The 57671-nt window shown below is 45.4% G+C and carries 53 protein-coding genes, 1 riboswitch and 1 other annotated feature (1 of these 55 running past the window's edge); of the genes, 14 read left to right on the top strand and 39 right to left on the bottom strand.

Going from position 1 to position 57671, the window contains the following annotated elements; translation table 11 throughout:
- Nucleotides 1-76, top strand: partial view of a YchJ family protein gene (locus GXP65_RS19230; RefSeq protein ID WP_162093508.1) — the end only. 428 nt of this gene lie to the left of the window's left edge; only the last 76 of its 504 coding nucleotides appear in the window; its start codon lies off the left edge, out of view; it ends in the stop codon at nucleotides 74-76.
- Nucleotides 77-300: 224 nt separating this feature from the next.
- Here GXP65_RS19230 and hisIE read toward each other — a convergent pair whose 3' ends face one another.
- From hisIE to hisG, 8 genes are all read right to left on the bottom strand, one after another.
- A complete protein-coding gene (hisIE, locus tag GXP65_RS19225) occupies nucleotides 301-936 on the bottom strand; it encodes a bifunctional phosphoribosyl-AMP cyclohydrolase/phosphoribosyl-ATP diphosphatase HisIE (protein ID WP_005533681.1) in 636 nt (211 codons plus the stop codon).
- Complete coding sequence (gene hisF, locus GXP65_RS19220) at nucleotides 933-1706, bottom strand: imidazole glycerol phosphate synthase subunit HisF (protein ID WP_004749837.1); 774 nt, start codon at nucleotides 1704-1706, stop codon at nucleotides 933-935. Before hisF ends, hisIE begins: the two co-directional genes overlap by 4 nt.
- A complete protein-coding gene (hisA, locus tag GXP65_RS19215) occupies nucleotides 1688-2425 on the bottom strand; it encodes a 1-(5-phosphoribosyl)-5-[(5-phosphoribosylamino)methylideneamino]imidazole-4-carboxamide isomerase (protein ID WP_005390889.1) in 738 nt (245 codons plus the stop codon). Before hisA ends, hisF begins: the two co-directional genes overlap by 19 nt.
- Nucleotides 2426-2437: 12 nt before the next feature.
- Nucleotides 2438-3052 (bottom strand): imidazole glycerol phosphate synthase subunit HisH, encoded by a 615-nt coding sequence (gene hisH, locus GXP65_RS19210; RefSeq protein ID WP_005450758.1) that lies wholly within the window; start codon nucleotides 3050-3052, stop codon nucleotides 2438-2440.
- Between the two features lie 26 nt (nucleotides 3053-3078).
- Nucleotides 3079-4152 carry a bifunctional histidinol-phosphatase/imidazoleglycerol-phosphate dehydratase HisB gene (gene hisB / locus GXP65_RS19205; RefSeq protein ID WP_005427528.1) on the bottom strand — a complete coding sequence of 358 codons (1074 nt, stop codon included), beginning with the start codon at nucleotides 4150-4152 and terminating at the stop codon, nucleotides 3079-3081.
- Between the two features lie 69 nt (nucleotides 4153-4221).
- A complete protein-coding gene (gene hisC / locus GXP65_RS19200) occupies nucleotides 4222-5262 on the bottom strand; it encodes a histidinol-phosphate transaminase (protein WP_038889515.1) in 1041 nt (346 codons plus the stop codon).
- Nucleotides 5263-5274: 12 nt separating this feature from the next.
- The gene (hisD, locus tag GXP65_RS19195; RefSeq protein WP_162093507.1) at nucleotides 5275-6585 is read right to left on the bottom strand and encodes a histidinol dehydrogenase; all 1311 of its coding nucleotides are present in this window, start codon (nucleotides 6583-6585) and stop codon (nucleotides 5275-5277) included.
- 5 nt (nucleotides 6586-6590) lie between these two features.
- Nucleotides 6591-7487, bottom strand: a complete 897-nt coding sequence (gene hisG, locus GXP65_RS19190; protein ID WP_005427525.1) for an ATP phosphoribosyltransferase — start codon at nucleotides 7485-7487, stop codon at nucleotides 6591-6593.
- A gap of 54 nt (nucleotides 7488-7541) precedes the next feature.
- Nucleotides 7542-7679, bottom strand: a sequence feature (His leader region).
- A gap of 362 nt (nucleotides 7680-8041) precedes the next feature.
- On the opposite strand from hisG, the gene txr reads away from it, so the two are divergent.
- On the top strand, nucleotides 8042-8998 hold the full coding sequence (gene txr, locus GXP65_RS19185; RefSeq protein ID WP_045397998.1) for a putative sigma-54-dependent transcription factor Txr: 957 nt from the start codon (nucleotides 8042-8044) through the stop codon (nucleotides 8996-8998).
- Between the two features lie 291 nt (nucleotides 8999-9289).
- Here the strand turns inward: txr and tet(35) are convergent, their stop codons facing one another.
- Nucleotides 9290-10891 carry a tetracycline efflux Na+/H+ antiporter family transporter Tet(35) gene (gene tet(35), locus GXP65_RS19180; RefSeq protein ID WP_005427522.1) on the bottom strand — a complete coding sequence of 534 codons (1602 nt, stop codon included), beginning with the start codon at nucleotides 10889-10891 and terminating at the stop codon, nucleotides 9290-9292.
- A gap of 109 nt (nucleotides 10892-11000) precedes the next feature.
- Nucleotides 11001-11181: riboswitch (Lysine riboswitch) on the bottom strand.
- 601 nt (nucleotides 11182-11782) lie between these two features.
- Between tet(35) and GXP65_RS19175 the strand changes: the two genes are divergently transcribed.
- On the top strand, nucleotides 11783-12190 hold the full coding sequence (locus GXP65_RS19175) for an H-NS family nucleoid-associated regulatory protein (RefSeq protein ID WP_005427520.1): 408 nt from the start codon (nucleotides 11783-11785) through the stop codon (nucleotides 12188-12190).
- Between the two features lie 128 nt (nucleotides 12191-12318).
- Here GXP65_RS19175 and GXP65_RS19170 read toward each other — a convergent pair whose 3' ends face one another.
- Both GXP65_RS19170 and GXP65_RS19165 read right to left on the bottom strand, forming a co-directional pair.
- Entirely contained in the window at nucleotides 12319-13623 is a 1305-nt protein-coding gene (locus tag GXP65_RS19170) for an inosine/guanosine kinase (RefSeq protein ID WP_005427518.1), read from the bottom strand.
- Between the two features lie 116 nt (nucleotides 13624-13739).
- Entirely contained in the window at nucleotides 13740-14009 is a 270-nt protein-coding gene (locus GXP65_RS19165; protein WP_005528818.1) for a hypothetical protein, read from the bottom strand.
- Between the two features lie 190 nt (nucleotides 14010-14199).
- Between GXP65_RS19165 and mnmA the strand changes: the two genes are divergently transcribed.
- The 3 genes from mnmA to purB all read left to right on the top strand — a co-directional run bounded on the left by mnmA (nucleotide 14200) and on the right by purB (nucleotide 17494).
- Nucleotides 14200-15342 carry a tRNA 2-thiouridine(34) synthase MnmA gene (gene mnmA / locus GXP65_RS19160; RefSeq protein WP_005437208.1) on the top strand — a complete coding sequence of 381 codons (1143 nt, stop codon included), beginning with the start codon at nucleotides 14200-14202 and terminating at the stop codon, nucleotides 15340-15342.
- A gap of 10 nt (nucleotides 15343-15352) precedes the next feature.
- Complete coding sequence (hflD, locus tag GXP65_RS19155; protein WP_162093506.1) at nucleotides 15353-15970, top strand: high frequency lysogenization protein HflD; 618 nt, start codon at nucleotides 15353-15355, stop codon at nucleotides 15968-15970.
- 153 nt (nucleotides 15971-16123) lie between these two features.
- A complete protein-coding gene (purB, locus tag GXP65_RS19150; RefSeq protein ID WP_005378198.1) occupies nucleotides 16124-17494 on the top strand; it encodes an adenylosuccinate lyase in 1371 nt (456 codons plus the stop codon).
- 276 nt (nucleotides 17495-17770) lie between these two features.
- Here purB and GXP65_RS19145 read toward each other — a convergent pair whose 3' ends face one another.
- The 9 genes from GXP65_RS19145 to htpX form a co-directional block, all read right to left on the bottom strand.
- Entirely contained in the window at nucleotides 17771-18289 is a 519-nt protein-coding gene (locus GXP65_RS19145) for a DUF3833 domain-containing protein (RefSeq protein ID WP_038889519.1), read from the bottom strand.
- A gap of 17 nt (nucleotides 18290-18306) precedes the next feature.
- Nucleotides 18307-18900, bottom strand: coding sequence for a chalcone isomerase family protein (locus GXP65_RS19140; RefSeq protein ID WP_045368520.1), 594 nt, complete (start codon nucleotides 18898-18900; stop codon nucleotides 18307-18309).
- On the bottom strand, nucleotides 18857-19372 hold the full coding sequence (locus tag GXP65_RS19135) for a DUF2878 domain-containing protein (RefSeq protein WP_162093505.1): 516 nt from the start codon (nucleotides 19370-19372) through the stop codon (nucleotides 18857-18859). The genes GXP65_RS19140 and GXP65_RS19135 overlap by 44 nt, the downstream gene beginning before the upstream one ends.
- 6 nt (nucleotides 19373-19378) lie before the next feature.
- On the bottom strand, nucleotides 19379-20635 hold the full coding sequence (locus GXP65_RS19130; protein WP_162093504.1) for a cyclopropane-fatty-acyl-phospholipid synthase family protein: 1257 nt from the start codon (nucleotides 20633-20635) through the stop codon (nucleotides 19379-19381).
- Complete coding sequence (locus GXP65_RS19125) at nucleotides 20629-21450, bottom strand: DUF1365 family protein (RefSeq protein WP_162093503.1); 822 nt, start codon at nucleotides 21448-21450, stop codon at nucleotides 20629-20631. Before GXP65_RS19125 ends, GXP65_RS19130 begins: the two co-directional genes overlap by 7 nt.
- 1 nt (nucleotide 21451) lies before the next feature.
- Entirely contained in the window at nucleotides 21452-22762 is a 1311-nt protein-coding gene (locus GXP65_RS19120) for an NAD(P)/FAD-dependent oxidoreductase (protein ID WP_162093502.1), read from the bottom strand.
- Between the two features lie 12 nt (nucleotides 22763-22774).
- Nucleotides 22775-23500 carry an SDR family oxidoreductase gene (locus GXP65_RS19115; RefSeq protein WP_162093501.1) on the bottom strand — a complete coding sequence of 242 codons (726 nt, stop codon included), beginning with the start codon at nucleotides 23498-23500 and terminating at the stop codon, nucleotides 22775-22777.
- Complete coding sequence (locus tag GXP65_RS19110; RefSeq protein WP_005427506.1) at nucleotides 23497-23916, bottom strand: nuclear transport factor 2 family protein; 420 nt, start codon at nucleotides 23914-23916, stop codon at nucleotides 23497-23499. Before GXP65_RS19110 ends, GXP65_RS19115 begins: the two co-directional genes overlap by 4 nt.
- A gap of 231 nt (nucleotides 23917-24147) precedes the next feature.
- Nucleotides 24148-25017 (bottom strand): protease HtpX, encoded by an 870-nt coding sequence (gene htpX / locus GXP65_RS19105; RefSeq protein WP_005528841.1) that lies wholly within the window; start codon nucleotides 25015-25017, stop codon nucleotides 24148-24150.
- A gap of 359 nt (nucleotides 25018-25376) precedes the next feature.
- On the opposite strand from htpX, the gene GXP65_RS25095 reads away from it, so the two are divergent.
- The gene (locus GXP65_RS25095; protein ID WP_010449198.1) at nucleotides 25377-25544 is read left to right on the top strand and encodes a hypothetical protein; all 168 of its coding nucleotides are present in this window, start codon (nucleotides 25377-25379) and stop codon (nucleotides 25542-25544) included.
- A gap of 95 nt (nucleotides 25545-25639) precedes the next feature.
- Here the strand turns inward: GXP65_RS25095 and bioD are convergent, their stop codons facing one another.
- From bioD to bioB, 4 genes are read right to left on the bottom strand one after another with little or no spacing between them, the layout of a single operon-like run.
- The gene (gene bioD, locus GXP65_RS19100) at nucleotides 25640-26323 is read right to left on the bottom strand and encodes a dethiobiotin synthase (protein ID WP_162093500.1); all 684 of its coding nucleotides are present in this window, start codon (nucleotides 26321-26323) and stop codon (nucleotides 25640-25642) included.
- Complete coding sequence (gene bioC / locus GXP65_RS19095) at nucleotides 26320-27126, bottom strand: malonyl-ACP O-methyltransferase BioC (RefSeq protein ID WP_162093499.1); 807 nt, start codon at nucleotides 27124-27126, stop codon at nucleotides 26320-26322. The genes bioD and bioC overlap by 4 nt, the downstream gene beginning before the upstream one ends.
- A complete protein-coding gene (gene bioF, locus GXP65_RS19090) occupies nucleotides 27126-28277 on the bottom strand; it encodes an 8-amino-7-oxononanoate synthase (RefSeq protein ID WP_162093498.1) in 1152 nt (383 codons plus the stop codon). Before bioF ends, bioC begins: the two co-directional genes overlap by 1 nt.
- Nucleotides 28264-29316 (bottom strand): biotin synthase BioB, encoded by a 1053-nt coding sequence (gene bioB, locus GXP65_RS19085; protein ID WP_005378222.1) that lies wholly within the window; start codon nucleotides 29314-29316, stop codon nucleotides 28264-28266. The genes bioF and bioB overlap by 14 nt, the downstream gene beginning before the upstream one ends.
- Before the next feature lie 130 nt (nucleotides 29317-29446).
- Between bioB and bioA the strand changes: the two genes are divergently transcribed.
- A complete protein-coding gene (bioA, locus tag GXP65_RS19080; RefSeq protein WP_162093497.1) occupies nucleotides 29447-30724 on the top strand; it encodes an adenosylmethionine--8-amino-7-oxononanoate transaminase in 1278 nt (425 codons plus the stop codon).
- Between the two features lie 139 nt (nucleotides 30725-30863).
- On the opposite strand, the gene GXP65_RS19075 is transcribed toward bioA, so the two are convergent.
- From GXP65_RS19075 to lrp, 8 genes are all read right to left on the bottom strand, one after another.
- Nucleotides 30864-31130, bottom strand: coding sequence for a DksA/TraR family C4-type zinc finger protein (locus tag GXP65_RS19075; RefSeq protein WP_162093496.1), 267 nt, complete (start codon nucleotides 31128-31130; stop codon nucleotides 30864-30866).
- Nucleotides 31131-31266: 136 nt separating this feature from the next.
- On the bottom strand, nucleotides 31267-31698 hold the full coding sequence (locus GXP65_RS19070) for a hypothetical protein (protein ID WP_162093495.1): 432 nt from the start codon (nucleotides 31696-31698) through the stop codon (nucleotides 31267-31269).
- Nucleotides 31692-32357, bottom strand: a complete 666-nt coding sequence (locus tag GXP65_RS19065; RefSeq protein WP_240335015.1) for an ATPase — start codon at nucleotides 32355-32357, stop codon at nucleotides 31692-31694. Before GXP65_RS19065 ends, GXP65_RS19070 begins: the two co-directional genes overlap by 7 nt.
- Nucleotides 32358-32629: 272 nt before the next feature.
- Nucleotides 32630-33937, bottom strand: a complete 1308-nt coding sequence (serS, locus tag GXP65_RS19060) for a serine--tRNA ligase (RefSeq protein ID WP_045378081.1) — start codon at nucleotides 33935-33937, stop codon at nucleotides 32630-32632.
- 92 nt (nucleotides 33938-34029) lie between these two features.
- Nucleotides 34030-35385, bottom strand: a complete 1356-nt coding sequence (locus GXP65_RS19055; protein WP_205455587.1) for a replication-associated recombination protein A — start codon at nucleotides 35383-35385, stop codon at nucleotides 34030-34032.
- Nucleotides 35386-36012 (bottom strand): outer membrane lipoprotein chaperone LolA, encoded by a 627-nt coding sequence (gene lolA, locus GXP65_RS19050; RefSeq protein WP_162093493.1) that lies wholly within the window; start codon nucleotides 36010-36012, stop codon nucleotides 35386-35388.
- A gap of 61 nt (nucleotides 36013-36073) precedes the next feature.
- Entirely contained in the window at nucleotides 36074-39397 is a 3324-nt protein-coding gene (locus GXP65_RS19045) for a DNA translocase FtsK 4TM domain-containing protein (protein WP_162093492.1), read from the bottom strand.
- A 152-nt stretch (nucleotides 39398-39549) separates the two neighbouring features.
- Complete coding sequence (lrp, locus tag GXP65_RS19040) at nucleotides 39550-40044, bottom strand: leucine-responsive transcriptional regulator Lrp (RefSeq protein ID WP_005528862.1); 495 nt, start codon at nucleotides 40042-40044, stop codon at nucleotides 39550-39552.
- 156 nt (nucleotides 40045-40200) lie between these two features.
- On the opposite strand from lrp, the gene ald reads away from it, so the two are divergent.
- A complete protein-coding gene (ald, locus tag GXP65_RS19035; protein ID WP_162093491.1) occupies nucleotides 40201-41325 on the top strand; it encodes an alanine dehydrogenase in 1125 nt (374 codons plus the stop codon).
- Between the two features lie 93 nt (nucleotides 41326-41418).
- Here the strand turns inward: ald and GXP65_RS19030 are convergent, their stop codons facing one another.
- Complete coding sequence (locus GXP65_RS19030) at nucleotides 41419-42615, bottom strand: methyltransferase (protein WP_162093490.1); 1197 nt, start codon at nucleotides 42613-42615, stop codon at nucleotides 41419-41421.
- A 53-nt stretch (nucleotides 42616-42668) separates the two neighbouring features.
- Complete coding sequence (gene cysB / locus GXP65_RS19025; RefSeq protein ID WP_005425353.1) at nucleotides 42669-43643, bottom strand: HTH-type transcriptional regulator CysB; 975 nt, start codon at nucleotides 43641-43643, stop codon at nucleotides 42669-42671.
- Between the two features lie 338 nt (nucleotides 43644-43981).
- Between cysB and GXP65_RS19020 the strand changes: the two genes are divergently transcribed.
- Both GXP65_RS19020 and GXP65_RS19015 read left to right on the top strand, forming a co-directional pair.
- Nucleotides 43982-44746, top strand: a complete 765-nt coding sequence (locus tag GXP65_RS19020; RefSeq protein ID WP_038889536.1) for a hypothetical protein — start codon at nucleotides 43982-43984, stop codon at nucleotides 44744-44746.
- Between the two features lie 126 nt (nucleotides 44747-44872).
- Nucleotides 44873-45652, top strand: coding sequence for a tRNA isopentenyl-2-thiomethyl-A-37 hydroxylase MiaE (locus tag GXP65_RS19015; RefSeq protein ID WP_162093489.1), 780 nt, complete (start codon nucleotides 44873-44875; stop codon nucleotides 45650-45652).
- Between the two features lie 242 nt (nucleotides 45653-45894).
- Here GXP65_RS19015 and GXP65_RS19010 read toward each other — a convergent pair whose 3' ends face one another.
- Both GXP65_RS19010 and GXP65_RS19005 read right to left on the bottom strand, forming a co-directional pair.
- The gene (locus GXP65_RS19010; RefSeq protein WP_162093488.1) at nucleotides 45895-46923 is read right to left on the bottom strand and encodes a metal-dependent hydrolase; all 1029 of its coding nucleotides are present in this window, start codon (nucleotides 46921-46923) and stop codon (nucleotides 45895-45897) included.
- 157 nt (nucleotides 46924-47080) lie between these two features.
- On the bottom strand, nucleotides 47081-47338 hold the full coding sequence (locus GXP65_RS19005; RefSeq protein WP_010646166.1) for a hypothetical protein: 258 nt from the start codon (nucleotides 47336-47338) through the stop codon (nucleotides 47081-47083).
- A gap of 396 nt (nucleotides 47339-47734) precedes the next feature.
- Between GXP65_RS19005 and guaD the strand changes: the two genes are divergently transcribed.
- Nucleotides 47735-49153 carry a guanine deaminase gene (gene guaD / locus GXP65_RS19000; protein WP_162093487.1) on the top strand — a complete coding sequence of 473 codons (1419 nt, stop codon included), beginning with the start codon at nucleotides 47735-47737 and terminating at the stop codon, nucleotides 49151-49153.
- 94 nt (nucleotides 49154-49247) lie between these two features.
- On the opposite strand, the gene GXP65_RS18995 is transcribed toward guaD, so the two are convergent.
- The 3 genes from GXP65_RS18995 to GXP65_RS18985 form a co-directional block, all read right to left on the bottom strand.
- On the bottom strand, nucleotides 49248-51686 hold the full coding sequence (locus GXP65_RS18995) for a M9 family metallopeptidase (RefSeq protein ID WP_162093486.1): 2439 nt from the start codon (nucleotides 51684-51686) through the stop codon (nucleotides 49248-49250).
- A 255-nt stretch (nucleotides 51687-51941) separates the two neighbouring features.
- Nucleotides 51942-53771 carry a hypothetical protein gene (locus GXP65_RS18990; RefSeq protein ID WP_162093485.1) on the bottom strand — a complete coding sequence of 610 codons (1830 nt, stop codon included), beginning with the start codon at nucleotides 53769-53771 and terminating at the stop codon, nucleotides 51942-51944.
- 17 nt (nucleotides 53772-53788) lie between these two features.
- A complete protein-coding gene (locus tag GXP65_RS18985; RefSeq protein ID WP_162093484.1) occupies nucleotides 53789-54658 on the bottom strand; it encodes a YDG/SRA domain-containing protein in 870 nt (289 codons plus the stop codon).
- Between the two features lie 340 nt (nucleotides 54659-54998).
- Here GXP65_RS18985 and GXP65_RS18980 point away from each other — a divergent pair, with 340 nt between their 5' ends.
- The gene (locus GXP65_RS18980) at nucleotides 54999-56327 is read left to right on the top strand and encodes a sphingomyelin phosphodiesterase (protein WP_105065063.1); all 1329 of its coding nucleotides are present in this window, start codon (nucleotides 54999-55001) and stop codon (nucleotides 56325-56327) included.
- A complete protein-coding gene (locus tag GXP65_RS18975) occupies nucleotides 56324-57283 on the top strand; it encodes a chromosome partitioning protein ParA (RefSeq protein ID WP_162093483.1) in 960 nt (319 codons plus the stop codon). The genes GXP65_RS18980 and GXP65_RS18975 overlap by 4 nt, the downstream gene beginning before the upstream one ends.
- The last annotated feature ends 388 nt before the right edge of the window (nucleotides 57284-57671 follow it).

The following is a 57671-nucleotide window of genomic DNA, read 5'->3' as shown; positions in this document are numbered from 1 at the left end:
AAGCAGTCTAAAGGTCGGTCGTAACGATCCGTGTATCTGTGGAAGCGGTAAGAAATTTAAGAAGTGTTGTGGGTAATAGAAAGGCTCTAGGTAAACAAAGGTTCTAGGTAGATAAAGGTTCTAGGGGCTTAGAGCCTAAAGTCTCGAATTACGGATTTTCGACCGCTTGCCCAGCCTATCATCAAGCACTTCCCTTTTCCGTAAGCGAAGCGTTCTAAATTCCATCGTTTTTTCTAAGCCAATGAAGTGCGCGAGAGATCCCGCGCACTCTGTTTTAGGTTCAGAGTTTGGGGCTCTTCTTTATTTATGACGCTCTTTCAGTTTGTTCACTACGTCATTCATCGATAAGCCTTGGTCTTGAAGCAATACCATTAAGTGGTAAATCAAATCTGCTGATTCACACACTAACTCCGCCTTATCGCCCGACGTCGCCGCAAGCGCGACTTCAACGCCTTCTTCGCCCACTTTTTGCGAAATACGCTTGGTGCCACGGGCATAAAGACTGGCAGTATAAGAGGAATCTGGGTCGGCACTCTTGCGGGCAGCCAATAGCTGCTCAAGTTGATGAAGCCACACCATTTGTGACTCCTCTTGAGGGTCCACATCCCAGCAAGTTGTATTACCCAAGTGGCACGTAGGACCAATGGGATTCACCTTAACCAGTAGCGTATCGTTGTCGCAATCTAGCTGCATGTTCACTAGTTGCAATACGTTGCCAGAGGTTTCACCTTTCGTCCAAAGACGCTGCTTGGTACGAGAGAAAAACGTCACTTGACCCGTTTCGCCCGTTTTTGCCAACGCATCTTGGTTCATGTAACCCATCATCAGCACTTGGCTTGATTGGAAATCTTGTACGATGGCAGGTACCAGACCATCCACCTTTTCCCAGTTGATTCGCTCAGCTAGCGAACTTACTTCGGCGGCTTTTACACTCATAGTCGTACCTCAATGCCTTGTTGTTTCAAATACTGCTTTAGTTCACCAATATTGATGACTTGTTTGTGGAATACCGATGCAGCAAGCGCTCCATCCACATTGGCTTTTTGGTAGGCTTCTGCGAAGTGCTCCATGGCACCAGCACCACCCGATGCAATCAATGGTACGTTACATACTTCACGCACCATATTCAGTTGTTCGATGTCGTAGCCGTTACGCACACCGTCTTGGTTCATCATGTTCAGTACGATTTCACCAGCGCCGCGTTTTTGTACTTCTTGCACCCAATCACGCGTTTCCCATTGAGTTGCTTTGGTGCGTTCTTCATCACCGGTAAACTGGTAAACCTGATACTTACCTGTCTCTTTGTCGTAGTATGAATCGATACCAACGACGATACATTGCACACCAAATTTATCAGCAAGGTCAGTAATCAACTGAGGGTTCGCCAGTGCAGGTGAGTTGATAGACACCTTGTCTGCACCAAACTCAAGAATGCGTGCTGCGTCTTCTGCTGACTTAATGCCACCAGCCACACAAAACGGAATATCAATCACTTCTGCAACGCGAGCGACCCAACTTTTATCGACGACACGACCATCACTTGAAGCGGTAATATCGTAGAACACAAGCTCGTCAGCGCCTTCTTCAGCATAACGCTGCGCCAGAGGAACGATGTCGCCAATGATTTCGTGGTTGCGGAACTGGACGCCCTTCACCACTTGTCCGTCACGAACATCAAGACATGGAATTATTCGCTTTGCCAGCATGCAAATGCCTCCTCTGCTGTGAACTTACCATCTAATAGTGCACGACCAACAATTACACCAGCCACACCGCTGCCTTTTAGCGCTTCGATATCTGCTAATGAGCCAATGCCACCTGAAGATTGAAACTGCACTTGTGGATACTGTTTGCATAGGTCAACGTAAAGCTCAACGTTTGAGCCCTCTAGCGTACCGTCACGAGAAATGTCCGTACAAAGCACGTGCTGTAGACCGACCGTTAGGTAATCGTTGATTAGAGCTTCGATGGTCACGCCTGAATCTTCTTGCCAACCAGAAATCGCTACTTTACGTGTGCCGTCTTGGTCGATGTTGATGTCTAACGCGAGAACGATTTTCTCTGCGCCGTATTTTTCCATCCAACCTTTCACAAGCTCTGGCTGTTTTACTGCTGTTGAGCCAACGACAACACGCTGAGCACCCGCTTCTAGCAGATCAATCACGTCTTGCTCTGTACGCACACCGCCACCGATTTGGATGTTCGCTGGTGTGCTTGCTAGTAGCTTTGCAATCAAATCAAGCTGACGTGCTGTCGTGTCTTTCGCGCCAGTTAAATCCACCAAGTGCAGCCAGTTGGCACCTGCTTGATGGTACAAGTTGAACTGCTCTGCTGGGTCGACTTTATACTCGGTTACTTGGCCGTAATCACCTTGATAAAGGCGAACCACCTGTCCTTCAATTAAATCAAGAGCTGGAATAATCACACTAAATCCCTTTTATAATTCTAAGAAGTTTTGAATAAGCTTCGCGCCCGCTTTTGAAGAACGCTCAGGGTGGAACTGCACACCGTAGTAGTTGCCGCTTTGTACTGCTGCTGTGAACGGGTTGCCGTATTCACACTCGGCAATCGTGTAATCTCCAACCGGCATTGCAAAGCTGTGTACAAAGTAGAAGTACTCACCTTCTTCAATACCTTTGAACAGTGGGTTACCTGCTTTTGCAGACACCGTGTTCCAGCCCATATGCGGCAGCGGTAAGTCACCAGTTTGTAATAGCTTAACTTCACCATCACAAAGTCCAAGACACTCAACTAACTCGTCGGCTTTCTGCCCTTTTTCTTGAGACACTTTGCCCAACAGTTGCATGCCTAAACAGATACCTAGCAATGGCTTTTCTACCTGTTTTACCAAGCTGATAAGATCGCGTTCTTCTAGGTTCTTCATCGCTTCACTGGCGGTTCCCACGCCCGGTAGAAATAGCTTGTCAGCTGCCAATACAACTTGTGGATCTTTTGAAATCGTTACGTCATAGCCTAGGCGTTCAATGGCAAACTTCACCGAAGAGACGTTGGCACAGCCAGTATCGATAATGACAACTTTCTGTTCTGTCACTGTTTTTCTCCTTGCTAACGTGAGCCTTAAAGCACGCCTTTACTACTTGGTAGCTCAGTGCCTTCTACTTTGATTGCTTGGCGTAAAGTACGACCAAACGCTTTAAATAGGCTCTCAATGATGTGGTGATCATTGTTGCCCGCAGAAGAAAGGTGCAGCGTACACGCTAGGGTGTCAGTCAGAGAGCGGAAGAAGTGAACCACCATCTCTGTTGAAAGGTCACCCACTTGCTCACGGCTGAATTGCGCGTCGAACTTAAGGTAAGGACGACCAGATAGGTCCAGTGCACATTGTGCCAAGCACTCATCCATTGGCAGGCTGAAGCCAAAGCGACCAATACCACGTTTGTCACCCAGTGCTTCTTTCAACGCCTGACCCAAAGCAAGAGCGGTATCTTCTACCGTGTGGTGATCATCAATGTGCAGGTCACCTTCTACTTTGCACACCATCTGGAATCCACCGTGCGTCGCGATTTGATCCAACATGTGGTCGAAGAAACCAAGACCTGTAGAGATGTCATTGCCGCCTTGTTCATCAAGGTTAACTGCAACTTTGATGTCTGTTTCTTTCGTAGTACGAATGACTTCAGCAACGCGTGCCTTCACCGTTAGATCTTTCAAGATCTGCTTCCAACCCATGGTTTCTGGGTTGTATTGAATGCCACGAATTGCCATGTTTTCTGCAAGTTGAAGATCGGTTTGACGATCGCCAATCACAACAGAGTTTTGGAAATCAACTTTGCCACCTTGAAGGTACTCTTTTACCAAGCCCAATTTAGGCTTACGGCAAGAACAGTTATCTTCATCGAAGTGAGGACAAATCAGCACGTCATCGAACTTCACACCCTGAGATTCAAAGATCTCCATCATCATGTTGTGTGGAGCATCAAAGTCTGCTTGTGGATAGCTGTCGGTACCCAAACCATCTTGGTTAGTGACCATCACTAGGCGGTATCCTGCATCCTGCAACGACAACAGGCTTGGGATAACAAATGGCTCTAGTTTTAGCTTATCTAAACGGTCTACTTGAAAATCAACTGGCGGCTCAACAATTAAGGTGCCATCACGGTCGATAAAAAGGATTTTTTGTTGTTTGCTCACTCGAACTTCCTTATTGCTATTCTTTTGGCGCTCCCGCTATTGAGCGAGAGCGATTAATTTTGTCTCTACTTATGCGTAGTAGTTTCTAATAAATCCAAGCGTTTTTTCACACTCGTCGCGGTTACCAACACTGATACGTACGCAGTTCTCAATCGGCGAGTTACGCAAAATAATGCCTGTATCCCAAGCAGCTTTGAAAAGATCATCGCCATCTGGGAATTTTACCAATAGGTAGTTCCCCCACCCTTCAAACACTTCCAAACCCGGAATCATTGAAAGACCAACTTGTAAGTAAGCACGGTTTGCATTCAGATCAAGAACTTGGAACTTCGCTCGTGCTAAGCCAGCTTCCGAAAGCGCCTGAGTCGCAATTTCTGCCACTGGAACCGGTACTGGATATGGTGCGATAACTTTAAGAAGTACATTAATCAGCTCTTCGTTCGCAAGCGTAAATCCACAACGCAGACCAGCAAGCGCAAAAGCTTTCGACAGAGTACGCAAAATCGCAAGATTCGGGTATTGCGCCAGTAAATCTACCGTTGATGCTTCAGGGCAAAAATCAATGTACGCCTCATCCATTACCACGATTGCACGGTCTTTTGTCATCTCAAGCAGAGACACAATGTCTTCACGCTTAACCAAGTTACCTGTTGGGTTGTTTGGCGAACATACAAAAACCAGTTTCACGTTATCCAGATTAGCTTCGATACCTGCAAGGTCTAGTTGCCAATCTGACGTTAGCGGCACGGTTTTACGCTCTACACCTATAGTTTCTGCACTGATGGCGTACATACCGTAAGTCGGTGGACAATAAAGAATCGCATCTTCACCCGGCTCACAAAAAGCGCGAATCAGTAGTTCAATACCTTCATCTGCTCCGCGAGATGTTAGTGTTTGCTCTGGTTTCACACCCGCATAGGCTGCGTAAGCAGAAATTAGTTCTTTCGGCTGACATTCGCTGTAACGATTGAGACGAGCAAAGTCTGTTTTGTATTCATTGTTGAATGGCGATTCGTTAGCATTTAGCCATACGTCACCGGTACCACCAATTCGGCGAGCCGATAAATAAGGGGTAAGTTTTTGGACTTGTTTACGCGCTAGCTTTTCCATTTCATTGTCCTCTTACTTAGCTGCCAGTTTTTCTACACGGGTTAATTTTTCAGTACGAATTGTCACTGCACGTTTGTGTGCATCCAAGCCTTCCGCTTCAGCCATAGTGACCACAGTTGGCGCAAGATTCTTTAGACCATCAGCAGACAGTTCTTGAACCGTCATACGCTTAGAGAAATCCGCCAAACCTAAGCTTGAATACGTGCGTGTGTAACCGTAAGTAGGAAGAACGTGGTTGGTGCCCGATGCGTAATCACCTGCTGATTCAGGCGACCAATCACCAAGGAAAATAGAACCTGCGTTATCTAATAGAGGCAGAAGCTCGCGTGGGTTCTTAGTCTGAACAATTAAGTGCTCAGGACCGTAGTAATTTGAGATTGAAACCGATTGAGTCAGAGACTCAGCAATAATAATCAAACTTGAAGCCAATGCTTTCTCGGCGATGTCCGCACGAGATAGCTCCTTAAGCTGACGTTGAACCGCATCCGTCACTTGATCAGCAATAACAGGAGAAGGAGTCACAAGTACTACTTGAGAATCAGGACCGTGCTCCGCTTGGCTTAGAAGATCTGCAGCAATGAAGTCTGGGTCTGCGGTTTCATCGGCAATCACTAACACTTCTGATGGGCCTGCTGGCATATCAATCGCAGCGCCACGGAAATCATTACTTACCTGACGTTTTGCTTCTGTCACATAGGCGTTGCCCGGGCCAAAGATCTTATCGACTTTGGATACTGTCTCTGTACCGTAAGCCATTGCAGCGACGGCTTGACCACCGCCAACGTTGTACACTTCATCAATGCCACACAGTTTTGCTACGTACAGAATCTCGTCAGCAATTGGCGGTGGAGAACAAAGCACCACTTTACGACAGCCTGCAATTTTTGCAGGAACCCCAAGCATCAAAACAGTCGATGGCAATGGCGCACTGCCACCGGGAATGTACAAACCCACTTTTTGAATTGGGCGCGTTACTTGCTCGCAAAGTACACCCGGTTGAGTTTCTACTTTGATTGGCTGTGGCTTTTGTGCTTTGTGAAACTTAGTGATGTTTTCATACGCTTGCTCTAATGCGCTTTTCATCTTTTCAGAAAGACGCGCTGATGCCTCATCGATTTCTTGTGCTGATACACGAATGGATTCTGGCTTCACACGGTCAAATTTCTCCGTCAGCTCCAATAATGCAGCATCACCTTCTTTGCGAACTTTTGCGATTACTTCTGAAACCGCGGCAGTGATATTCGCACCTTCTGTAATTGCAGGACGTTCTAGGATTGAGTCTTGCTGCGTTTCACTTAGCGATTGCCATACGACTGTTCTCATTGCGATTACTCCATCATTTTCTCAATTGGTAGTACTAGAATTGAGCTCGCACCCAGTTCTTTTAGTTGTTCCATGGTTTCCCAGAACAGGTTTTCAGTACTTACCAAATGAACCGCAACTTTTTGCTTGTCGGCAGACAGAGGTAACACAGTCGGATCTTCCGCACCTGGCAGTAGTGCTTTGATTTGGTCTAGCTTCTCAGCTGGCGCATGTAGCATGATGTACTTAGACTCTTTCGCTTGCTGTACGCCTTGCATACGAGTTAACAGCTTTTCGATTAGCGCCACTTTGTCTGCGTCGAACTCACCAGTGCGTTGAATCAGTGTCGCTTTTGATTTGAAGATAATTTCAGCTTCTTTAAGACCATTCGCCTCTAGCGTTGCACCTGTAGAAACCAAGTCAGCGATTGCATCAGCAAGGCCCGCACGAGGGGCAACTTCTACAGAGCCTGTCAGCATACATGTTGAGAATGGAACGCCCGCTTCATCCATGTAAGCTTTTAGCAGTTGTGGGTATGTCGTAGCGATACGTTTGCCAGCGAGGTCTTGAGGGCCGTTGTACTCTTCGTCTTTGTCGATTGCGATAGATAAACGGCAGCCACCGAAATCAAGACGACGCAGTTGAACAAATTCATACGGTTCACCCAACGCTTTACGATCTAGACGAACTTCTTCCAGTTCATTTTCACCGATAAAGCCAAGGTCTACTACGCCATCCATAATCAAACCAGGGATGTCGTCATCACGAACCAAAAGCAAATCAATTGGCATGTTCTCTGAGTGAACCACTAGACGCTCACCCATTACGTTGAATTTCACGCCACACTTTTTCAGTAGAGCTTGGCTCTCTTTGCTTAGGCGGCCTTTTTTCTGAATTGCGATTCTTAAGCGTTGTGTTTGCATTACATTATCCCTGTGCAAATTCGGTAATTTGAATATTTTTATAAACCAGTAAAACTAAAAAACCCTCGAGAGATGTAGGTCTCCCGAGGGTTTAAAATCTGTTTTCACTTTGATTTTCACCTCCGGGAGTTTCCTATCTCCCGGGTATGCGTACATCTCCCGAAAGACTAGGCTGGGTGATGATGGTGATGAATGTTCATTACAAAATTACGCATACTTATTTAAGGCTCGATTGTGTTGCTTCGTTTAAGACCACACTAACCAAGGATTAATTTTTTTTCAACAACGAATTTCCACTTTTCCTAATATTTTTATTACCCAATTGATTTTGTTAACTTTAATTTTCATTTCAATCATCAAAAATGCATCACGCAAACTCATTTATGCCATCAATTTGTTATAAAAAAACGGCGTAGTACTAAATCTTCTAAAAACAACCGTTTAAAATCCTTCAAATTCCATTACTGAGATCTTTCTCAATAGTGGTACATATTGCTCATTTTTGAGACTACGTTCGTTACTAAACTTTGTGTGGGGCATAAAAGAGAAGAAAAATGAAAGTGCAAAAATGCAAAGCTACGTTACACAGACGTTCTTTGGATGCAGACCCATTACTTCCTCTTATTGGTAATAGCACTTGCATCAGTGAACTACGTAACAAACTCAAAAAATACGCGCAATGTGATGCGGAAGTACTCATCCAAGGCGAAACCGGGGTGGGCAAAGGTATGTGTGCTCGAATCATTCACGAACTTTCAAGTAGACACATATACCCATTTGTTGAAGTTAACTGCGGAGCGATTCCAAGTGGACTCATCGCATCAGAGCTCTTCGGTCATGAGAAAGGAGCATTTACGGGTGCTATTTCGGATCGAATCGGCTTCATTCAAAAAGCGAACAAAGGGACGCTATTTCTCGATGAAATCGGCGACATGCCGCCTGATCTACAAATTCATTTGCTGCATTTTTTGGAGAGTAAGCAAATCCATAAAGTTGGTGCAGACAAAATCATTGATGTGGATTGCCGCGTCATCGCAGCCAGCCATGTAGATTTAAAAAGTGAAGTAATACAAGGAGGATTCCGAGAGGATTTATTTTACCGACTGAACATACTACCACTCACTATCCCCCCACTTCGGAAGCGTGGTGAGGATACGGTCATGTTGTCAGAGCGTTTTTTAGAAGAATTATCCAACGGAAAAGTTCAGAGTATGTCTCCGGAAGTGAAGAAAAAGCTACTGAAACATAAATGGCCCGGCAACGTGAGAGAGCTGCGCAATGTCATTCAAAGGGCGATTGTAATGTGTGAGGATAACACTCTTCACATCGCCGACCTCGGCTTGGACAATAACGAAAGACAGCTCCTTCCTTCTGTCGAACAAATTGACTTAGATTATTTGTTAAAAGCAATCGAAGACAACAAACACAACATGAGTGCGGCTGCGAGGAATTTAGGTATTTCTAGAACCACACTCTACCGTCTAATCAAGAAATATAACCTGCCCATCTAACAAGCCTACATGGCGTTAAATTTCGCTAGAACTGTAACGTAACACTGTGTAACAGGTGAACTGTTAATTATCATAGAGTTAGCCCATCGCGTTAAAACCTGCAATTAAAGTTCCTTATAATTCATAAAGTTAAAATAGGCACACCCTTTGCTTATATTCCTTTGCTTACATTGATGTGGACTTAATAGGTTATCCCCAAAACGCGATTTGCCCCCCTCACCATAAATCGCGTATAAAAAAGCTCCGCTAGCAATAGCGGAGCTTCCTCTTTTATACGCTTAATAAAGCTAACTACGCGTTCTGGCAGGATGCCATTTTAGACTTCGACAGCCACGACAGAATCGCACAAACGATAACGAAAGTGATCGATGCAGCGATGAAAGAGAACGCGATCGATGCAGTCATACCCAGCGTGATAAAGCCAATACATGACACAAACGCCACTGATAATGCATAAGGTAGCTGCGTCGATACGTGATCGATGTGGTTACAGCGTGCACCTGTTGACGACAGAATCGTTGTATCTGAAATTGGTGAACAGTGGTCACCAAATACTGCACCAGCTAGAACCGCACTTAGCATTGGTAGCATAAGTGCCACGTCTGTTGCGCCAGCCATGTCACCCGCGATTGGAAGCATGATACCGAACGTACCCCATGACGTACCTGTAGAGAACGCCATTAGGCCAGACAGCAAGAACAGGATAACTGGTAGCCAATGTGGGTTGATGTTGCCTTGCGCCATTGTAGATAGGTAAGAACCCGTCTTCATGTCACCGATAACTGAACCAATAGTCCAAGCGAAAACAAGGATAAGGATTGCACCAAACATTGACTTAGCACCAATCCAAAGCGTGCGTGCAATCTCAACCATTGGTAGGCCTTGCTTAATAACAGTGAACAACGCAACTGCTAGACCAAGTAAACTACCGTAGATTAGAGAAGTACCAACATCCGTGTTTTCAAACGCACCCAGCAGCGCAAATTCTTTACCATCTGCTGCTAGCGCTTGACCACCGGTGTAAAGCATTGAAGCAATAGTCGCCACAATAAGCGTTACGATAGGAAGAATTAGGTCAGAAACCTTACCCTTCTCGCTTTCACGAATATCTAGCTCTTCGTTTAGGTCGTGTGCTTCTTGTGAGTCGTTCTCTTTATCTTTATCAAAACCACGGCCTTGAGACGCTGCGATTTCATGTTCACGCATCTTACCGATATCTAGACCAAACCACGCGACTGCAAATACCATTAGTAGAGCAAATACTGCGTAGAAGTTCATAGGAATAAGACGAACGTAAGCACCAAGCGCCGAGTATTCAGTGATGCCGTGTGACACCAAGATACCACCGATGATGGTAATGATGTACGCACCCCAACTAGAAGCTGGCATGATCACACACATTGGTGCAGCGGTTGAGTCAAGGATGTACGCAAGCTTAGCGCGAGAGACGTAGAAACGGTCAGTCACTGGGCGAGAGATCGCACCAACAGCAAGACTATTAAAGTAATCGTCGACAAAAATGAATACGCCAAGGAAGGCTGCAAGAAGTTTAGAGCCGCGTTTACTTTTTACTCGTGTTTGCGCCCATTCAGCGAAAGCGCGAGTACCACCAGAAAGAGTTAACAGTGCTGTTGTCATACCTAAAAGGATTAGGAAGCCAACAATGCTCATGTTCCAAGTATTAATACCACCGTCTTCAATAAAGACAGAAGAAACTTGAGAGCTAACATAACCTACCGTGTTACCGATAGACCAATCGTTAAGTAGCACCGCACCCAGTACGATACCAACACCAAGAGAAACTAAAACACGTCGAGTTAGAATCGCCAGCGTCAGTGCGACAATAGGCGGTAATAACGAAACAGGAGAATGTGCAAAATCTATTAAATTCATGATCTTCAAAAACCAAAGTTTGGCTAGAGATCTACTGCAGACAAGTCACGTAGCATACGGTACGTGCTCATGTTGAACTTAGCGACAGGGAAGCGAACACTCCACCCAACCCTACAGTAGCGCTCCATAGTTTAATGTAAATATACTATGGCAGTGTTGTTCCTTTCAGAGACAACCCCAGCAAGTGGCTTCGATAGGCCACCTACTTCGGCAATCCTCGCCTTCCACTATTATTCATTGGCATCACCCCAATAATAGCTACTCTTCGAGACTGCACCTCTACGGCAATAACAAACATTTAACTGTCAATCGTACAAATTAACAACAATTTGTCTGCAATATTGCATCAGGTGACAGCCATTGTACTCATGAGGCCTACCAATGCAACACATCAAACTAAATTAAATGAATAAATAATCGCACTTTCGATTTATAAATGGAATGTGATCAAATCATACATTACGCAACTGCAATCACTTCGATGTTGTCGTTTATGAAACTTTATTACTACTATTAAATTCGTCATAGTTTTACGTGTAACAATAAATGAAAGAAATATGAAGACAACAACATTCACAATCTCCCCCTTCTCTGTCAGAAAAAGAGAAATTAAATTCAAGCGATAAATAAACATGAAGGTGATCGAGAAAAAGATGGTATCTATAAAGAGAAAAGTGTTGGAAATGACTAATTAGATTTCAAATTGATTAATTAATATTGTTTCGCCCCCAAAAAACTAAAGAAATTTAATCTAAATCATGAATTAGCATTTGCACATATGAGAAAGATAAAGTTAAATATAAGGACACTAATTTTTAAATCTAGATTCGCATTTTATTTATCGTCTCGATAAGCAATGTAGAAACTTTTAACCTATTAATAGGAATCGTTATGTCTGAGCTGACTAAAACACTTCTAAATATCCGTAGCCTCCGTGCATTTTCTCGTGAGCTAACTCTAGAGCAATTGGAAGAAGCTCTAGATAAACTAACTATCGTTGTTGAAGAGCGTAAAGAAGCAGAAGAAGCAGACCGCGCAGCACAAGCTGAGCAAGAAGCGAAACTAGCAGCTATCGCAGAAAAAATCGCTCAAGACGGTATCGACGTTGAAGCGCTAATTAGTGCACTTGCTGGTGAAACAAAAACTAAAGCAAAATCTAAGCGTGCTCCTCGCCCTGCTAAGTACAAATATACTGATACTAACGGCGAAGAAAAAACTTGGACTGGCCAAGGTCGTACACCTTCTGCAATCCAAGAGCAACTTGATGCAGGTAAATCTCTAGACGATTTCCTAATCTAATAATAGATTTATGAAATTTAAAAAGGTTCCCTAGTGGAACCTTTTTATTTATAAATAGATACAAAAATGGCGCATTCAAAATGCGCCATTTTTCGTATGTGATAGGTTGGCTAATTCAACATAATAAATTAACGTTCCCAGTATGCTTCTTCCAAGCTATCTTCACGCTCAGGAAGGCCACGAGATAAACGTGGAGAATGCTGTACTAGCACCTCATAACTCGCACGGTTTGCATATTTACAAACTTGAGAGAATGAAGAGTAAGTTAAATACTCATTATTGTGCTTGCTTGAGTTAGGCACATTTTCTTTGTGGTATTTATTTGCAGCCATATCGTGCAGAACCGCAGACAATGCTGCATCACCTGCACCATTGGTGTTCTTAATCTTTTCAGGACCACCCATGTAAGGCGAGATGTGCGAATATATTTTAATTGCGTTTTCGCATGAGTCTTTCTTCGCTGGTCGGCTAAATTCGTAACGGTTGAATTCCGCAATAGAGCCAGGAAGCAAAGGTAATGACGTTTCACGCTTAGCGCTGTCTTCAGTGTAACCTGCCATAAATAGGCCAACAGGGCCTGCTGTACAAAGTACTAGGTCAGCCCATTCAAGCGTTTTATCTGAAGCAGCTAATGGGTCAGATTCACCCGTTAACGCTTCTGCTTCATCTTCATTCATTGCTACAACAGATACGTTGTCGCGAATAAACTCTTGCCAGAATGTTGGATCGTCTTGAATAACGAATTTAGTACCTAGTGTTAATACCACTGGAACATCGTGTTTCTTCGCGTATTCAATCGCGCGCATCGTTGCTTCAGGCATTGGATCGCCTTCTTTACAACGAACTAGGTACGCAGTAAGAACCAGAGCAGATGCACTCTTGAAGATTTTCTCAGGGATATTGTCTGGGTGAAGTTGGTTCATTTGGCCTTCGCTGATTGCGAAAGTACGTTCACCATCTTCAGTAATAAGAGCGAAACAACGACCAATTGCACCATCAACGCCTTGTAGGTAGTTCAGGTCCATACGACTAGATGTGTTACATAGGTAACGGTAACCGTAGCTGCCGATTTTAATATCTTGGCTCATTACACCTAAAAGCGTCGAACGGTCATCTGCCAATACTGAGTAGTTATGTAGCGTGTTACCGATCGTACCGCCTGCATACTCGTTAGTAATTAGGCAATCTTCTTTTAATTGTTGGTAAAGTGCTTCAGCTGTCGCATCATCGATTACCAATGAGTGTCCTTTACTCAAACCGTACTTTTCAATCACTTCCGTTGTCACTTTCGCTTCAATATCAACCAGCGTTTGATCAATGCCGATGATATGAGTGCGCGTCATCTTCTTGCTTTCTTGTGCTTGGCTCACTAATGGGTCGCGAGCATGAACAGGAAAATAGTGCTTGGATTTGCGTTGTCCAGGAAATTTCATATTGTTAGTCTGAGTAAGGGATGAAAAGGAGAACGGATTCTATACCGCTGACAATAAAGCAGCAATAAAAGCGAGTATAGCAAACGTTTGCACCCTGCTTTTTATTTTCTAACGCTCTATTCGCCTTCCATGAAACCTAAATCTGGCAGCTGTTCGAGGTGTTCGGTATAGCGTTTTAGATTGAACTCACCACCATTTTTCATTACGTCAAAAATCTCAATCGACATTGCACAAGCCATCATTGCAACGGCATCTTCACGTGGCGTACCTGTCATCATTAGTCGCATTAGGGTTTCTTTTACTTTTATTGGGTTGCCATCTTCGAGCTGGTTTTCAACAATTTCAATCAACTCAGCTTCTTGCATAAATTGGTTTTCTTCGGTCATTTGATATTTCCTCTTGGATTTTTGCCAACTATGCCATATATAACCCTTCTATACTTATCGAATTCTCACACACGGTTTGTTTTCGGTGAAATTTACATCAAAATCGAAGTGTGATTTCGATCTCGGATCTGTCCCCGGTCAGTGGATTCTGGTAGAATCTGCGTCCCGTTAATTTTAGTGGTGTTTAGTAATGTCTGATAACAGCCAAAAGAAAGTCATCGTCGGTATGTCCGGCGGCGTTGATTCATCTGTTTCTGCGTATCTTCTAAAGCAACAAGGCTACCAAGTAGAAGGCCTGTTCATGAAGAACTGGGAAGAAGATGACAACGAAGAATATTGTACAGCAGCAGAAGATCTTGCTGATGCTCAGGCAGTATGTGACAAGCTAGGCATTCACCTACACACCATCAACTTTGCTGCTGAATACTGGGATAACGTATTTGAGTACTTCCTTGCTGAATACAAAGCAGGCCGTACACCAAACCCAGACATTCTTTGTAACAAAGAAATCAAGTTCAAAGCATTCCTAGAATTCGCTGATGAAGTGCTTGACGCTGATTACATTGCAATGGGTCACTATGTGCGTCGCTCTTTCCCTGAAAACGCTTTACCTGGTGAAGAACAGGAAAAACCACAAATGCTACGTGGTCTAGATGGCAACAAAGATCAAAGCTACTTCCTGTACACATTAAGCAACGAGCAAATTGCACGTAGCCTATTCCCTGTCGGTGATTTAGAGAAGCCAGAAGTACGCCGCATCGCAGAAGAGCAAGATCTGATCACGGCGAAGAAGAAAGACTCTACGGGTATTTGTTTCATCGGTGAGCGTAAGTTTACGGAATTCCTAGGTCGCTACCTTCCAGCTCAACCAGGCAACATCGAAACGCCTGAAGGCGAAGTGATTGGTCAACACCAAGGCTTGATGTACCACACATTAGGTCAGCGTAAAGGTCTGCACATCGGTGGCCGCAAAGGTGGCGGTGGTAACGAAGACCCATGGTTCGTTGGTGAGAAAGACCTAGAGCGTAACGTTTTGATTGCCGTTCAAGGTAAAGACCACCCAATGCTTAAATCAGAAGGTCTACTTGCATCACAACTTCACTGGGTAGATCGTGAGCCAATTCGCGATGTTATGAAGTGCACAGTGAAAACTCGTTACCGTCAGGAAGATATTCCTTGTACAATCATCCCTATCGATGATGAAAACATTAAAGTGATCTTTGACGAACCACAAATTGCTGTCACACCAGGTCAATCAGCTGTGTTCTACAAAGATGACGTGTGCCTAGGTGGCGGCATCATCGAGCAACGCATTAAATATTCTCAAGCTTAGGAGTCGTTACGTGGCGAATACACTTTATGACCGTACTATCGCTTTTGCAGGTATCTGCCAAGCTGTTGCTCTAGTTCAACAGGTAGCGAGAGACGGACATTGTGATCAAGATGCCTTTGAAACGTCAATTAACGCCATTTTGAATACTAGCCCAGCGAACACCATTGGTGTTTTCGGTCGCGAAGCCGACCTTAAGCTGGGTCTTGAATGCTTGGTGAAAGGGATTGATAGCACCCCATCGGGAAGTGAAGTCACTCGCTACATCATCAGCCTAATGGCATTAGAGCGCAAGCTATCGGGTCGTAACGATGCAATGTCACAACTTGGTGATCGCATCCAAATGGCTCAGCGTCAAACGGAACATTTTGAATTGCTAGATGATCAAATGATCAGCAACCTAGCAAGCATTTACTTGGATGTAGTCAGCCCTATTGGTCCTCGTATTCAAGTAACTGGTACTCCATCTGTACTGCAACAAACCTCTAACCAGCACAAAGTTCGTGCGCTGTTGTTATCGGGTATTCGTAGTGCAGTACTTTGGCGTCAAGTTGGCGGTAAACGTCGCCACCTAATCTTCGGACGCAAAAAGATGGTAGAGCAAGCGGAAATCCTTCTTGCTCGAATGTAATAAGGTATCTAGTAAGCAGCTCGCGTTTATCGCGAGCTCATTTTTTTAGACCAAAACAAATCTCGCGCAAACGTTTGCGCAATATTCGTGACAATTGCCACAGTTATTGGTATAAAGCTCACGAAATTTAGAAACCCAATTCAGGAGAACATCATGGAACTGTCAGCATTGACTGCTGTTTCACCAGTAGACGGCCGTTACGGAAGCAAGACAATTGCGTTACGCGAAATTTTCAGTGAATACGGTCTACTAAAGTACCGTACTATCGTTGAAATCCGCTGGCTACAAAAGCTTGCTGCTACTGCTGAAATTGCAGAAGTGCCAGCGTTTAGCGCAGAAGCAAACCAATTCCTAGACGACCTTGCTGCAAACTTCTCTGAAGAAGATGCACGCCGTATCAAAGAGATCGAGCGTACAACTAACCACGACGTTAAAGCGGTTGAGTACTTCCTAAAAGAGAAAGTAGCAGACGTTCCTGAACTGCACGCAGTAAACGAGTTCTTCCACTTTGCATGTACTTCTGAAGACATCAACAACACTTCACACGCTCTTATGCTTAAAGAAGCGCGTGAGAACGTGATTCTTCCAGAAATCCGTAACCTAATCGACGCTATCAAAGCACTAGCAGTGGAATACCGCGATATTCCTCTACTATCTCGTACACACGGTCAGCCTGCTTCTCCATCTACTATGGGTAAAGAAATGGCAAACGTGGCGTACCGTATGGAGCGTCAATTCAAGCAAATCGAAAACGTTGAGATCCTAGCGAAAATCAACGGTGCAGTAGGTAACTACAACGCACACCTTTCTGCTTACCCAGAGCTAGATTGGCACAAGTTCTCTGAAGAGTTCATCACTGAGTCTCTAGGCGTTACTTGGAACCCTTACACAACTCAAATCGAACCACACGATTACATCGCTGAGCTGTTCGACGCTATCGCTCGTTTCAACACTATCCTGATTGACTTCGACCGTGACGTTTGGGGTTACATTGCACTAGGCCACTTCAAGCAAAAAACCATTGCTGGTGAGATTGGTTCTTCAACAATGCCTCACAAAGTTAACCCAATCGACTTTGAAAATTCAGAAGGTAACCTAGGTCTTGCGAACGCTGTATTCGGTCACCTAGCACAGAAACTGCCTATCTCTCGTTGGCAACGTGACCTAACTGACTCAACGGTTCTACGTAACCTTGGGGTTGGTGTTGGCTACGCAATCATCGCTTACACTTCTACGCTTAAAGGCATCAGCAAGCTAGAAGTAAACCGCGAAGCACTTCTTGCTGAACTAGATAAGAACTGGGAAGTACTAGCAGAGCCAGTACAAACAGTAATGCGTCGTTACGGCATCGAGAAGCCATACGAGAAGCTAAAAGAGCTAACTCGTGGTAAGCGTGTAGACGGCGAAGCAATGCGTAACTTCATCGACGGTCTTGAGCTTCCTGAGCACGAGAAAGCACGTCTGAAAGAGATGACGCCAGCAAACTACATCGGTCAAGCAATCGAGCTGACAGATAAGCTGTAAGAGAATCGAGAATCGAGAATCGAGAATCGAGAATCGGATAATTTTGAGGGTTGACGTGAAAGCGTCAACCCTTTCTTCGTTTAGGGGGAACGGGATTCTCCCTATGGAACGCTAAGCTTCAGGATAAGGGATAAGGGATAAGGGATAAGGCTCGGTTATAGCCATTCTAGATGCAACTGCTATCCACACACCAAATTCATCTTCCTTTCGCTAAACTTACCGCGCCTCAATCTCGACTCCTTAAGCGAAGTGCTCCCGCATCTCGTTTCTTTATTTCTATTGCCTCTGGAAGAAAAGAGTAATCGTCCCTACTTCAACGCCAAACTTCTTAATCTTGGTAAGGTTAAACACGTGCATATCATCCTGGCGGTACAACCAATCATCGAACGACACCGTGATGGTTGAATCATCCATTTTCAGCTCGAAGTCGTATTGCCATTGCAGCGCATTACCCATCTCTTTACCAGTGGCAACACCAATAATGTCGTCCGCTTTACCTTGATAAGTACCGTCTTCGAGTTTAGTAATGACCCATATACGCTGGTCGAGCTCGCCATCATCAAAGACAAAGTCTTCCACCAGCGTTAGTTCATTACCTTCAACCGTCCCGACAATGTCGACTTCAAATCGGCGAGTTTGTTTCTCAGTGTAGTCCTGCACCATTCCCCAGGCCTTGACGTCACCTTCGAAGTAGCCAAACAGGTCAAAGGCTGGTGATGCCGCTTGATAGTTATCAATATCAGCAGAGCAAGCGCTAAGAAGCGTTACCGCAGCAATCACTGGTGCTTTGAGCATTCGTTTTAATAATTTCACTACCTTACCTGCCCTATCAGTTGTTTACGAAGTTTAGGAAACTCTGTTTTCGGTGATAACCAAATCGAAAGAAACGCATCATTAAGCCGCTCATCTTTCACATATCCGACGGTTTGATACGGTTCACTCCCGGCTTTGCGATAAATAAGCTGACCGTTTGTACCATCAGTGAGGTAAGTCAACTCATCGCCTTTCTTAATATCAGGGAACATAGTGTTCAGTTCAGAAATCCACTGCTGACGATAAGCTTGTGTAAATCCTAGTTTCTGCCACTGTTCATCCGTCACATCGAGCAGCTGCTCTTTGCTAATATCACGCTGATAGTTAATCTCTAAAGCAAAGGGGTGGGGAGAAACATCATTAGACACCAAATACTGTCCATCGGGCGCTTTAAGGCGGGACTTGTAGATATCAAAAACAAACCAAGTGAGTTGAGCTTCGCCGACCGTTTGCCACTGTTGCCAATTGCTAGTGGTTATTGTCTCACTCGAACCCACCACATTTTGAGCTTGCAAAGGCACCGCACAGAACAAGGAGGCAGCCATTACACTACTGGTCAGCTTCCGTTTCCAATTTCTCTTCAAGCTTTTCATTTCCGTACACCTTGAGTATCAAAAGCATCATTACACACCATTCGACGAACAAGATCGTAAGTGTGACGCCAACGCTAAATCCAAATTCAACGGCTTGGAGTTTGTAGCCAGCAAAATAGCTCGCTGTCCCTCCGATACCGCTTACTATTGATACGTAGGTTTTTGGGAAACGGTACAAAATTGACTTGAGTTGGTAGGCATACCAAGAGAACAAAACCCACAAGCAAACAAGCCAGATCGGCAACCAAGAGGTTGGGAATATAAAGATGGAAAATTGCTTGTTGAGGGTGTCTAGCACCAAACCAACGGATACAATCGTGGTGATATTCTTGAGAGCAGAAGGCTCTACTCTCCAGCAGTATACAAGGGTAAGCAACGTGAGCACGAAAGTCAGCCACTGCCATTGATAGGTCCCAAGCACTGCGGCAAACCAGCAGAGTTGGAACCATGTCGATGCAACAAACACTCTCATAAAGAACTACGGACGCTGAAACGTCATGTGAACGGCACTGATCGTGCGAGCTAAAAAGCCACCCTCACAGTAGCTTAAGTAATACCGCCACATGCGCACGAAGCGATCGTCGTAACCAAACGAGCGCACTTCACTCTCAGCTTGATTAAAGCGATGATGCCACTCATTAAGCGTTTTGGCGTAATCAAGCCCGATATCGAACAGATCTCGCGTAACCAAGTCACTGTACTTCGTCGTTGCTTGAGTTAGCGAGGTAACTGAAGGTAAGAAACCTCCTGGGAAAATATACTTCTGAATAAAATCGACATTATTGCTGTAGTAATCATAGCGCTGGTCGGCAATCGTAATCGCTTGAATCGCCATCAAGCCTCCCGATTTCAACAAGGATTCGCACTTCTTGATGTAAGAAGGCAGAAACTGCTTACCCACCGCTTCAATCATCTCTATTGAAACCAGCTTGTCATAGGTTCCCGTTAGATTACGATAGTCCTCTTTGAGCAAAGTGACTTTGTCTTCTAAGCCACGCTCTTTGATCTTCTGTTCCGCGTACGCATGCTGCTCTTCAGAAATGGTTGTCGTCGTCACTTGGCAGCCATATTGTTCAGCCATGTAAATCGCCATTGCACCCCAGCCGGTGCCAATTTCGATTACATGATCACTAGCTTTCAGCTCAAGTTGCTGACACAGGCGATCCATTTTGTTGATTTGTGCCTGCTCTAATGAATCATCCGCTTCGTTGTACAACGCTGACGAATACAGCATGTTGGTATCCAGGAATGCTTCATAGAGGTTGTTACCCAAGTCGTAGTGAGCATGAATATTCTTACGGGAGTTTTCTTGCGAGTTACGGTTGCTCCAATGGCTAAACTTATAAAGCAGTTTTGTTAGCCAGCTGCCTTGCTCTTCGAGTTTATCCAGTGCACGCATGTTGAGAGCCATCAGCTTCATCAATGCCGTCAAATCTGGGCTATCCCACCAGCCGTCCATGTAAGCTTCACCTGCGGCAATACTGCCGCCTTGTAAAATTCGAGAGTAGAAGCCTGGATGTTTGACCTCAATCGTCGCCACAACTGGTTCACCATTATATTCCCCATTTGGCGTTGAGAACCTCTCACTGCGCTCTGTCGTTTCTGTTTTGAAGCTCTCAATAACCGTTAAGCAGCCGATTTCCATCTTTTGAAGACACTGAAATAGAACTCCACGAGCCGCTTTTTGCGTCGTCGTCAATTCACGTGGCATTGCCATAGAAGTTGTGTTTAACATGCAGAGTTCTCCTTGTGCTTATTATTCTTTTCGTCTTTACTCACCGACTCGGCTCCCGTCTTTTTTGGTTGAGCATATTTAGGGTGTGAGTAAAAAGGCGCGCCTTTGACCCAAAGTTTTAGAGCGTGCCAGTAAATACCAACCATGACTTTTACCGTTTGAATCGGCGTAACGATCAAGCACTTCAATAAGGTTTTACTTGAAAGTGGCTGAGCTTTCATCGCCATGGTGGCATCAAAATGTTTTTCACCTTTGTGGCATTCAAGATGGATATTCAACTTGTCTGTCAAAGGTTTGATTTTCCAATGGTAGCGTTGGTCGATTGGGTTAAACGGCGAGACATGAAACGCTTTGTCTTGCTCCCAACCAAAATTTTCATCCTGTTCGTTTGCCGCTATCACGTAATAATGACGTTCATTCCAAGGCGTGTTGCTGACCTCTGCCAGCAGGTACTTCCACTCGCCCTCCTTGTCATAAACATAGTAGAAATTAACCGGACTGAAATAGAGCCCTAAGTAACGTAGGTGACAAACGGCAACCACTTTTCCCGTCAAACGAACACCTGTTAGCGCTTCCAGTTTGTCTTGAACGGCTGACTTAATGCATCCTTTACCACCAATGTAATCACTGCGCTTAAAACGTGCCCAATGCCACCAGCGTGACCCAAAGCCCCAAACATTTTTCTCCAGCGCCTCGAGTTCATCTACGTCGATGGCTGGCATGAATAAGGAGTAATTCAACTCATGACTCACAGGCGTGAATCGACGGTGGCGAACATTGCCTATAAACAATCGGCTGTTCATCTGGCTACTCATATCACGCCGCGCCTTTTTCAAAAGGCACCACTTTTTGCTCGCGGTATTTTTCTTGTAGCCCTTGAACGACATCAAGCGCGCTACGAACACCATCTTCATGGAAGCCGTTGTACCAATAGGCGCCACAGAACCAAGTACTCTTTTTGCCTTGGACTTCATCTTTTCGTTGCTGTGCGGCAATAGACTCCGTGGTAAATACAGGATGATGGTAAGTGAATGAGCGTAGAATCTTGTTTGGATTGATTTTTTTCGTACTGTTCAACGTGACACAGAAAGTATGCTCAGACTGAATGTGTTGCAGTATGTTCATGTTATAAGTCAGAGAAGGCAGACGCTCTTGCTCTTCTTGACTGCCATCAAGTAGGTAGTTCCACGCCGCCCACGCCGCCTTGCGTTTAGGCAACAGGCCAATATCCGTATGCAACACGACTTCATTAGCTTGATACGTCATATCCCCCAATATTTCCTGCTCGGTAGAGCTTATATCGCCCAGCATTCGCATTGCTTGATCACTGTGACAAGCGAAGATAACGTCATCAAACCAGTGCGTCTCACCATGAACTTCAATACCAACACCGTTATCAGTACGGATGACTTTTTCGACTGGGCTGTTAAGACGAATATTATCGGCAAAACCTTTGGTCAACGGTCCAATGTAAGAGCGTGAACCGCCTTTTATCACATACCATTGCGGGCGGTTTGTGATATCTAACAACCCGTGGTTGAGGAAGAATCGCAAGAAGAACATTAACGGGAATGCGCGCATGTCTGCCAAGGTCGATGACCAGATTGCAGCACCCATTGGTAATATGTAGTTATCAGTAAAAAATGGACTGAAGTCGTGTTCGTCAAGAAACTCACCCAGCGTCTGAGAATCTGTCGATTTATCGTTAGCAAAGCTTTTCGCCAGTTTGTTAAAACGAAGGATCTCTGAGATAAAGCGGTAGAATTTTGGGTTTGCCCAGTTTCGTTTTTGAGCAAACAGTGTCGACACGGTGTGACCGTTGTACTCCAAACCATTACCGTCGTTTCTGACGCTGAAGCTCATTTGCGTCGGCAAACCTTCGACACCAATTTCGTTCATCATTTTGATGAAGTTTGGGTAAGTCCGGTCATTGTATACAATAAAGCCGGTATCTATCGCGTACTCTTTTCCGTCAACGCTCACGTCAACAGTCGCCGTATGCCCACCTATGTAGTCGTTCGCCTCGAACAACGTTACGTCATGTTCTTTATGCAAGTAATAGCCACAAGTGAGACCAGAAATCCCGGTACCAACAATGGCGATTTTCTTTCTTCCTGCAACGTTCATGCTTCTTCCTTCTTATGATACGAGTTTTGCGGTTAGCCGTGCTTGCCAGCTGTAGGGAAGCAGCGAGATAAAGCGCAAAATGCCAGTGAATCTCGCTGGGAAATAGATATGGCTTTTGTTTGCATCCAACTGCTTGCGGATGGCATCAGAAGCCTGCTTTACCGATACAATCATCGGCATATCAAAAGTGTTTTTGTCAGTGAGAGGCGTTTCAACAAAACCAGGGAAAACTGTGACGACTTTGATCCCTTTCTTCTTCAAGTCGACTGCAAGCGTGCGCGCGAAATAACTCACCGCAGCTTTGGAGGCGCCGTAAGCCTCTGCACGAGGCAGTGCGACTTCCGATGCAATGGACCCAACAATTACGACGCGATGACCACGTTCAAAGCGAGGCTGACAAGCTTCAACACAGTTAGCTACACCAACCACATTTACGTTCATAACGCGCGCCATGAGTTTCGCGTCAACAACGCCGTCGTCCATGTATTCGCAGTCGCCAGCGTTGAAAATCCAGTTTTCAGGAATAAAGGGCAATTCAGACAGTGTTTGGAGCGTTTCCTCATACTGCGTCACATCAAAACGTAAGGTTGAGATGTTCTTCGACGCGTCCACAAGCTCTGTCAATACGGCCTCATTGCGTCCACAGGCAATCACCTTCCAACCTGCATTTGCGTAGTCCAATGCAAGTTGTCGACCAATACCCGAGGTCGCCCCTGTAATCAGTACCGAACCGCTCATTGTCCTAGCCTCTGTTTAATGGTTCTAACCACAGAGCCAAGCAGAGGAAGATTTTCGTAGAGCATTTCACCCAAATCGAAATAGTCTCGATGATAAATAACCTGTCCATCACGGAACTTGAGATGTGAGACACCATTTACCGAGATAGGCGCGCCTTTCTGAAGTTTTGGGTGTTGTAAATCCATCGTCCAAGTGAGGAAGCCAGTTTCCCCGACTTGCTGATGGTCATGAATGACGAAGTCACAACGAATGACATTAGTATAAAGTGATTGAAAATAATCAGATAACGCAGGCCACCCTTCTAAACGATGAGCAGCATCTTCAAACACCACGTCTTGGTGATAAACCCCTTCGAGCAAATGCAAATTCGCCTTACTCAGCTTTTGATAAATGTTGCCAACTGACTGAATGTCCATTCTTTCACTCCCATACCGCTTCAACAGTTGTACAAAAATATTGTATGTACAAGATAGACTAATCGAGAAAAGTTGTACAAAAATATTTTTGTATAACTTTGTTTCTGTAAAGTGATACGTGACGAGATCCAGTAGCGATCAATAGGCACAAAAAAAGGCTTGGTCAAAAAACCAAGCCTTTTCAGGATATTAAATTTAGTTACTGAACAATTAGTCCAGCCTATTTGACGACTAGTATTGTTGGCTACGTAGTGCCGAAATACGCTTGTCTAGCGGTGGGTGGCTCATTAGAAGCTCAGTCATCGAACGCTTACCGTTGATACCAAATGCCATCATTGTGCCATCTAGTTGCGATTCGTGACTCATTTTCAGACGCTCTAGCGCAGCAATCATCTTCTCTTTACCCACTAGCTGAGCTGCACCAGCATCTGCATGGAATTCGCGGTGACGGCTGTACCACATGGTTAGGAAGCTTGCTAGGAAGCCAAATACCAACTCAAGCACCATAGACACACCAAAGTAAACCATCATGTTGGTGCCCTGGCCTTCCTCATCGTCGTTAGAAGCAACAATGTTGGCAATGAAGCGTGATAGGAAGATAACGAAGGTATTCACCACACCTTGCATTAGCGTCATGGTAACCATGTCACCATTCGCAATGTGGCTCACTTCGTGCGCTAGTACCGCTTCTGCTTCATCGCGAGTCATGTTATGTAGAAGGCCTGTAGAAACAGCAACCAATGAATCGTCACGCTTTGCGCCTGTTGCGAATGCGTTGATGTCTGCCGCTTCGTAAATCGCGACCGTTGGCATACCAATGCCCGCTTGCTGAGCTTGGCGACCAACTGTTTCAAGAAGCCAGTGCTCTGTCTCGTTACGAGGGCTTTCGATGACCATGCCACCCACAGAGCGCAGAGCCATGCCTTTCGACATCATTAGCGAGATAAACGCGCCACCAAAACCAAACACGGCGGCCATGACAAGTAGACCAGACAGACTGCCTGGCTGCATTCCAGTTACAGCGTAAACAATATTCAGAACAACACTAAGCACTAGCACGACTGCTAGGTTAGTTGCTAGGAATAACATAATTCGCTTCATTACTTTTCTCCGGGGAAGCTTATCGTTTTTTCAAAACGGATTATTATATGGAACAGGTTTTTTATAAGTAACAGAACGCTTAGAAAGCTAGTCCCGCTTAGTTTCGTGCTCCGTTGCGTTATAGATATAGTCTATCCGCGATAAAAACAAGGTTAAGCAATAAATTGCAACATTTGTTTTCGAGACTGAAATAATACAAACATTTTACCCGCTTAAAAACAGCATCTTAGCGCCAGTATAGACTTTGGTCTTATTGTGCGACTATCTGTACGTGCTAGATTCAGCTTAGATGAACGAAACGGGGCGAGCTTTAAGGACAATAAAGCAGTTCCAAACTTCCATGTCTTGAGGGAAAAATCATGGTAGAAACTAACGACTATCAAATGGCTATCGATCTACTTTGTTGTCATCTAGGTATCTCAGAGGATGAGGCAAAACAACAACTTGGTATTTCAACTGACGCTCACATGTCAAAGCGCGTTGCTGAAACACAGCAAGCTTTGATGGGGCTTAGCCAAGAGAAATAAACTGAGCGTCGGATCTTACGATTAGACACAAAAGTTTACACGAGAAAAGGGCTGCATTGCGCAGCCCTTTTTGTATTTATCGAATCGCGAAGCCTTTATGCGTTTAGCAACGACTCAACGTTAATGTATTTGCCTAGATCTTTACGCTTCGCACTTGGAATGTATGGGATCTCACCAAGTTTTGGAGCATCTAAACGATCTTCCAGCATATCGATGATCTCTGCATAGTGCTCTGTGCCTGGGTTAACACGGTTCGCTACCCAGCCAACGAGATTCAAACCATCCGCTTTGATGATCTCTGCCGTTAACAGTGCGTGGCTCAAACAACCCAGCTTGATACCTACAACCAGAACTACCGGAAGCTGTTCTTGCTGTACCCATGTCGACAGGCTGTCTGTATCAGATACAGGCACACGCCAACCACCAGCACCTTCCACAAGAACAATGTCAGATTGCTCTTTATGGTGAGCCAATTTTTCGCTCAGTACTTCGTATTTAATTTCTACATGTTCGTGCTTAGCGGCGATGTGAGGAGAAGCGGGTAATTCCAAGGCGTATGGGTTTACATCGTCGTACGCGATATCTAGTGTTGCCGCTTTCTGCAGATGCAATGCATCCGAGTTACGCCAACCTTCCGCCGTCTTGTCGCTTCCCGCAGCCACTGGCTTGTAACCAATGGTGTTAAGCCCTTTCGCGCCAAGTGCTTGTAAAATAGCTTTAGACGCTACCGTTTTTCCTACATCAGTATCCGTACCAGCAATAAAAAATGCATCAATCATTTAACTATGACTCCAAAACAAACCTGATAACTTGCAGGTAGAAGACCTTGATCGTTTCTAAATGCTTGGTACTCGCGCTCAACTTGCAACAAGGTGCGACGACTCGTCAGACCATGTGAGCGCCCGCTTACGTGATTTGCACCAATGCCTTTGAGATCACGCATGACAGAAAACGCTGAATCGTACCAAACTGTGATGGGGGTCAAGTCTAGATGATGGTTGTAGCACCAAGATTGCGCTAACGCAATTTTTACCTGATTGTGGGTAATAAAGTTATTCACGTGTTGATATGTATCAATTTTTGACCACGCCTCTCGCAACTCATAAAGTGAGCCATCGGCTAATGTTGAGAAACACCCCGCCCCACCGGCCTTTAAGACGCGACGAATCTCTCTTAACGGGTAGCTTAAATCCACACACCATTGCAAAGCCAAACTTGAAAAAACGTAATCGAAGCTCTCATCATCAAATGGCAAGTTTTCGGCATCAGCTATTTGGTACTGCATTTGCTGTGTACCACAACGCTGCTGCGCTTTATCTAACATCGCTTGAGAGATATCGCCGCAAATCACTTCTGCGCCACGTTGTTGGAGCAGTTGAGAGAAGTAGCCTGTACCACACCCCAAATCTAAGACGCGTTTTCCCGTTAAGTTTTCAGGAAGTTTATCAAGCAAGCGATGTCCAACATCACGCTGAAACGCCGCGTGTTTGTCGTACGTTTCTGCTGCTTTTCCAAACGAAGAGGCGATCGCTTCTTTGTCTTGGTAAAAGCTCTCCAATGTCATATTTTCTGCATTATCCATTACAGCGCCCCTAATGCTTGCTTCAATGCCATTGAAAGCGTTTTAATTTGTTCGTTGGTGTGATTGGCTGTGAGCGTAATTCGAAGACGAGATGTTCCTTTAGGTACCGTAGGTGGACGAATAGCAGTCACCCAAATGCCGTTCTGTCGACAAGCACTTGCAACCTGCAAAGCCAGTTCAGATTCACCAATCATAAAGGGCTTAATCGAGGTTTGGGTTTCGACAAAACCGTCGAGATCTTGAAGACCATCTCGATATACTTCATTTAATTCCGTAAGCTTTTCGCGTCGCCAAGACTGCTCTTGAATCATCGAGACTGCATGAGTCAACGCATACGCTTGTGCTGGCGGTATCGCTGTGGAATACACATGGTGACGAGCAAACTGAGTTAAAAAGTCCCCCGTTGCGTGGTCACATAAGATAGCCGCGCCGGACATACCGAAAGCTTTGCCAAAAGTAACGATCAACAACTCAGGCTTAACTGTAGCCAGCTCGCAAGAACCACCACCGGATTCACCAAGGACGCCAATACCGTGTGCATCATCGACGGCGAACCAAGCATCGTGGCTGCTTGTAACTTCTGCGATATCAGCAAGTGGTGCACAATCCCCGTCCATACTGAATACCCCTTCAGTTACGACCAGATAATTGTCTTCGCTATTCAGCAGCGATTTTAGGTGCTCGATGTCGTTATGTTTAAAGCGCTTCATTTTAGCTGGCGACAACATCCCTGCCTCCATCAAAGAAGTATGGTTCAAACGGTCTTGAATGAGTACGTCTGATTTTTCTAGCAAGGTGAATAACAACGCTTGATTGGCACTGAATCCAGAGCCAAACAGGATTGCCCGTTCGTAACCCAGCCATTCGGTCAATGCAGCTTCTAAATTACTATGCGCCGCACTAAAGCCTGTCACCATTGGAGAGGCGCCGCTACCGCTGCCGTATACACTCAAACCTTGTTGCCAAGCACGAACAAGCGCTTGGTCATTGGCCAAGCCTAAGTAGTCGTTACTTGAGAAGTTGATGTAGCGTCTGCCTTCGTACTCCAAAATCGATTGGTTGCCGGAAAACACCACATTCATCGAACGATTCAGCCCCTGCGCTTTACGGTCGGCAAGGGCGGACTCGATACGAGATTTAAACGCTGGCATCGTAGAAAAGGTCGTCTTTTGTTGGACGAGCAGCAACACGCTCTACAACGCGATCCAGCAGCTCGTTTTCTTCGATTTCATCAGGTTTTTGAGACACTTCTTGGCTGTTAATGCCGAGCTTATTGAACAACATCATGTCTTTATCTTCAGAAGGGTTTGGCGTGGTCAGAAGTTTGCAGCCATAGAAGACTGAGTTTGCACCCGCCATAAAACACAGCGCTTGCATTTGTTCGTTCATGTTTTCACGGCCAGCCGATAGACGAACCGCTGATTGAGGCATCATGATACGTGCAATCGCAATCAAGCGAATGAAATCGAACGGCTCAACATCGTCCACCTCTTCCAGAGGTGTGCCTTTCACCTTAACCAACATGTTGATTGGCACGCTTTCAGGATGCACTGGCAAGTTAGCTAATTCAACCAACAAGCCCGCTCGGTCATTGGCACTCTCACCCATACCGATGATGCCACCAGAACAAATCTTCATGCCGGCATCACGAACGTGAGACAAGGTATCTAAACGGTCTTGATAGGTACGTGTGGTAATGATGTTGCCGTAGAACTCAGGTGAAGTATCTAGATTGTGGTTGTAGTAATCCAAACCTGCAGTTGCCAGTTGCTTTGCTTGGTCTGGCGTCAACATGCCTAACGTCATACACGTTTCTAAACCCATGCCTTTCACGCCTTTGATCATGTCGGTCAAGTGCGGCATATCACGCTCTTTAGGGTTCTTCCACGCTGCGCCCATACAGAATCGAGTAGAACCAGCATTTTTGGCTTTTTGCGCAGCATCGAGTACGCGTTCTACTTCCATCAGACGCTCTTTTTCTATGTCTGTGGTGTAACGAGCACTCTGAGGACAGTACTTACAATCTTCCGGACAAGCACCTGTCTTAATCGAAAGAAGCGTGCTTACTTGAACATGGTTGGTTTGTTGGTATTGACGATGAACAAGCTGTGCTTCGAATAGCAGATCCATGAACGGTTTTTCCATGAGATCGCGCACTTCAGCATGCGTCCAGTTATGACGAACTTCCACGTGTATTCCTTTAGTCACTTTTTTTGTTGTGTTGACAGTCTACTGAGTCTCGATAAACTGTCAACACAACACCAAACAACAAAGTTTACATCTGTTTATTTTTTAATCTTAATTACTATTGGAATAGCACATGGATCTCGCCTTCGACCGCCAGCACATCTGGCATCCCTACACTTCGACGTTGACACCTCTGACCTGCTACCCAGTGGCATCGGCAAGTGGTGTCCACATTAAATTGGAAGACGGGACAGAGCTTGTCGATGGTATGTCTTCTTGGTGGTCAACGATCCACGGCTACAACCACCCGCACTTAAATCAAGCGGCTCACCAGCAAATCGACCAGGTGTCGCATATAATGTTCGGCGGGATAACCCACCAGCCAGCAATCAGTTTGTGTAAGAAGTTATTGTCCCTTGCACCAAGTAACCTTGAACATGTCTTTCTCGCTGATTCTGGCTCCGTTGCCGTAGAAGTCAGCTTGAAGATGGCGTTGCAATATTGGCATGCGAAGGGCGAGCGCCGACCGAAGTTTCTGACTTTGCGACACGGTTATCACGGCGACACCTTTGCGGCTATGTCGGTCACCGATCCTGATAATTCCATGCACTCTCTCTACAAAGGTTTTTTGCCTGAGCATATCTTTGCCCAGTCACCTACTTGTGGCTATTGGGATGAATGGAAGCCGGAAGATCTTGCCGACTTTGCGCACAAGATTGAAACGCATCATCAAGAACTCGCTGCGGTGATCCTAGAGCCGATCGTTCAAGGCGCAGGCGGTATGCGTATCTACCATCCAGAATTTCTCAAAGGTGTACGTAGGCTTTGTGACAAATACGGCTTGTTATTGATTGCAGATGAAATCGCAACCGGATTTGGACGTACCGGCAAATTGTTTGCCTGCGAACATGCAGACATTCAACCAGACATTTTGTGTGTTGGTAAAGCACTCACTGGCGGTTATATGACCCTCTCTGCGACCCTAGCGAGCAAACACGTCGCGGATACTGTTTGTGGTGGTGATGCTGGTTGTTTCATGCATGGCCCAACCTTTATGGGTAACCCGCTCGCCTGCGCCGTGGCCACCGCAAGTTTAGAATTGATAGAACAAGGTAACTGGCAGCAACAAACCCAGCAAATTGAAACGCTGTTTTCTGAGCTACTGCCAAAACTGAAAAAATACGACTTGGTCAAAAGCACCCGTTGGTTGGGTGCCATTGGCGTTGTAGAAACACACCGCCCAGTGAATATGGAAACCATCCAAGCACTGTTTGTTGAGCACGGTGTTTGGATTCGTCCATTTGGCAAACTGATTTATATGATGCCGCCATTTATTAGCAAGCCGGAAGATATTGAGAAGCTAGTTAACGCAATTGATGCTGCGCTTCAACGTCAAGATTGCTTCGCTTAATGCGTTCTCATTAAATTTAAAGAATATTTAAAAAATAAAAACAAGAACGGTTTGAGTATACCAGTCAAACCGTTTTTACTATTTAGAGCAATATTATTAAGCGTCGTACTGATAATCTAAATGCCACTGCGAAACATGATTAGCGTAATTGGCTATCTTTACTTGCTCGTCGATTAAATAACGCTTGGCGTTGAGACACCAATTCGATTGTTGACTGACATTCGATACATAAACGAACGCCTTTCATGGCTATTCGACGCGCTTCAGGAATTTCATCACCACACTCATCGCAGTAATAGGCGCTCTCACCCTTTGTGATATTGCCACGAACACGGGAAATTTCGTCGTCTATTGTGTTTTGAATTTGTTGGCTGACGCTATCGTCGTTTGCCCACCCTACGGCCATAAGCCCTCCTCGTTACTTGAATGAGAAAATCTACTTACCGTGGTAAGGTGGATGATTATATCGATTACAAATAACAAGATAATTAGGGTAATTTCGAAAACACTATTACACCTTGGTAATAATTTTCTGTCATCGGTTAATCGCTACTCTCTTGAAAAAGCAGTGCGAGGTTACTCATACTCCCTTCCTCACACTCAAAATATTGCGTTTGCCCTGACTGCTTCAACGTGACACTGAGTATCTTCTCTACCTCATTAAACTCCTCGCTAAAGTACTCACTGACTTTTATGACGCGCTCACCAATACTAAATTCCAGTGACTTCTCATCTACCAATGCTCGGTGATAATGCTCGACATGATAATCTAGAGGTTTTATCCGCTGTAAAAGTGGGCTTTTATTCGCAATGGACGTGTAAATGATAAGCCCGCCTTTGGCTTGCTCTATCGAAATACTAAAGTTCATAGTTTCATTCACTGAGCATTCAAAGACCTTTTTTGGCGAGGTATCAGCAAGAGTAAACGTGCTCATCATGGCAACACTTAAGGCCACCAATCGTTTCATTACCATTCAGCCAACACAGTAAATAGCGCTTGCTCAGACATGCGAGTTAATACATAGCCGTGTGAAGAAGAATACGAGCCACTGAGTACACTATTCTCTTTCTCAATAACGATATCCTCGATGCCGTCAGCGTTGTAATCCCCTTTTGCCACAATCGTAATGACTTGAAAACCATCGGTCGCGTCGAAGTACTCTGCTCTCACCGGACTGGCGACCTGAGTTCTTTGGATACGGTCCACTTCATCCCACGTTAATAGTGTCTTTACTTTCTCAGCGCTCTCGTTAGAAATAACAAAAGCAAGCGCACTTGGAGCTAAACTAGGAAAGCGATCATCTAACTTAAATTTCGATATATATGAGCGCTTAGAGGCAGCTAACTTTGCCATCTCACTCCATGTTTGGCACTGCGTTAAATACGCTTTAAACGCACCATATTCATAAGCTTTAGCCGCAGTAAAACCAGCTGAGCTTGCATTAGCTAAATCTTTGCAATTAGACACCGATTTTGTGTCACCAGATACACGTCTCAACTCAAGCCCATAGCCCCAATCGAGCGAGTTACGAAGTTGCATATTTTCTTTGGAAGGTTTCGCTAGTTCGCGCGCGAAAAAGCGGTCTGTTCGCTCACTATCTAAGTATTGAGGTGGGATAAGTTCACTTGCCATAACCTTCCCGAAAACAAGCAAGGTAAGCGCAAAAATAACACGTAATAAAAGATGATTTACTGGCATAACATTTCACAACAAAGACAGATGAGGACGTTAGCTTGTCACGTGAAAAACCGCTAAGAAAAATATCATTTATCTCGTACTGCCAGATTCTGGGCGAGCTCGTCACTAATGCGTGTGCTAATTACATAACAACGTATTTTCACTCGACGCAGATAACAAAAAACCCAGCACTGAGGCTGGGTTTTGGTGTTCTATTGGTTAATGAATTAACCGATGTGCGTTGCGCCCGCCATGTACTTCTGAAGTACTGTAGGGATTGCAATGCGGCCGTCTGCTTCTTGGTTGTTCTCTAGGATAGCAACCATTGTACGACCTACAGCAAGACCAGAACCGTTTAGCGTGTGTACAAGCTCAGGTTTCTTCTCGCCTTTGCGACGGAAACGCGCTTGCATACGACGAGCTTGGAAGTCCCACATGTTTGAACATGAAGAGATTTCACGGTACGTTTCTTGAGCAGGAACCCACACTTCTAGGTCGTAAGTTTTACGAGCGCCGAAGCCCATATCACCTGTACATAGAACCACTTTACGGTAAGGAAGTTCTAGAAGTTGTAGAACTTTCTCAGCGTGACCTGTTAGCTCTTCTAGCGCGTTCATTGAATCTTCTGGTTTAGTGATTTGTACTAGCTCAACTTTGTCGAACTGGTGCATACGAATTAGACCACGTGTATCACGACCGTAAGAACCTGCTTCAGAACGGAAACATGGTGTGTGAGCTGTCATCTTAAGTGGTAGATCCGCTTCGTCAGAGATCGTATCACGAACTAGGTTCGTTACAGGTACTTCTGCAGTAGGGATTAGAGACAGTTTACGTGGCTCTTCGTCGTTTACTTTTTCTACTAGTGGCTCAGTGTGGAAAAGATCTTTACCAAACTTAGGAAGCTGACCAGTACCGAATAGGCTGTCAGAGTTTACTAGGTAAGGTACGTACATTTCTGTGTAGCCGTGCTCTTCAGTGTGAAGATCCAGCATGAACTGAGCGATTGCACGGTGTAGACGAGCAAATTGGCCTTTCATCACGATGAAACGTGCACCAGTGATTTTAACTGCGCTTGCGAAGTCTAGACCGCCACCCATTTCGCCTAGGTCAACGTGGTCTTTTAGTTCGAAGTCGTAAGTCTTAGGCTCACCCCAACGAGAGATTTCAACGTTGTCATTTTCATCTTTACCATCTGGCACTTCATCATCAGGGATGTTTGGTACAGAAAGCGTGAATTCGTCTAGTTGAGCCATTACTTGCTCAAGTTCAACTTTCTTCGCATCAAGATCGCTACCTAGAGTACCGATTTGTTTCTTGATCTCTTCTGCGCCTTCTTTGTCGCCAGCCGCCATTTTTTGGCCGATTTGCTTGGAGATGGAGTTACGCGTGGATTGTAAATTTTCTACTTCTACTTGAATGGACTTACGTTGTTCTTCAAGTTTACGAATAGTCTCTACGTCTAGCTTAAAGCCACGACGCGCCAGTTTAGCAGCTGTTTCATCCAGCTCTGTACGAAGTAATTTAGAATCCAGCATTGTTAATCCTATGCTTTTTGTTGTGAAATCACGCGCACTTTCCAAGGCGTGCGCGTTAAAAAAATTTACTGAACAAATGTATCCAAAAACGCCTACTTTTCATAGCGCTTTTGTGGGCTATTTGCGTCTAAAGTAGCCAAGTAATCTAACTTTTCGCCGATTTTGGTCTCTAGACCACGATTTGTCGGCTGATAGTACCTACGATCGCCCATTTCAGGCGGCAAATATTGCTCACCTGCGGCATAAGCTCCAGGCTCATCGTGCGCGTAACGATACTCTGCCCCATAACCCATGTCTTTCATCAAACTGGTCGGCGCATTTCGAAGGTGATGCGGCACTTCATATTCAGGCAAGTTATGAGCATCTGTGAGCGCTTGTTTCCACGCCACGTATACCGCATTACTTTTTGGCGCACATGCTAAGTACACGATCGCTTGTGCAATCGCACGCTCACCTTCTGCCGGACCAACACGAGTAAAGCAATCCCAAGCGGAAAGTGCCACTTGCATTGCGCGAGGGTCAGCATTACCCACATCTTCAGAGGCAATCGCCAGTAGGCGGCGAGCAATGTACAAAGGGTCGCAACCTGCTGCGATCATACGTGCAGCCCAGTAAAGCGCGGCATCAGGGTTAGAGCCACGAATCGACTTGTGTACAGCAGAGATTAAGTCGTACCAAATGTCGCCTTTGTTATCGAAGCGAGAGACTTTCTCCCCTGCTACTTCCGCAAGCAACTTAAGTGTGATCTCTTTTTCACCTTGTGCATTGTCTTCTGCCATATCATAGAGCAGCTCAAGGTAGTTGAGAGACATGCGAGCATCACCGTTTACCAGTTCTGCTAGGCGATCTAATACGTTATCAACGAAGTGTGCAGGCGTATTACCCAGCCCACGCTCTTTGTCACTGATCGCTTGATTCAGCGCCAGTGAGATTTCATCTTTATCGAGAGACGTTAACTTGTACACACGCGCACGTGACAGCAATGCGTTGTTTAACTCAAACGATGGATTTTCTGTCGTCGCACCAATAAAGGTAACGGTGCCATCTTCGATATGTGGTAAAAACGCGTCTTGCTGAGATTTGTTGAAGCGATGCACCTCATCCACGAATAGAATGGTGCGGCGACCCGCCATTTTATTCTCACGCGCTTTCTCGATTGCAGCACGGATTTCTTTCACGCCAGACGTCACCGCAGACACACGCTCTACTTCCGCATTAGCATAGTTTGCTGCCACTTCTGCCAACGTCGTCTTACCTGTGCCTGGGGGTCCCCAAAGGATCATAGAGTGAATATGACCAGCCTCTAGCGCACGGCGTAGTGGCTTACCGGGACCTAAAATATGCTGCTGCCCGATGTATTGTTCGATCGTTTCCGGTCTCATACGAGCAGCAAGGGGACGAAAATCTTCGTCCCCCGAGAAATCTAATGTGTAATTGCTCACTACCAATTAATTCCTTTGGTCATCCACTTCCACGCCATTAGGAATAGTGAATGTGAATCTGTCTGCTTTTGGTTTTCCAAGCTTCACGTTATTAAAGGTGAACAAGCCTTTCTGACCGTCTTGTTCAACCACGTTGAAGCCTTTCACCACACCTTTGGCATCAATATTAATCTGAAATTGCCCCTGTGTGGAGTCTACCGCAGTAGGAATAAGAGTGAACTGGTCACCCTTTTGGGAGATCTTGTAGTTATCCCAATCACTTGCGCGGTTACGTGTTAACAAAACAAATGGCGTTTGCTCTGTTGCTTGTTCTTGCCAGTAGATACTCACTTGCTCGATGAACGGGCTGTAGTACCACAAAGTTTTACCGTCAGAAACCAATAGGTTTTCATCAGGGAATGTTGTGCTCCAACGGAACAGGCTCGGACGAGCGATTTCAACCGTGCCTTCCCCTTCCATCACTGTTTCGCCTTCAGGGCTGATCACCTGTTGTGAGAAATCCGCAATGAAGCCATCATTCATAGAAAGTCGTTTGTTTAATTCATCTTTAGGAGACGCGGCATGTGCAGTAGAGAAGAGAGAAAAGCTTAAAACAAGCGCAGAGAAAAGTTTCGCTGAAAATAGTTTTTTCATTCAGATACCTATTGTTAGAACCACTCACCTCAGTTGGACTGAGGTGAGTAACACAAGTTCATTAATCTTTTGGTGGTGCAGGTGCCAGTACTTCACGGTTACCATTATGGCCCGGAGCACTTACGATGCCTTGCGCTTCAAGCTGCTCAACAATTCGAGCCGCTCGGTTGTAACCGATCTTGAATCGACGTTGTACACCAGAAACCGAACCACGACGCGATTGCACTACGTGCTCTACGACTTGATCGAACAATGGATCCACTTCTTCATCCGATTCCATCTGTTCTCCCGGAAGCAGGCTTTCTGGACCTTGGTCACCACTGATGATCTCATCGATGTAGTTTGGCTTACCACGCGCTTTCCAGTTGTTTACAACCGCGTGAACATCATCGTCCGATGCAAACGCACCGTGAACACGGGTCGTATGGCTTGAACCTGGCGGTAAGTAAAGCATATCACCCATACCCAATAGCGATTCTGCACCACCTTGGTCAAGGATAGTACGTGAGTCCGTCTTCGTAGATACAGTAAACGCCACACGCGTTGGGATGTTCGCCTTAATCAGACCGGTAATAACGTCAACCGATGGACGCTGCGTCGCAAGGATCAAGTGAATACCTGCCGCACGCGCTTTTTGCGCCAAGCGTGCAATCAGTTCTTCAACCTTCTTACCAACCACCATCATTAGGTCGGCAAATTCATCGACAACCACAACAATGTAAGGCAGTTTCTCAAGCAACGGCGGCTCAGTGTCCATGCTGTCGCCTTCTTGCCAGAATGGGTCGTGAATTGGGTGACCTGCGTCTGCGGCCATCTTAAGCTTCTCGTTGAAGCCTTTCACGTTACGTACGCCCAATGCCGACATCAGTTTATAACGACGTTCCATCTCGCCCACACACCAACGTAGTGCGTTAGACGCGTCCTTCATGTCCGTTACTACTTCAGAAAGTAGATGAGGAATACCTTCGTAGATTGAAAGCTCCAACATTTTCGGGTCGATCATGATGAAACGCAGATCTTCTGGCGATGCTTTGTAAAGCATACTCAAGATCATCACGTTTACACCTACTGACTTACCAGAACCCGTTGTACCCGCTACTAGTACGTGAGGCATTTTCGCGATATCTGCAATCACCGCTTCACCGGCGATATCTTGACCAAGAACGACCGTTGTTGGTGACGTTGCTTGTTCAAACTGAGGGCTACTGATTACATCAGACAAGAATACCGTCTGACGGCTCATGTTAGGCAACTCTAGACCGACATAAGGTTTGCCCGGAATCACTTCTACTACACGTACCGCCATTGCAGACAGCGCACGAGCCAAGTCCATAGACAGGCCGGAAATACGGCTTACTTTCACGCCCGGCGCCAAATCAAGCTCGAATCGAGTGATAACAGGGCCAGGGTAAATACCGACAACGTCCGCTTTGATCTTGTAATCCGCAAGCTTGGTTTCAACCAAACGCGCCACCTCTTCCAGAGCATCACGATCGATAAAGTTATCGCGCTTCTCCGGGTGGTAAAGCAATTCTAGCGTTGGTAGTGGTTCTGCTGGTACTGGCAAGTTTTGCTCTTGCTGCACCAAGAATGGGTTCTGCTGAGCAGCCACTTTCGCTTGAGCGTTCGATACCAAGTTTTGGAATGCTGCGACATCTTGATCGCCGTCTTGAACCTCTTCTACCTCGACTTCTTGAGGTGCAGGTTCAAACGTAGCAGAAGGCGCCGGCGCTACCGATTGTGGTTGCGGTGCGACTTGCTGCTGCATAGGTTGTTCTTGTACAGACTGTTGTAGAGGCTGAGATTGTGGCTCTACATAAGTAGGCTGAGCTTGTTGAACAGGCTGCTGCGCTTGGTAGTCATCTTCTTCATCTACAACATCGAAGTCCGAAATAGTTGGCTCGATGTGCTGGCTTGGCTCAGTTTGCTCAACAATGCTATCCAGTGCTGCAGCGTTAATCACAGGCTCTTCGTTTTGAGGCTGTTCTGCGTGTTCCATCGGCGCTTGAACTGGCGCTTGCTCTTGAGCAACTTGCGCCTTTTGAGCCTGCTCTGCTTCGAACTGAGCATACTCATCGTAGCTTGGCTCATTATCGTACGATTCCACAACGCTTGATTCAGACTGCACAAACGGTTCTTGCGGCGCTGCCGGTTGATGAGCAGTTTGCTGGCCAACCTCTTGTTGAGCAACAGCAGGCTGAGGAACCACTTCTTGAGAAACAGGCTGTGTTGCTTCAGGCTGAGCCGCAATAGAAGCAACAGCAGGCTCTTGTGCTTCTTGAACTTGCGGCGCTTCATCAGCCCAATCATCGGCTTGTTGCGCTGCGGCTTCTAATTCTTCAATGGTGACGTTCAGCTGCTTAGTGCGCTCAACCGCTGGGTCAACATTGTCTGTGTTTACGGTACGAACAGGCTCAACAGTTTGAGCTTGCTCTTGGACCTGAGACTGAACTGGAGCCTGAATCGGCGCTGCGTTCACAGCTGCCGCTTGTTGCGTTGGCTGCACAATAGGTTGCGCTGCTGGCTGCTGTTTCGATTTGTCTACGTTAGATTGCTCTACCGCCGATTGTGGCATGTAGATCGGGTATTCATGTGCAGGCGCTTCTTGTTTCGGCTCTTCTACTTCGTAAGCAGTAAGGTACGGCAGAGGCTCATCTTCCAGCTCCTCTTTACCACGCTTGCTCATCACTCGGTCTTCTACAAACTCATCCAACTGAGGCTCAAGCGTTTCTTGTTCAGTGCCACGAGCTTTGTTTGTAACAGCGGCAACAGCACCAAGTGCACGATCACCCAGCCACTCAACAATCTTCAACCAAGAAATACCCGTAAATAGAGTAAAGCCTGCTCCCCATAGGAAAAGAAGTACAAGCGTTGTACCCAGCACATTCAGTGTAGGTAGAGACAGACTACTTAGAACGTCACCAACAACGCCACCAGACGAGAAGTACCAAATGTCGTCAAAGTTGATATCAGCAAGACCACAACTGGTAAGAATAAGGATAACTAAACCTAATAGACGAGTACCCCACAACATAAGGTCGATAGGATCGTCTGCGGAGCGCTTACGGCAAATCACCCATGCACCTGCCGTCAGCAGGAATGGCAATGGGTACGCGAGGGAACCGAAGGTAAAGAATAGCGTGTCGGCTAACCAAGCGCCGAACAAGCCACCAGCGTTATTGATCTCTCCGCCCCAAGCAGTTTGGGACCAAGACGGATCGGCTGGGCTAAAGGTAAATAGTGCAACGGCCAACAATACCGAGCTAAGAACGCCAACGATAAAGCAGCACTCTTTTAAGCGTTGGAAGCCATTTAGACGTGAAGACTGAGGCTCTTCACTGGTTTTGATAATGGTTTCGACTTTCTTTGCGTTCTCTTTGAACATAAATCAACTTGAATATGGAAATGAATTAGGAATAAGCAAAACATTCCGAGCGGCACAAAGCCGCTCGGTAAATTGATTTAACCATATCAAAGAGAAAAACCCAATTACTCTATGGAGAAAGCGGAAGCATTTACCGCTTTCTTTGCAAGAATTTAACGAGTTTTAATCACAAGCTGGTTAGTTTGCTTCACTTCTTCCATAACGACGTAGGTGCGAGTGTCGTTTACGCCTGGAAGACGCAGTAACGTATCGCCCAGTAGTCGACGGTAAGCACCCATATCAGATACACGTGTCTTTAGAAGATAGTCGAAATCACCTGACACTAGATGACATTCTTGGATGTCGTCTAGTTTTTGAACAGCTGCGTTAAACTGCTCGAACACATCTGGCGCACCACGGTTCAACGTAATTTCTACGAATACCAATAGTGATGCATCTAGGAACTGCGGGTTTAATAGCGCAGTGTACCCTGTGATGTAACCTTGACGCTCTAAGCGACGCACACGCTCCAAACACGGCGTTGGAGATAGTCCTACACGTTTTGAAAGTTCAACGTTCGAAATACGACCGTCTTTCTGCAGTTCATTAAGAATGTTGCGGTCGATACGGTCTAGTTCCTTGGACGGCTTCTTATAGTTCTCTGCCATTTTTTATTCCACCTTATTACTTCCTTGCAAAAAAATATACTACAACTTTTTAATATTTGGTGCCAAATATTACAAATCAACATCTATACTAGATATTAATTCGACAATAACACCCTACAAACAGTTAATACAACCATTTTAGAAAGAGGACACAGGATGATCATTGGCGTACCTAAGGAAATCAAGAACCACGAATACCGTGTGGGTATGATCCCAGCTAGCGTGAGAGAACTTATCTCACATGGTCACCAAGTTTTAGTTGAGACCAATGCAGGTGCTGGCATTGGTTTTTCAGACGATGATTACATCGCTGTAGGCGCATCCATTCTTCCTACTGCTACAGACGTGTTTGCGAAAGCAGATATGATTGTAAAAGTAAAAGAACCCCAAGCTGTCGAGCGAGCAATGCTCCGCGAAGGGCAGATTTTATTTACCTATTTACACCTTGCACCAGATTTTCCACAAACTGATGAGCTAATCAAGAGCAAAGCTGTCTGTATAGCGTATGAGACTGTAACAGATAATATGGGTCGTTTGCCACTGTTAGCACCAATGTCAGAAGTGGCAGGTCGGATGTCTATTCAAGCAGGTGCGCAAACGTTGGAAAAATCGCACGGCGGTCGTGGTTTACTACTAGGTGGCGTACCTGGTGTTGAACCTGCGAAAGTTGTTGTAGTTGGCGGTGGCGTAGTTGGCGCGAACGCAGCTCGTATGGCTGTAGGTCTTCGTGCAGACGTGACTATCCTAGACCGTAACGTAGATACACTACGTAAACTAGACGAAGAATTCCAAGGTCGCGCTAAAGTGGTTTATTCTACTGAAGACGCTATCGAGAAGCATGTTCTAGAAGCGGACCTAGTGATCGGCGCAGTTCTAATCCCGGGTGCAGCAGCACCTAAACTGGTAACAAAAGAGCACATCGCTAAGATGAAGCCAGGCGCGGCGGTAGTTGACGTTGCGATTGACCAAGGTGGTTGTTTCGAAACTTCTCACGCGACAACGCACGCAGAACCAACTTACATCGTTGACGAAGTGGTTCACTACTGTGTAGCAAACATGCCAGGTGCAGTGGCTCGTACTTCAACATTTGCACTCAACAACGCGACGCTTCCATACATCGTGAAGCTAGCAAACAAAGGCTACCGTGAAGCACTTCTAGAAGACAAAGGTTTCCTTGAAGGCCTAAACGTTATCCACGGTAAAGTGACTTGCAAAGAAGTCGCAGAGAGCTTTGACCTAGAATACGTTGATCCAACGCAAGCTATTGCAATGTTCAACTAATGACAAAATAACGCATAAATTGTCACGTTTTGTTTACAAAAGCCCACTGAAAAGTGGGCTTTTTTGCATAGAGCATTTAGCTATAAAAAAGATCTAAATCTTATAAGCGCAAATTAAAATGTTTCGAGGTGTGACAGATTTAGCGCAAAACTCTGCCAATCTAACACGATAACCACGTTCTTCAAGATAAAGTGCTTTGTCTAAAGCGAGCCAAATCTCCAACGGACGTTGAAATACCAACTGGACCAGACTCAAACGCTCCATTTGCCAAAAGCGCTGTTCGCTTAACTTTTCAAAATGATCGAAGTCGATTTCTTGAGAAAGATCGATGCCCTTCTGTTCCGCTGCCCAGCGACATAACGATTCAAAGCCATCACTTAATTGCGACTTACGAATGCTTGGCACTGGCTGATATCCTTCCATGCCCAAAGCTTGGCGCGTGATCAAATCAAACCCTAAACGAAACACCATTTCTTGCTGACGATGACGGCGTACACGTTCACCACCCGTCACAGTTTGCTGCAGCGGAATACGCAGCTCTTGCTTAGACAGCGAGAGAGAAGACGCTCTGCCCTGCTCCGACATCGGCTGATACTGCTCAGACTGAATCAAATGGTAACAACAAGGCGAGATTGTCATCGCAGCAATGCCGTTTTCGCTGCCGTACTGCATCAAACGAACATGAAGATCACCACACGCATGCAATGCTACTGCGTGTTGGGTTGGCTTAAACACCGCTTTGGCTTGGCTATTGAACGCATCACCTTGAACAAACGTCATTTTCCAATGATGCTCATTTGCCGCTTGTTGCCCCGAATCGCACAGCGCTTGTTGGTATTCAAAACTGGTAACAGGCTGATCGGTTTGCGTTGTCAGGATGCGTCCCAAGTATCCTTTACCTGAACACCATTCCAGCCACTCTTCACCGTGATGATGTTGAATCGCCGCTTCGCCCATAGAGCTAATTTGCTCCAACTTACGGCCAGGAATGCCACTGTCTAACCCGCGAGCAAGCTCTAAGCCGTTTAACGCTAGAGGTTCTAAATGCGTCAGTTCAGCGAGCGTTTCAAGTTCTGGCAAAAAAGGACTAAGTGTCTGTAAAGCGAGCTCAGGTTCTGCTTTGTATTCTTCGATTTGAGAGGGAGAAAGAGACGCTAACCACTGGCACAACTGAGGATGTTGCGCTTGCCAAGGTAACGATGCGTGAAGGCTGCTTTGAAATGGATCGAATCGCCACAACGATTGATTTTCGATTAAGCAGTCATTAATAAATTGAAATTGCGTTTTCATAGCTCCCCCTACAACGAGCGCATTGTAGAGGGAATCGAAACAGCAATGAAGTGTTATCTAACCGGAAGTTCGATGTCTTTAAACATCTCTTCAATTTCTGAGTTCGACTTCAGTGAAATCGCTTGTTCAACCACAGGACGGGTTAAGTGTGGAGCAAAGCGCTCCATGAAATCGAACATGTAAGAACGCAGGAAGGTACCACGGCGGAAGCCAATGCTTGTGGTACTTGCGCCAAACAAGTGGCTTGCATCAATGGCAACCAAATCGCCGTCTTGGTCTTCATCCACCGCCATGCTTGCAATCACACCAACACCGATGCCCATACGAACGTAAGTTTTGATTACGTCGGCATCCGTTGCGGTAAACACCACGCGTGGCGTCAAACCTTCACGGTTAAATGCGGTATCCAACTCAGAACGACCAGTAAAGCCAAACACGTAAGTCACCAGCGGGTAAGCCGCCAAGTCATGAATAGTGACAACGTCTTTCTTCGCCAACGGGTGATCTTTTGGTACCACGATAGAACGATTCCAGTGATAACAAGGCAACATGATGGCATCTTGATAGAGGTGAAGTGCTTCAGTAGCAATCGCAAAGTTCGCTGTGCCTTTGGCAATCGCTTCAGACATCTGTGAAGGCGTACCTTGGTGCATGTGCAGCGATACTTTCGGGTAACGAGCCGTAAAGCCTTTGATTACGTCAGGAAGTGCGTAACGTGCTTGGGTGTGCGTGGTAGAAATATTCAGCGTGCCCATTTCTGGGTGAGTGTGCTCACCTGCCACGGCTTTGATGCTTTCCACGCGCGCCAGAATCTCTTGAGAAATTCGCACGATCTCTTCACCGGCCGGTGTCACCTGCGTTAAGTGTTTACCACTTCGTTCGAAGATCTGAATGCCCAGTTCATCTTCCAACAAACGGACTTGTTTACTGATGCCCGGCTGAGAAGTGTAAAGACTCTCTGCTGTCGCAGACACATTCAGATTATGGTTCACAACCTCAACAATATACTTCAGTTGTTGCAGTTTCATCGTAATCCCTTACTCATTGATTGAGATAATAACGTCATACTTATCTTGCCTACTCGCCAGAGTAGATATAATGATTAGTTATAACGTGTTAGCAACTAAATGAACAGTAATTTCTAACTTATAGCTCAAGCTCATAGCTAATCATTTATCTCGCCTTCATATGCACAAAGTTGAACCTTTAAAATCCGCTTTTTTATACAGCTCACCGTATTCTCTGCTTAAATCCGACGGAAAACGTGTTTGGGGCAAAATAATCAAATAAATAGGGTGCCGGGAGAGAGAAGATTCATGTATTCTCTATCGCTAGTCATACAAAAGTAAAAAGCAGACGCAAAGATATGAATACTGGTTTAATAGTCATTTTGGTAGCCGTTCTACTGGTCTTGATCCTTGGGTACAACATCATGTTGCAGTACAAGGTGAAAGTAGAGACCGCGAAAAGACAGGAGTCTGCTCGTTACGTGACACTGATTGACGGTACCGAAGAGCTTATTGGTCACGCTCACCATATTCCTTTCAGCAAGGACCTACTGCTGTGCCTAAACAATCGCATTCTTGATGCTCTTGAAAGCATGCGCGAGCTGGATCCAAAGAACAAACAGCTTGTCCAACGCATCGAGAACATGAAGCAGCAAATTACTCAACTTAAAGAAAGTAATCAAAGCGGCGAAAGTACGACGTTCAAAATGCCAAGCAGCGACAAGCAAGCAATCCTAATGCTAAAACTGGTTAAACGTCTGCGTGATACGGTTCGTAACGAACACAACAAAGGCCGTTTGGATACACAAACTTACGTAACGGAAAATGCGCGTCTGGAAACGATGCAAATCCGCATCAACATCGAGAACGTGATCAAACGTGCGAACGATTCCATTGCCCGCGGTCAGCCTGGCACTGCCCTACAGCTGCTTCGTAAAGGCATCGATGCGCTCAGCACCAAAAACGACGCATACTCGATTCAAGCGAAACAAAAACTTGAAGATATGCTTGGTGACCTAGATAAGAAACGCCAAGACAAAAACGATGCTGAAATGCAGCAACTTGCCGATAAAGAACGTGACAGTGATATGGATGCGCTCTTCGGCGAGAAGAAAAAGTGGTAAACTCTCCACAAGCTTTCCGCCCTATCCGATTAAAGGCTGCGTTTGCAGCCTTTTTTGTGTCTTATCCCTTTGAAAAGACGCTGGCTGGATAAACCGAAATTTGAATGTAAAGTATTAAAAATTAAAATGATTAATCTCGACGCCTATCAGGACCTTCTTGCTCCAATTAACCAATTCTTGCAATGCAGCACCCCAGATGAATGGGTTGAGGAAGCAAAGAAGCCTGAAAACCTTCAAACCATTTTATTAGACCATCTACTGTGTGAACTGAAAGCCGGCCAATCCGCGATGTTCCTTATCCGTAAATACGCCGTAGACAAAGCCAGCTCACACGCTCTACTCGATTGGTTCAAACCTTATGAAGACTTCGCGTACCGCAAGACAGGCTCCCTTGAGACTCTGAAAGGCAAGAGCAATATTTCTAAAGCGATCATCGCTAAATCAGACTCGCCTTACAGCCAAGATCTGATCGACAAAATGGTTCTGCTGATCAAAGAAGAGTTACACCACTTCTATCAAGTGCTAGAAATCATGGAAAGCCGTGGCGTGGAATACAAGAACATTCCAGCAAGCCGCTACGCGAAAACGCTGATTTCTGAGATGAAGACGCATGAGCCTGAAACCTTGATTGATAAACTCATTATCGGTGCCTACATCGAAGCTCGCTCTTGTGAACGTTTTGCAAAACTGGCTCCGCATATGGACGACGACATCGCGAAGTTCTACGTTTCTCTGCTGCGTTCAGAAGCACGCCATTACCAAGATTACTTAATTTTGGCAGAGCAAATCGCAGGCAAAGATATTAGCGAGCGCGTCGCGGAGTTTGGCCGCCTTGAAGCTGAGCTAATTTCAACACCGGATGAAGATTTCAAATTCCACAGTGGCGTTCCAGTGGTAGTGGCATAGGCTGCAGCCCGACGTTAATTAAATACCAAAAAGCCGGACATCACGTCCGGCTTTTCTTCTGGAACTAATCCCGTACTCACTGTAATTCTGTATTGGCAAGAGATTCACGACTGCGCTCCTTCTTCGCTTTCGGGAGTGACACGCTTAAGACATCTCACAACATCAACATCGTCACTCCCATCACTCGTATCTTCATCCCCAAGAGCGAGGCACGAGCGAGTTGGGGATCTCATACACGTAAACTAAGAACGTGCACTCAACGCCATACGCTGCAGATTCGCATCAATACTCTGGTCACCCTTCAGTCTCTCCCAAAGCTGACCGAGCAAATCTAAACTGCGCTCACTCGGATAACGTTGGGTCGATTCTAATAGCTGCCACTGCCCATCTTCACCTTTCTCAGCAAAGATAAACTCGAACGACAGATTGTTAGAAATACCCAAACGCAAGTCCGTCACAATCAGAGCATCATCTTCCACGCGATAGTTGAGGTAATCGTGAGAAAAAGCCTTTAATCCTTTCAGCGTGTCCGGCTTATCTGCCATCGGCCAACTGCCAAGAGGATGCGTGACAAAATCAATGCGCTGATCACTGTCTAATACCGACGCTAAACCTTCGTAATATTGGCCATCGTCCATCACCACCACGCGCCATAGAAACGTGTTAAACGGCGTTGGTGTAATCAGCACTTGCTGATTCGGTAAGTTCTGCGCAGCCAAGTTTTGCTCAACACGAGACGCAACCATTTGTTGAGAGGCGTATCCCCAACCGAGATAAAGTGTGGAGATAAGCACCACGCTTTGACACCAGCGTCCACCGCGAGATTTAGAAAACAGTGCCACACCGATCGCCAGCAACAGCGGCAAGGTGTAAAGCGGATCGATAATGAACACGTTCCGCAGCTCAAAATAGCCCTCAAATGGCCAAATAAGCTGGGTGCCATACGTCGTCATTGCATCCAGTAAGGTATGCGTCACGAATACACTGACAGTGAGGAAAAACACACGTGATAACGTCCAGAAAGAATCAGGTCGCCAACGGCAATAAAGCCAAGAAATCAGCAGCGCAAAAGGAGGCAATACCAGTAAAGAGTGCGTAAAGCCACGATGCTTAATTGTGTTCTGAACCGCATCACCGTAGTCCAGAATCACATCCAGATCTGGTAAGGTACCGAGAGCCGCGCCCATCAGCAGTACCTTGGCATTACAGTGCTGACCTGCAATCGCGCCAGCAACGGTCGCCCCTAATGCTGCTTGTGTGATTGAATCCATATCCCGCTATCTACACTCATTCATGACAAAGATTGATTGGTTCGAAAACTAAAACGACTTTCAATAAGAGTCAAACCACTCACCCACTTTGTGTCTCTTATTTACTTACTTTTACACACTAAGGGGAGATCAAATGCCTTGGCACGTTTAAAGCCATTTACTGGCTAGCCGTAGCCTCTGGGCGGGAGATTTTCTTGATCAATGCTTCACGTCGGAGATCTAAGATCTCATCAATCAATTTCTCTTTGGCGTTGATGCCAAAGTGCTGATCGTAGTTTTTTACTTTTTCAATTTCATGCGGGTGCAAGCGGTACACCTCATCTTTTAAACGAGCCTCAGCTTCGCTTTTAATCAAGCCTTGGTTTTGTAGCAGCTTAATGATCACTTCATCAGCTGGGTTTACTGCTCTTGACATGTTTCTCCAATCTACAAGTTAAGTTGTTCGCCAAATCGCTGATCAACTCAGCTTATTCATTTGGCATCGCCAATTTACGTCGCACAACTTATAGCCCAAACATGACAACTTTATTGCAGCCCAAGGTCATTTATTAGCAAAGCATCGCATGCACCACTTAGGTTCAAACCTTTGTTTTTCTTCACCATCATGGATCGTGAGTACCCACTTTCAACTTACGCCTCTTTCCGCCGAGCCCCATTCTGTCTGCTCTGAGAGCTCAAACGGACATCTGGCACACATCTCGCTGTAGTGACTGTGCTTTTAATGGTTTTCGGTTGTTACACTCTATTGACAAGGACTTGTTCTGATAAGTCAAAAACCATGAATTTTTTAAACGATTCAATGGAGTGACTTATGAACAAAAACGCGATCCTTCTATCTTTACTCGGTACGGCTTTCTTCTCTTCTCAAGCAGCGGCGGACATCACCGCAATCCGCTCTAGCCTATTACATTTCATCAACGATCCAGCCAAAGTTGAACACCTTCCCGATGCCTATCAGTATTTTGAAGACGGTTTATTAGTGATTGAAGATGGTCATATCAAAGCCATCAAAGCGTTCAGTGAAAGCGATTCGACACAGTACCAAGAGATTGTCGATCACAGGGGAAAACTCATCGTGCCGGGCTTTATCGACACACACATCCACTACCCACAAACTCAGATGATTGCAGCGTATGGCGAGCAACTGCTGGAATGGTTAGAAACCTACACCTTCCCAACGGAAAAACAGTTTGAGGACAAAGCCCACGCCAAAGCCATCTCTCAGTTCTTTATTAATGAACTGCTGAAAAACGGCACCACCAGCGCATTAGTGTTTGGCACTGTTCATCCACAATCGGTGGAAGCGCTTTTTGAGAAAGCGTTAGATAAGAACATGCGTATCATTGCGGGGAAGGTCATGATGGATCGCAACGCGCCAGACTACCTACTCGACACACCTGAAACCGGCTATCAAGAAAGTAAAAACCTAATCAACAAATGGCATAACCAAGGACGATTGCAATACGCCATTACCCCGCGCTTTGCCCCTACCTCGACGCCCGAACAATTAGCGGCTGCTGGGAAACTCAAAGCCGAGTATCCCGATGTGTATGTGCATACCCACTTGTCAGAAAACAAAAACGAAATCGAATGGGTGAAGTCGCTCTTCCCCGACCGTGAGGGCTACTTCGATGTTTACGAGCACTATGGTTTGGCTGGCAAACGTTCTATCTTCGCCCATGCCGTTCACCTGACCGACAAAGAATGGAGTGCATTTCAGCGTACCGATTCCGTCATTTCCTTTTGCCCTACCTCCAACCTATTCCTCGGTAGTGGCCTATTTGATTTAGAAAAAGCGGAACAGAAAGGTGTACGCGTTGGCTTGGGCACCGATGTAGGCGCAGGCACCAGTTTTTCTCAGTTAGAATCCTTAAATGAGGCTTATAAAATCATGCAGTTACAAGGTAAGAAACTGTCCGCATTTAAAGGCTTGTACTTAGCTACATTGGGCGGGGCGACATCACTCAGCCTCGATGACAAGATAGGCAATTTTGAAGCAGGAAAAGAAGCTGATTTCGTTGTCCTCAACTGGGCGGCAACAGACTTGCAAAAACTGCGTTTCCAGCACTCTAAAAACTTGGAAGATAAGCTCTTTGCTTTAATGATGTTAGGCGATGAGAGAAACGTCGAAGCAACCTACATAGCTGGCAAACTGGCCTATTCTGCCGATGGCGAAGTCACTAAAAAAGCGAAAGTTACTAAAAAGACGAAAGTCGAGAACTCAATCTAAACAGACCAAAGTCTTGAGCATCGAGACACCTAAACTCGAAAGCCGGACGCAGTGTCCGGCTTTGTTTTACATCGATACTGGTTCAGAGTAACGGTTAGTGAAAGTAAACCATCATCTCCACTTCATCCCCTTGTTGCGGCGCATCCAACGTGAAGTGCAAATAGCCCGCCTCAGTCACTGGAATTTGCAGAAACTCATTACTGCCTGTGTAGTTAGATGCGTATTCATGCTGATCTGCGGTTGGCCAGTAAGCTCGGCTCGCGTACAGGTCTACATCGCCAATATCAGCATTGCCGTTTGTATCCATTAGCCATACACGCACTTCTTGAACACCTTGCGGTACATAAACCGCCGCATAACGTCGTTCGAATACCTTGAGCGTCTGCGGTTTACCCGATTCCAATACTACAGGCGTTAAATCATCTCGCTCCGGCGTTGTTGGTGTTGGCGCCTCAGTTTCCAATGAGGCCTTTAGCGTTACCGCATTAAATTCAGAACGACCTGTGATGCTCAGGTAATAACGGCCCGGCTTAATGTAGCCCGATGGCTCTGGCTCAAACGTCACGATCTCATTGCTGCCCGCGCCATATTGGCTGAATTCGAAATCGTAGTAATGCGCTTCTTGCTTAAAGCTCATGTACAAATCTGCGTCACCTTGAGCGTCGCCTTGGATCTCGACTTCAAAGTGAGTCGCGTATTCAGGCACATCAACGTAGAACAACTGCTCACTGTAAGCCGCACCGCTCAGCACCACACTCTGGTTCGCGGTAAGCTTAATAACTTGGTCAGAAGGTTCCGTCGGCTCGCCCGGATTTGGATCTGGGTTTGGCTTAGGTGGCTCAGGCTCATTAGAAACGGAACCTAACCAGCGTTCAAACTCACCATCGTATTGCTCACCCAGCAATCGGACCTGCCTCGCCCACTCTGAAAACTGACCAGAACGAGAGAGCGTAAGCAAACTCTCCACCTCTTGCGGATGTTCTTCCAACACAAAGCGCACCGCGAGATAGCCCCAGCGATAAACGCGATTAGTATCGTGAGAGTAAGTGGTCGCAAACACCTTAGATAGGCTCATCTTGCCCTCTGCAATCAAGTCAATCGCCGCATCGTAGCCTTGCTTGTAATGCATGTATTCAGCAAAACCTTCTAGCCACCATACAATATAACCGTGCTCTAAGTTATCGCCGAACGAGCCATATTGGTTGAATCGTGCATCGAGGTAGTGCGTGTACTCATGCTCTAAATTAAGAATAGAAAGCTCGTCACCATTGTTGTAACGGTAAGCCACAAAGCGCGCCACGTTGCCTGTTTCTGCCGGGTTACCTTCCAGATACTGACCGCCGTTGTCGGTGGTATTGCCAAACAAGAACGATGAGTAGTCCGCGTAACTCGCCTTGCTAGCAAACACCGCTACTTCTACTCGTTCATTGCTGTCGTCTGCTACCGGCTGATGACCTGTATTCGCCACTTTATGGAAGTCCGCCTCTTTCGCTGCTAAAACCTCACACGCTTCCTGTGCCTGAGTTTGAGTCAAATCTTGCGAACGAATGATTGCCGGGCCATCACACTCATACCGATTCGGCAGTACTCGCGCTGCTAGATCGCGCTTGGCTTGGTCTAAGTTCAGACCGTTTAAACCTTCTGGTGCGTAGTATCCCATCATCTCAACCGCGGCTAGCCATAGCTTGTCATGCTTGCTCCCCAGCGGATATTGCTCCATCACTCGTTGCATCTCTCTCAATGCCGCGGTACGAGTTGAAGAATAAGGGCTGGCAAGCAGGCGACCCACTTCACGCACCGCGTTATACACCAGAAAACTCGCGTCGGTATCCAGTGCCCACTCGTTTTGCTGAGCGAATTTTATCAGTACTTCTATGTGCTGATTATGGTCTGCCATGTAACGATAAAAATCGTCTCGCACAGCATGGCCAGACATAGCACGGAAGAGGTTATTCAACCCATCGACCCAATGCGTATCTTGCGCAGTTTGCGGGTTAAAACGGCGAAGGGCTGCAAGTTGAGATTCCATCGTGAGCGGCAGTTGCTTCACGTTGTCGACCATCAAAGTCAGGCTCTTCATTGCACCTACTTGCTCACGCCCTTGGTCTAACGCATGACGGTTAGCAAGGAAGGCATTCGTCGATTGGGCAAAACCTTGGCTCAACCCTTGTGAATAATCTGGCTGTTGCGCGTTGTAGCGAACGTAATAAGCCGCGCGTACGAACTCACCTAGGTTTTCCAATTGGCGTGCTTGTTCTGCCTCACCTTGATAACTTGCAATGGCTCGATTCAGAGCGGTCTGAATGCGACTTAAGCTCGCTTCACTGTAGATATCATTTAAAGAATCGGCAGGGGCAGAAAACCAAGATTCGTAACAATGATAAGTGGCAGCAGAGACAGCAGATGCAAGATCCGGAGCTTGCTGAAGCGAAGGGACTTCACACCGCTCTTCAGCAAATGAGAAACTGGAAACACTGGCGAGCATACAAGCGAACGCCAAGCGATGACGTGGGAATAGACGGGTATGAGACATAACGACACTCATTGATTGATTTAATAATTGAGGCCGCTGTTATATTCCTTACAATCGGAATGGTGAATTCAGTTGCATAAAATTTATGAAGTCAGTTCAGGAAATAGATTTTACGCCCTAATTTATAAACTAATTACTAAATATGCCGATTATCTCTCTACGAAAACGTTACGCAACTGATTGAAATATCAAAGATAAAATCTAATCATAAAAAAGCCAGACGGTGTGTCTGGCTTTTTAAATTAAAGAAAGTGTTTAGAGCCGACTATCATCAAAGCCTAACAGATAAAACTCTGCACCAGATGAACGAACTGCATTTTCCGCACTGACCAATAACACGTCAAGCTGCCTTTTTATCTTTGAATTCTCTATTTTCGTATATGTTTTTTTCAAAGTATGTGGCTGAACAATTATCACCCTGTTCTTTACCTTACTGATACCATTTATTTCCTCCAAAGCTTCAATAAAATCTGAAGGATCTACTTTCTTCCCATCTCGCCAACACTCTTTTTTAGATGTACTTTCCAATCGCTCCCTCAAATCCGTTGCGAGAGTTTTTCTTGAGCAATATCTCAAGTTCTTAACACCTTGATTCAAAACAATATCGTGAGCTCCGACTGAAATTTTACGAGTCGGACTATCTGTTTTAGCGGCTTTAACATGAATTAACGATATTAAATGCATTCCTTCATGTTCGACATAGTGAATGAAATCTGCTTTTTCTCCAGCTCCATCATCACAAAAAAGCCAACCAATTTGACGCTCTGTGGTATTAAAATCTTTAGAGTCTAACCAATTACCGCTCCATCTATTTTTCACCCAACAAAATAGCGACTTTTCAATCCCAATATTTTCTAATTTTGGTTTTTTAGGGTCATCTCCTGGCTTTTCTTTTTTGACGTTATAGTCTTCGTAATCAGCCCAGACTATATTATCATACTCTACATCTCTATAACCCGTTTTAAAAACCATACCATTAATTATGGCATGACCAGACTCAAACCAACATTTAATTATATCTGGATAATCAAATATTTTAATATAAGCATCAAATAGTTTTTGTTTATTTCTTTCAGAATTTTTACTTTTCACTTCAAAGTGAACGCTATAGTTATTTACTACTGGTTGTACTGTAATGTCTCCAACCTTTTCACCTTCAAAGAAGACATCTAGAGATATACAACTCTCATCAAAGCCATCTACGATTTCCGCATGATAGGTATAATGAAGTTTTTTAAGAAGTTCTTTTCTTCTCTGCCCATCCTCTTCTGGGTAAAACTCATAGTCTACTAGTGAAAAATCATACGGCTCCTTTAGTTCATTACAATCTGAAATTGGATAAGATAATATACTAATTGGTTTGGTGTCTTGGTCATCATTGCTAGACAGTAGATCTAATATTTTGATCACTATATTTTCGAATGTTTTCCAGTCCTTACAGCTTCCCCTCCAAATTGAAGACTTGAATGGGTTAATACCAACAGATGTTTTTGAATCTGGTGGGCCATACTCTGTACGTACAGCAGACATCATATATGATTGATCAATCAATGGGTCTAGTGTGTCCGCGACGCTATCCCCACCAAGAACTTTAGAGTCGGCTTTAAAATTACTTTTTCCATGAATACCTGACAGCCAAATCATCTTGATCTTATCTTCATTCACAAAGTTGTTGTTTAATTGATTTATACTTATTGGCTTCAGTGTTTTTAAGTTAGATTTGCCAAATAGCTCTCGAATAAAATCTTTTTGACCTTTTTCTGAAAAGTAAAAAGCAAAATATTCATCAACAAAGAATGATACAAAGACATGGTGCTCCATATCCAACAATTCAACATTACCAATTAACCAACTAGGCTTCTTAAGTATCCTATATGGTGTTATATACACTTGACCAATCTCACCAATATTATGCTCGATAACTTCTGAAGGATATATTCCATTCTTTGAACCATCAATTAAACTAGTCATAACAAAATCATGTATATTACGGTAAGATTCATCTCCAACTTTTTGCCCCAAAAGAATAGAAAGATAAGGGGCGATATTATCTTTTTCTATGTCTAAGTAAATTTTATCTGTCATATACATTAAACCTTGTATTAACTCCCAATTAACACTTTAAAATAATGTTCACGGTGATACTGAAGAAACGCCTGTTCAATCTTGTGTTTCTTGTTCAGTGTTAATTGCCCTTCTAGGCCAATCAAACTGAAGTCATCCGCGATTGAGAACACACCGTTATCAAACATCACGTGATGGTTTGGACATAAGCACAGAATGTTTTCGACCACATCAGGGCCGCGATGCGGTTCACCAAGCGGTTTAATATGGGCAGCTTCTGCGTAAAAACCTGCTCCTGTATCAATGGCTAAGCCGCACACTTGGCATTGGTATTGATGCCAGTCTTTCACCTGCTTTGCCTTTCTGTAATCTCGCACGATCTTATTGATCGTTACTGCTTGGCGAGACGTCACTTCATAAAGTGCTTTGGTTGCGTCTTGCAATTCTGCCGCAGGTTCCGAATCAACTTGGACAAGTTTATAACGCCATACTTTGAAGCCGGATAACCCTTGCTCACACCAATAATCTTCAACGCGATATAAGCCCGCATATTGGTAACCTTTAGCAGGAGAATAATGGCTTTGGTGTTTATGACTTCGAGTAACTCGGACGGGTAAACCCTCTAGCTTGTTTCTAGCCAGAGCGAGGTTGGTGCGTTCTAATTTTTGATCGGCAATTTGTTTATTGGTGTTTTCGTCGCGACCACCAGCACCGGTATAGATGATGACATCACCAAAATCTTCGTCGTCTTCATAACCGCCGGAAAGTACGATTGAATCAGCGCCTTCTTTAGCGCCACCACTAATACCAGCCTGCGTTGGAGGATGAATGCCAGATTTGGCTAACGCGGCTCGATTTTCAAACATGTCACCGATTTCTGTATCGGGTATGTGTCCAAAAACTCTCATAGTAAAACCTTGTATGTGTACTACTCAGTGAGAAAAACCATCGCCAATAGCGGCAGTATTCCGACCGATACATACGCTAACGGTATCACAATCAATCAGGTTTATATGCGGTAAACATTCTCATTTTTCACAAGAAGTTTTTGTGGTGACAATCGTTTATTTTCATATAGATAGAGAGCAGCATAGGGTAAACAAAATGCTCGATATTGCATCTCTACCTAAACAAAGATCACAACTTATTATCAAAGTCCGACGTGCGGTTTGCTGTCATCCATATTTAACGTGCTAGTCATAATTATCAATAAGAATAATAACTCTAATTCGACATATGGACAGACAGATGAAACTAACACAATGGATTATTTGGCTAAGTGGCTTACTCGCACTGCCAAGCTTCGCAGATACCGATGTATACCTAACGAATAACTCGGACCAGCCTTTAACGATTCAAGTCACTCACGAAGGCAGTGACTTATTGGAATACGGCGAAGAGTGGCAACAACATGTGCAAGTGCTTGGCCCATGGGAAACTAAATCAATTTTAAGCTTTAACCGCTGGGAAGGCGTTCGAACCGGTCAGCAGTATCGCTTCGAGACCGTAGTTTCTAACCCCTTGGGTGAAAGCATTACTTTAAAGCAAGTGATGGACGGCCATTGGTATAACTCCACCATAAAATATGGTGTCTCCGCTGCCGATGTGGTTCTGGCATTAAAAGAGGATCGCAATATCCACCGCTCTGCGACCGATGCATTTGGTACTCGTACAACCGAGCTGGCTTTTAAATCCGACAAAACCGCTCGCTACGATGACTTGTATTACACCATCACGCCGAACAAGGTCGATGAGATTGCCGATGACAACGAACAACACCTTAAGTTGGTGACTTACAACATTTGGGCTCTGCCAGCGGTGGCTTCTCACATTGGTGACCGCTACGAGCTGATTCCTGAATACGTGAAAGGTTACGACGTGGTGGCACTGCAAGAGGTGTTTGCGGATGGTCGAGAGGCGTTTTTGCGTGAGCTTGCTAAAGAATACCCATATCAAACCAAAATGCTGGATAAGGATGGCTTCAACATTCATGACGGCGGCGTGACGATTGTGAGCCGCTACCCTATCGTGAATCAGGCGCAGTACGTCTTTCCCGATTGTTCTAGTACTGACTGCTTCGCCGACAAGGGCATAAATTATGCGGAGATCATTAAAGGTGGTCAGGCTTACCATGTCTTTGCCACTCATGCCGCCTCTTCTGATACAGACATTGCGCGTGAGCATCGTCAGCGTCAGTTCAAGCAGATGCGCGCGATGGCTAAATCCTTGAATATCCCAGCCAATGAAACCGTGGTTTACAGCGGCGACTTTAATGTAAATAAGTTGAAGTTTCCTGGTGATTACCAACAGATGATCGCGAACCTCAGTGCGGTTGAGCCTGAGTATTCTGGTTATACCGCGTCGACGTTTGACCCGCGCATTAACAACTTTGCAGGCAAAGCGTTATCTGGTGGCGACAATGTGGAGTACCTCGACTACGTGATGGTGAGTAGTGAATATGGCGCGAAGTCGTTTAACGATAACCGCGTAGATGTTCCACGCTCAACGGCAGCAAGTCTATGGAAGCATTACAATCTGTCGGATCATTTCCCAGTTAGTACAGTGCTCAAGCCATGAAGCCAATCGCGTTAATTACTGTGTCCGCTGTGGTGGCGGGCACAATTTGGTTTTCAGCCAAGGGAGGCAAGAGTGATAGCTTGTTGCCGTTATCTTCTGCATTGGAAAAAACTTCTGAACCTCAAGCGAACGACGGTGCATCTTTAGCGGTGAGTCAATCGACTGGTAAGGTCATCGTACCAAAAGCCAAAGAGACCCCCTCTCCGATTGAGGCCATATCTAAGCGCTTGACTGAGCTCAAAGGGCGAGCATTCAAAGCAGAGATAGAGATGTTTTGGCATACGTGTATGTCTGACCACAACTGCGAATCTCAATTGGCTGAGCTTGAAGCGCATTTGTCTGCGGAGCGTTTTGCCCTGCTAGCGAATTACCACCAGCTCAATAGCCTTTGGCAGCAAAGCTTGGGAAATTTGTTGTTTGATGAGCAACAGCCGTTGGCGTCTCGTTTGGCGCTTCTCAAATCAGAAGCAAAAAAGATTTGGGGTGAACTGGCAGAGGTTATTTTTGCTGATGAGTTCGCGCTGTACGATTTTAGTCTGCAAGCCGAGCAATTGGCTTCAACTCCCGCTCAAGACTATGTGCAAGCCTACGAGGATTTGCTCCAAACGTGGCAAGGTAGTGAGGCTGCGTTGGGTTTAGAGAGCCATCAAGCCAAGTATGAGCGTGCGGTCGCATTGATTCCTGATGACGTAACTGAATCAGAGCGTGAGGCGTTGATTCAGGCATTTCAACGAAGTTACCTTTCTGAGCAAGAGAGTGAAGAGATAGTCGCCCGAGCGCAGCAAATTGCAGAGCAAAAGCAGCAAGTACGCGATTATCAAAGTGAGTTGCAGCAACTGGAATCAAGGCTGGCATCGCAAAGAGCCACCAGCCACGCGAGTTGGTCAGATTCCGAGTGGCAACGTTATTACCAACAAGAGGTTGCGGATTTTCGCCGTGAGTTCTTCGCGGGTTAATCACTCACTTGTTTATTGAGATGTAAGGATAACCGAGAGATTACCTACTCGCTCAAAACTTAAACTAGGTCATTCCAGCAAGCCTAGGCGCGACTAGGAATCTGGGTACAGCGAGCTGGAACTTTGAGAGAACATCCGGATTCAACAGCACTTGGTAGGTAGATTCTGAATTACTCTCGTTCCTCGCTTTTCAGAATGACGACATTTCGATCATGTGTGTGAATTGAGTCCCTATAAACCACCACCCAAACCTCAAACGAGTCATTCCAGCAAGCCTAGGCGCGACTAGGAATCTAGGTACAGCGAACTGGAATTTTAAGAGAACATCAGGACTCAACAGCACTTGGTGGGTAGATTCTGAATTACTCTCGTTCCTCGCTTTTCAGAA

This window comes from Vibrio sp. LB10LO1, assembly GCF_010092875.1.
Classification (GTDB): Bacteria; Pseudomonadota; Gammaproteobacteria; order Enterobacterales; family Vibrionaceae; genus Vibrio; species Vibrio campbellii.
The sequence above is the reverse complement of the archived record's forward strand: the minus strand, read 5'-3'. Positions and strand labels throughout refer to the sequence as shown.

What these genes read in the sequence shown, in the direction of transcription:
- hisIE (WP_005533681.1), bottom strand. Translation starts at nt 936, where the DNA reads ATGAGTGTAAAAGCCGCCGAAGTAAGTTCGCTAGCTGAGCGAATCAAC.
- hisF (WP_004749837.1), bottom strand. Translation starts at nt 1,706, where the DNA reads ATGCTGGCAAAGCGAATAATTCCATGTCTTGATGTTCGTGACGGACAA.
- hisC (WP_038889515.1), bottom strand. Translation starts at nt 5,262, where the DNA reads ATGGAAAAGCTAGCGCGTAAACAAGTCCAAAAACTTACCCCTTATTTA.
- hisD (WP_162093507.1), bottom strand. Translation starts at nt 6,585, where the DNA reads ATGAGAACAGTCGTATGGCAATCGCTAAGTGAAACGCAGCAAGACTCA.
- hisG (WP_005427525.1), bottom strand. Translation starts at nt 7,487, where the DNA reads ATGCAAACACAACGCTTAAGAATCGCAATTCAGAAAAAAGGCCGCCTA.
- txr (WP_045397998.1), top strand. Translation starts at nt 8,042, where the DNA reads ATGAAAGTGCAAAAATGCAAAGCTACGTTACACAGACGTTCTTTGGAT.
- GXP65_RS19175 (WP_005427520.1), top strand. Translation starts at nt 11,783, where the DNA reads ATGTCTGAGCTGACTAAAACACTTCTAAATATCCGTAGCCTCCGTGCA.
- GXP65_RS19170 (WP_005427518.1), bottom strand. Translation starts at nt 13,623, where the DNA reads ATGAAATTTCCTGGACAACGCAAATCCAAGCACTATTTTCCTGTTCAT.
- GXP65_RS19165 (WP_005528818.1), bottom strand. Translation starts at nt 14,009, where the DNA reads ATGACCGAAGAAAACCAATTTATGCAAGAAGCTGAGTTGATTGAAATT.
- mnmA (WP_005437208.1), top strand. Translation starts at nt 14,200, where the DNA reads ATGTCTGATAACAGCCAAAAGAAAGTCATCGTCGGTATGTCCGGCGGC.
- purB (WP_005378198.1), top strand. Translation starts at nt 16,124, where the DNA reads ATGGAACTGTCAGCATTGACTGCTGTTTCACCAGTAGACGGCCGTTAC.
- GXP65_RS19145 (WP_038889519.1), bottom strand. Translation starts at nt 18,289, where the DNA reads ATGCTCAAAGCACCAGTGATTGCTGCGGTAACGCTTCTTAGCGCTTGC.
- GXP65_RS19140 (WP_045368520.1), bottom strand. Translation starts at nt 18,900, where the DNA reads ATGAAAAGCTTGAAGAGAAATTGGAAACGGAAGCTGACCAGTAGTGTA.
- GXP65_RS19135 (WP_162093505.1), bottom strand. Translation starts at nt 19,372, where the DNA reads ATGAGAGTGTTTGTTGCATCGACATGGTTCCAACTCTGCTGGTTTGCC.
- GXP65_RS19130 (WP_162093504.1), bottom strand. Translation starts at nt 20,635, where the DNA reads ATGTTAAACACAACTTCTATGGCAATGCCACGTGAATTGACGACGACG.
- GXP65_RS19125 (WP_162093503.1), bottom strand. Translation starts at nt 21,450, where the DNA reads ATGAGTAGCCAGATGAACAGCCGATTGTTTATAGGCAATGTTCGCCAC.
- GXP65_RS19120 (WP_162093502.1), bottom strand. Translation starts at nt 22,762, where the DNA reads ATGAACGTTGCAGGAAGAAAGAAAATCGCCATTGTTGGTACCGGGATT.
- GXP65_RS19115 (WP_162093501.1), bottom strand. Translation starts at nt 23,500, where the DNA reads ATGAGCGGTTCGGTACTGATTACAGGGGCGACCTCGGGTATTGGTCGA.
- GXP65_RS19110 (WP_005427506.1), bottom strand. Translation starts at nt 23,916, where the DNA reads ATGGACATTCAGTCAGTTGGCAACATTTATCAAAAGCTGAGTAAGGCG.
- htpX (WP_005528841.1), bottom strand. Translation starts at nt 25,017, where the DNA reads ATGAAGCGAATTATGTTATTCCTAGCAACTAACCTAGCAGTCGTGCTA.
- GXP65_RS25095 (WP_010449198.1), top strand. Translation starts at nt 25,377, where the DNA reads ATGGTAGAAACTAACGACTATCAAATGGCTATCGATCTACTTTGTTGT.
- bioD (WP_162093500.1), bottom strand. Translation starts at nt 26,323, where the DNA reads ATGATTGATGCATTTTTTATTGCTGGTACGGATACTGATGTAGGAAAA.
- bioC (WP_162093499.1), bottom strand. Translation starts at nt 27,126, where the DNA reads ATGGATAATGCAGAAAATATGACATTGGAGAGCTTTTACCAAGACAAA.
- bioF (WP_162093498.1), bottom strand. Translation starts at nt 28,277, where the DNA reads ATGCCAGCGTTTAAATCTCGTATCGAGTCCGCCCTTGCCGACCGTAAA.
- bioA (WP_162093497.1), top strand. Translation starts at nt 29,447, where the DNA reads ATGGATCTCGCCTTCGACCGCCAGCACATCTGGCATCCCTACACTTCG.
- GXP65_RS19075 (WP_162093496.1), bottom strand. Translation starts at nt 31,130, where the DNA reads ATGGCCGTAGGGTGGGCAAACGACGATAGCGTCAGCCAACAAATTCAA.
- GXP65_RS19070 (WP_162093495.1), bottom strand. Translation starts at nt 31,698, where the DNA reads ATGGTAATGAAACGATTGGTGGCCTTAAGTGTTGCCATGATGAGCACG.
- GXP65_RS19065 (WP_240335015.1), bottom strand. Translation starts at nt 32,357, where the DNA reads ATGGCAAGTGAACTTATCCCACCTCAATACTTAGATAGTGAGCGAACA.
- serS (WP_045378081.1), bottom strand. Translation starts at nt 33,937, where the DNA reads ATGCTGGATTCTAAATTACTTCGTACAGAGCTGGATGAAACAGCTGCT.
- lolA (WP_162093493.1), bottom strand. Translation starts at nt 36,012, where the DNA reads ATGAAAAAACTATTTTCAGCGAAACTTTTCTCTGCGCTTGTTTTAAGC.
- GXP65_RS19045 (WP_162093492.1), bottom strand. Translation starts at nt 39,397, where the DNA reads ATGTTCAAAGAGAACGCAAAGAAAGTCGAAACCATTATCAAAACCAGT.
- lrp (WP_005528862.1), bottom strand. Translation starts at nt 40,044, where the DNA reads ATGGCAGAGAACTATAAGAAGCCGTCCAAGGAACTAGACCGTATCGAC.
- ald (WP_162093491.1), top strand. Translation starts at nt 40,201, where the DNA reads ATGATCATTGGCGTACCTAAGGAAATCAAGAACCACGAATACCGTGTG.
- GXP65_RS19030 (WP_162093490.1), bottom strand. Translation starts at nt 42,615, where the DNA reads ATGAAAACGCAATTTCAATTTATTAATGACTGCTTAATCGAAAATCAA.
- cysB (WP_005425353.1), bottom strand. Translation starts at nt 43,643, where the DNA reads ATGAAACTGCAACAACTGAAGTATATTGTTGAGGTTGTGAACCATAAT.
- GXP65_RS19020 (WP_038889536.1), top strand. Translation starts at nt 43,982, where the DNA reads ATGAATACTGGTTTAATAGTCATTTTGGTAGCCGTTCTACTGGTCTTG.
- GXP65_RS19015 (WP_162093489.1), top strand. Translation starts at nt 44,873, where the DNA reads ATGATTAATCTCGACGCCTATCAGGACCTTCTTGCTCCAATTAACCAA.
- GXP65_RS19010 (WP_162093488.1), bottom strand. Translation starts at nt 46,923, where the DNA reads ATGGATTCAATCACACAAGCAGCATTAGGGGCGACCGTTGCTGGCGCG.
- GXP65_RS19005 (WP_010646166.1), bottom strand. Translation starts at nt 47,338, where the DNA reads ATGTCAAGAGCAGTAAACCCAGCTGATGAAGTGATCATTAAGCTGCTA.
- guaD (WP_162093487.1), top strand. Translation starts at nt 47,735, where the DNA reads ATGAACAAAAACGCGATCCTTCTATCTTTACTCGGTACGGCTTTCTTC.
- GXP65_RS18995 (WP_162093486.1), bottom strand. Translation starts at nt 51,686, where the DNA reads ATGTCTCATACCCGTCTATTCCCACGTCATCGCTTGGCGTTCGCTTGT.
- GXP65_RS18990 (WP_162093485.1), bottom strand. Translation starts at nt 53,771, where the DNA reads ATGACAGATAAAATTTACTTAGACATAGAAAAAGATAATATCGCCCCT.
- GXP65_RS18985 (WP_162093484.1), bottom strand. Translation starts at nt 54,658, where the DNA reads ATGAGAGTTTTTGGACACATACCCGATACAGAAATCGGTGACATGTTT.
- GXP65_RS18980 (WP_105065063.1), top strand. Translation starts at nt 54,999, where the DNA reads ATGAAACTAACACAATGGATTATTTGGCTAAGTGGCTTACTCGCACTG.
- GXP65_RS18975 (WP_162093483.1), top strand. Translation starts at nt 56,324, where the DNA reads ATGAAGCCAATCGCGTTAATTACTGTGTCCGCTGTGGTGGCGGGCACA.